The sequence below is a fragment of the Amycolatopsis sp. NPDC005232 genome, from assembly GCF_040607795.1.
Taxonomy (GTDB): domain Bacteria; phylum Actinomycetota; class Actinomycetes; order Mycobacteriales; family Pseudonocardiaceae; genus Amycolatopsis.
In genome coordinates this window covers 166,798-221,741 of sequence record NZ_JBEXHL010000015.1, presented here as the reverse complement: position 1 = coordinate 221,741, position 54,944 = coordinate 166,798, and the positions used below count along the sequence as shown (strand labels likewise).

The following is a 54,944-nucleotide window of genomic DNA, read 5'->3' as shown; positions in this document are numbered from 1 at the left end:
CCGGCAGGCCCAGCAGCGTGTCGAGCTGCTCGGAGGTGAGCAGGCCGGCGTCGACCACGAGCTCGTGGATCGAGCGGCCGGTGGCCGAAGCCTGCTTCGCCAGCGCGCTCGCCGCTTCGTAGCCGATCACCGGGTTGAGCGCCGTGACGAGGCCGATGGACTCGCGGACCTGCCGGCGCAGGTACTCGGTGTTGGCCGTGATGCCGGTGACGCAGCGGCGCGCCAGCGTCTGCGCGCCCGTACGCAGGTGGTGCAGCGACTTCAGCAGCGAGTGGGCGATGATCGGCTCGAACGCGTTGAGCTGCAGCTGCCCGGCCTCGGCGGCGAGCGTGACGGTGGTGTCGTTGCCGATCACCTCGAACGCGATCTGGTTGACCACCTCGGGGATCACGGGGTTGACCTTGCCCGGCATGATGCTCGACCCGGCCTGCACCTTCGGCAGCCGAAGCTCGTTGAACCCGGCCTGCGGGCCCGAGGACAGCAGGCGAAGATCGTTGCAGGTCTTGGAAAGTTTCACCGCCACGCGCTTGAGCACGCCGGACAGCTGCACGAACACCCCGACGTCGGCCGTCGCCTCCACGAGGTCGGTGGCGGTGACGAGCGGCGTGCCGGTGAGCCGCGAGAGGTGCTCGCACGCCAGGCGCGCGTAGTTGGGGTGCGCGTTGAGCCCCGTGCCGATCGCGGTGCCGCCGAGGTTGATCTCCGTCAGCAGCGTCAGTGCTTCGGCCAGCCGCTGCTCGTCCTCGCCGAGCGTCACGGCGAACGCGGTGAACTCGCGGCCCAGCGTCATCGGCACGGCGTCCTGCAGCTGGGTGCGCCCGATCTTCACGACGTCGGTGAACTCGCGGCCTTTCTCGTGCAGCGCAGCGCGCAGCTCGGCCATGGCGCCGAGCAGCTCGGTCGCGGCCGCGTGCACCGCGAGCTTCACGGAGGTGGGGTAGACGTCGTTGGTGGACTGGCCGAGGTTCACGTCGTCGATCGGGTGCAGCCGCGCGTAGTCCCCGCGCGAGTGCCCGAGGAGCTCCAGTGCCCGGTTCGTCACGACCTCGTTCACGTTCATGTTCGACGACGTTCCCGCGCCGCCCTGGATCACGTCCACGGTGAACTGCTCGTGCAGCCGGCCGGCCTCGATCTCCTCGCACGCGGCGACGATCGCGGCGGTCTTGTCGTCGGACAGCAGGCCGACGTCGTGGTTGGCCAGCGCGGCCGCGTGCTTCACGCGCGCGAGCGCGACCACGAGCTCGGGGTGGGTCGAGAGCGGCAGGCCGCTGATCGGGAAGTTGGCCATGGCGCGGCGGGTGTGCACGCCGTAATACGCGTCGGCGGGCACGGCCAGCTCGCCGAGCAGGTCCGCTTCGGTGCGGGTGGTGGTCATCGGGCACTCCTGGTGAACAACGCGCCGCGGTCGGCGGTCACGGCGCCGGCGACGACCGTCGCCACGGGCCGGTGGGTGAAGGACAGGCCCCCGAACGGGGTGTTGTGCGAACGGCCCGCGGTGTCGGCGGGGTCGACCGACCAGTCGGCCCGCGGGTCGACGAGGGTGAACGTGGCCGGCTCGCCGACGGCGATCGGGCGGCCGGCGGACGCGGCGATGCCGCCGATGCGCGCCGGGGCGTGGGCCATGCGGTCGGCCACGAGCGCCCAGTCGACGCCGCGGCTGGTGTGCAGCACCTCGGACACCACGGCCAGTGCCGTCTCGAGCCCGGTCATCCCGAACGGCGCCCCGCACCAGTCGGCGGCTTTCGCCTCGGCCGGGTGCGGCGCGTGGTCGGTGGCGACGGCGTCGATCGTGCCGTCGAGCAAGGCGGCCCGCAGCGCCCGGACGTCGCCGGGGGAGCGCAGGGGCGGGTTGACCTTGAACTTCGGGTCCGCGCTCGCGGCCTCGCCGTCGGTGAGCAGCAGGTGGTGCGGCGTGACCTCGGCGGTCACGGCCCAGCCCTGCTCCTTGGCCCACCGCACGAGCGCGACCGAGCGCGCCGTCGACACGTGGCAGACGTGCAGCGGCGCCCCGGCGTCGGCGGCGAGCACGATGTCGCGCGCCACCACGGTTTCCTCGCCCGTGGCCGGCCACGGCGGCAGCCCGGTGCGCTCGGCCGCGCGGCCAGCGTTGATCTGGCCGGCGCCGGCCAGCGGGCCCGACTGGGCGTGCTGGGCGAGCACCGTGCCGGTCCGCTTGGTCAGCTCGAGGGCGTCGCGCACCAGCACGGGATCGTCGACGCAGCGGCCGTCGTCGGAGAACAGGCGCGCGCCGGCCGCGGCCATGGCTTCCAGCGGTGCGAGGCGGTGCCCGGCAAGGCCTTCGGTGATCGCGCCGACGGCGTGCACGCGGCAGGACGCGGTGCGCTCGGCCAGGTCGAGCACGTGACGGATCCGCTCGGGCGAGTCGGTGACCGGGCTGCAGTTGGCCATGGCGAAGACGTCGGAGTACCCACCGGCTGCCGCCGCGGCGGTGCCGGTGGCGATGGTCTCGGCGTCCTCGCCGCCGGGCTCGCGCAGGTGCGTGTGCAGGTCGACGAACGCGGGCAGCAGCACGAGACGGTCGGCGTCGAACCGGTTCGGCTCGTCGGCGCTGCCGCGGGGCCGCAGCTCGGCGATGCGGCCGTCGCGCACCACGAGGTCGATCGGGGTGCCGCCGAACGGGGCCACGCCGGTGAGCACCGCGTGGCCGAGCGGGGCCTGCGTGAGCGGGCTCATGCCGTGTCCTCCAGCCGGAACACGGGCCCGTCCTTGCAGATCAACGGTGATTCCTCGGGCCCGCCGCGGGTTCCGGTGGCACAGCCGTGGCAGTAGCCGAGACCGCACGCCATGTGTGCTTCCAGCGACACCTGCACCTCGGCGCCCCAGCGGTCGGCCAGCTCGCGGCACAGCCACGCCAGCCGGTCGGAGCCGCACGTGAGGATCCGTTGCGGCGGCGCACTGTCCAAAGTGGAGGCCAACTCCGCTCGCAGGCGCGCGATCTCGCTGGTGCCCTGAGCGTCGGTCACGGTGAGCACGCGCTCGGCGCCGCACTCGTGGTAGAAGTCCGCGCCGATCACGGCTTCCGGCGTCCGTCCACTTGCGACGGCGACCAGCTCGGTGCCGCTGCCCGCGAGGTCCTGCGCGACGGTGGTGAGCGAGCAGGTGCCGATGCCGCGCCCGACCAGCAGCACGCGCGTGGTGTCGGCGGGCACGTGGAACCCGCGGCCGAGCGGACCGACCACGAGCATCGTCTCGCCGGCGGAGAACGTGGTGAGCTTGCGCGTGCCGTCGCCGACCACGCCGTAGACGACCTCGATCGTGCCGGCGTCGGCGTCGCGGCGGTAGATCGCCATCGGCCGGGGCAGCACGGGCCCGCTTTCTCCTTGGCGCGCGGCGGTGAGCATCACGAACTGCCCGGCCGTCGCGGCCCGCGCGATGCTCGGCGCGTGCAGGCGCAGGTACTGGTAGCGGTCGGCTTCCGGATGGTGCTCCAGCACTTCCGCGTGGTGCCACGTGGGGGTCGGGAGCACGGCGCCGGTCGCCGGCAGGGGCGTCACGTGGTCGCGGACGGCCCGGGTTTCGGTGGTGGTCATGACTGCTCCGATCCCGCGACGGGGAACGCGGTGTCGAGCCGGACGAGGCTGTGGGCGAGCACTTCGGTGCCGACGACGAGGTCGGCGAGGTCGGTCCACTCGTCGGGGCTGTGGCTCACGCCGTCGCGGCTGGGCACGAAGAGCATGCCGGTCGGTGTGATGTGGTTGACCATCTGCGCGTCGTGGCTGGCGCCGCTGGGCAGCACGCGGTGCGCGAAGCCGAGCTCGGCGCAGGTGGCCGCGACGACGTCGGTGACCCGGCGGGGCAGCAGCACGGGGGACGCGTCGGCGAGGGTCTGGGCGCTGAAACCGATTCCGCGGCGCGCGGCGAGGGCGTGGGCGCGCTCGACGATCTCCGCGGCGGTCTGGCGCTGGCGGTCGCTGTCGACGTCTCGGACATCGACGTGCAGCTGCGCCTGTCCGGCGATCGTCGTGATGGAGCCGGGCGCGGAGTCGAGCCGGCCGACGGTCGCGCGGGTGCCGTGGTGGCGGCTGTCGGTGGCGATGGCTTCGATCAGCAGCACGATTTCGGCCGCCGCGGCGAGCGCGTCGGCGCGCTGGTGCATGGGCGTGCCGCCCGTGTGCGACGCGCGGCCGGTGAGGTCGAGGCGCAGCCGGGTGCTGCCGGAGATGAGGTCGACGACGCCGAGCGGCAGACCCGTCGACTCGAGCACGCTGCCCTGCTCGATGTGCAGCTCCAGGAACGCGGCCCAGTCCGCGGGGTGCCAGCGCGCGCGGGCCGCGGCCGCCGGGTCGAGGCCGACCGAGCGCATCGCGTCGGCGAGGCTCGTGCCCCGGGCGTCGAACTTGGTCTCCAGGTCCGCGGCGCCGGTGAGCCCGGCGACGACCCGGCTGCCGGTGCACGCCTGGCCGAAGCGCGCGCCCTCCTCCGCGGCGAACACGACGAACCGCACGGGGTGGGTCAGGCGCACGTCGTGCTCGGTGTAGAGCCGCGCGGTCTCCATGGCCGCGACCACGCCGGCGATGCCGTCGAACGCGCCGGCGTTGGGCACGCTGTCGAGGTGCGAGCCGGTGCCGAGCGCGGGCGCGTTCGCCACGGTGCCGGGGAGCTCGGCGATCGTGTTGCCCGCGGCGTCGGTCCGCACGTCGAGGCCGAGCCCGCTGACGTGCTCGGCGAACAGCTCGTGCGCGCGGCGTTCGAGCGGGGTGTGCGCGAGCCGGGTCACGCCCGGTCCGGAGTCCGGTTCGGACAGTGCGGCGAACGTGTCGAGCCAGTGCGCGATCCGGTCCGGGTCGGCGCGCAGTCGGGCGTCCACAGTAGACGCTGTGGACGCTGTGGACGCTGTGGACGCGGTCATCGTGGCCCACCCGGCAGCTCGGTCAGCAGCGCCGCCGTCGGCGTGCCCGTCACCTCGGCGAGCGCGGGCGTGGCCAGCACCGCCGCCACCGCGACGACTTCGGCGCGTGCGGTCGCGGCGAGGTTGAGCAGCGTCCGCAGCCGAGCGGGTTCCCACGCGGTGCCGACCAGCGCGATCCGCGTGCCGGCGGTGACCGGCGGGTGGAAGCCGACCACGCCTTCGAGCTCGGACGCGCGGGTCACCGTGGCGCCCAGCTGCCGGGCGACGACGTGGGCGAGCACGGCGTCGTCGGCACCGTGCCACACCGCGACCTGGTCGAGGGTGTGCTGGGCGAGCAGCTCCGCCAGCGCCGAGCCGACCACCTCGGTGGCGGCGGGATCGGTGGGCGTGTCGAGCGAAGGGCCATAGGTGTCGGGGCTGACGCCGAGCTTGCGCACCGCGGCGCCGGCGTCCCGGACGGGAGTGGTCATGACAGGTTCTCCGAAGGGGTTCGAGTGCCTGAGAGGGCAGGGGTGCCGTCGGCCGCGAGCACGCTGAGCAGGACAACGGGCTCGGCGCCCGCCGCCCGTACGCGGTCGGCCAGCGCGGCGGCTGTGCCGGTCGGGGTCTCGGCCGGGTCGTCGGCGATCGGCGTCACGACGGCGACGCGGTCGCCCCGGTGCACCTCGTCGGCGTCGACCGCGAACGGCAGACCGGTGTGCAGCGCCAGCGCCGTGGTGACCGCGACGGCGTCGGCCGTGCCCGTGGTGACCAGCCGATCGGTCGCCGTCGGCAGTTCCTCGGCGAGCAGCGCCGCCGCCCGGCGCAGGATCGACGGCCGCGTGGTGAACGCGGCGCCGATCGCCGCGAGATCCGCGCGCAGCTCGCCGCGCCGCCGCTCGGCGTCGAGGAACACGGTGGTGGTGTCGGTGGCCGTGGCCAGGTCGCTCTCGAGGCTCATCGGGCGCTCCTCGCCGGTCCGCCGACCGCCGTGGTGGGTTCGGCGCCGGCGAAACCGAGCTCCGCGGACAGTTCACGCGCGGCGGTGAGGACGGCGTCCGTCGCCACCGTGCGCGCGGCGCCCTCGCGCATGCGGTTGCCGGCCGCGGCCAGCGTGACGCTCGCGGCCACCGCGCCCGTGGAGGTGAAAATCGGGGCGGCCACGGCCCAGACGCCGCGGTCGAGCTCGTCGTCGCAGATGTCGTACCCGCGGGCCCGCACGAGGGCGAGGTGCTCCACGAGTTCGTCCACTGTGGTCGGCGTGTCCGGGGTGAACGCGTCGAGCGACTGGGTTTCGAGCACCCGCCGGGCCGCGGGTTCCGGCAGGTAGGCCAGCAGAGAACGGCTCGACGCGGCGGCGTGCAGCGGCATCTCCTGCCCGATGCGGACGAACAGCCGCAGCGGGTGACGGCCCTCCACCAGCGCGACGCACACCGCGCGGGCGCCGATGAGCTCGGTGAGGAACACCGTCTCGCCGCTGGCTTCCGCGGCGTCGACCACCGCCTGGTGCGGGTTGGCCAGCAGTGCCGTCCGGTGCGGCGCCGGCTCGCCGAGCTGACGCGCGGCCGGGCCGAGGAAGTAGCGCTTGTTGGTGGGGGAGCGGGTCACGAAGTTCTCCTCCATCAGCGTGGTGAGCACGCGGTGCGCGCTGCCCACGGGGATGTCGAGCTCCTCGTGCAGCTCCTGGAGCGTGGCGCCCTTGCCCTTCGTCGCGAGGGCCCGCAGCACGGACAAGGCGCGGATGACGACCTGCATGGTTCTCCTGTCGATTGAGCGCGCGGCTCAGGCGAGCTGCCCGGCGCGACGATCTGGGATGAAGATCATCGCGACCATGTCGAGCAGGTAGATCACGGACAGCACGCCGATGGCGAAGCCGAAGCCGTAGCTCGCGGCGACGAGCGCGACCACGATCGGCGCGAACCCGCCGACCGCGCGGCCGAGGTTGAACAGCACGTTCTGCGCTGTGGACCGGATCGCCGTGGGGTAGAGCTCGGCCATGAGCGCGCCGTAGCCGCCGATCATGCCGTTGGCGAACGCGCCCATGATCGCGCCGCCCACCATCAGCGCCCACGGCGACGACAGCTGGCTGTACCCGAGGACGGAGAGGGCGGCACCGGCCTGGAAGAGCCAGAAGGCCTTGCGGCGCCCCAGTTTGTCGGCGACCTCGCCGAACGCCAGGATCCCGACACCCATGCCCACCACGGTCACGGCGGTCCACACCCCGGATTTCGTGAGGCTGTAGCCGAACTGCGTGGACAGATAGGTGGGCAGCCAGATCATGATGCCGAAGTACCCGAAGTTCTGCACCGACGTGAGCACGAGGACGCCGATCGTCGCGCGGGTGGTGGGCCCGTCGGCCACGAGCAGCTTCAGCGGCACCTTCGGCTTGCCCTGCTGGAGCGCGCGGTGGCGCGTGAACTGCTCGGGCTCGTGCAGCCGCGAGCGGAACACGATGGCGACGATCGCGGGGAACGCGCCGAGCAGGAACAGCCCGCGCCAGCCCCACGCGTTGAGCACCGGAGCGGAGACCAGCGCCGCGAGCAGCACCCCGGCCTGCCAGCCGAGCCCGACCAGCGACGTCGCCCGTGCGCGCTTCTTCGCCGGCCACGCTTCGGCCGCGAGCGTCATGCCGATGCCGAACTCGCCGCCGATGCCGACGCCGGCGAGGAACCGGAAGACCGCGATCTCCCAGTAGCTCGTGGAAATCGCGGTGAGCCCGGTGAACACGGCGAAGAAGATCACCGAGTACGTCAGCATCTTCACCCGGCCGATGCGGTCGGACAGGATCCCGAACGCGATCCCGCCGACCACGGCGCCGATCAGCGTGATGGTGGCCAACGATCCGGCTTCGGCGCCGCCCAGCCCGAGGTCACCGGAGATGGCGGAGAGGGCGAACCCGAGGATCAGCAGGTCGAAGCCGTCCATCGCGTAGCCGAGCGAAGATGCGAACACCGCCTTGCGGGCGTAACGCGTGGTGGCCTTGGTGGCCGGGGTGTCTTCGGACGTGGCGGGTGGTGCGGTGCTGCCGGCCAGCGTTTCGTCGGACATGGTGTGGAGCACTCCTCACAGCGTTGGGGGAAGGGGGAACGGGGATGGGGAAGGGCTTCAGGCGCGCAGGGTTCCGATGAGCTCGTGGACGGCGCCCGCCCCGAGCTCGGCGCAATGGCGGGCGAGGTCGCGCACGATCTCGGCCATCGCGTAGGGGCGGGTGAACGTCGCGGTGCCGACCTGCACGGCGGTGGCGCCGGCGATGAGGAACTCGACGACATCGCGGGCGCTGCTGATGCCGCCGCAGCCGACGACCGGGATGTCGACGGCACTCGCCGCCTGCCAGACCAGCCGCAGCGCGAGCGGTTTCACGGCCGGGCCGGACAGGCCACCCACGCCGTTGCCCAGCACCGCGCGCCGCGAGCGCACATCGACGGCCAGGGCGGGGAAGGTGTTGCTCACGGTCACGGCGGTCGCGCCCGCCCGCTCGGCGGCGCGGGCGATCTCGCCGATGTCGGTGACGCCGGGTGTGAGCTTCACGAGCACCGGCAGCTCCGTCCGCGCCACCACACCGGCGACGACGGCCTCGACCGCCGCGGGGTCGGCGCCGATGGCGAGCCCGCCGTGTTCGAGGTTGGGACAGGACACGTTGACCTCGAAGGCCGCGCACTCCGCGCCGGCCAGCTCGTCGGCGACTTGCCAGTACTCGTCCACGGTCAGCCCGCCGACGCTGGCGATCACCGGGACGCCGAACTCGCGGTAGCGCGGCAGCACGTCGTGCACGAACCGGCTCGTGCCCGGGCTGGGGATGCCGACGCTGTTGAGCATGCCGAGCGCGCTTTCCGTCAGCCGGTGCGACGGGTTGCCGGAGCGGCGCTGCGCGAACACGGTCTTCGTCACGACGGCGCCGAGCTCCCGCACCGGCAGCAGGGGACCGAGCTCGGGCCCGAAGCAGCCGGACGCGGGCATCACCGGGTTGGCGAGCGTGAGCGGGCCCAGGGGAACCGACAGGTCGACGGCCGATCCGGGCGCGGTGGCGAACAGCCGGTCGCGGTCGTCGCGGCCGGTCGTCCGGTCCAGCACCTCCGTCATGCGGAATCACACCCTCCATCGAACGGAAACGAGAGAAGTGAGGATGAGTCCGGCCCAGCGTGGTGTCAAGGCAGCGGCGACCCCGCCTGTCGGCGGTGGTCAGAGCCGGTTTTCACGACACGGCGGCGTGAGTGCGGAGTGTTTCCGCGAGGTGGAAACGTGCCCTCCGCGATGCCGGAGGGTTCCGCAGGTCAGCGCGGGATTCGGCGATTCCGGCGGCCGGGTGCGACCCGCGCCGACAAATGTGCGAATGCGAACGCGAGCACGGAACTCCGGCGCCGTCGTGAGTGGACAGTGTCTACTCGAGCCACTCCGTGACGAACCGGTCGTTCTCGTGGATGTGCACGGCTTCGTAGCGCTCGGGCCCGAGAACCACGAACTTGTGCGCGACCCCAGCGGGGACCGCGAGAACGTCGCCCGCCCGGCCTTCCCGCTCGGCGTCGCCGATGGTGAACAGGGCGCGGCCGCGCTGGATCACGAACGTCTCGCGGTAGGGGTGGCGGTGCAGCCGCGGGCCGGACCCCGCGACGTCGGTGCTCTCGCGGATGATGGACACGCTCGCACCGACCTCGTGCCCCTCGACGTTGCGCGTCAGCGCGCCGGTCTGGTCTTCGGTGCTGGTCGAATCGGTCATTCCCGCAACGGTAGCCCTGACCCCGCGAAGTCGGGACCGGATTCGGTCTGTTTCGGCGTCCGCCGGTGGTCGCAGGGCCAGGACATCCGTGAAGGGAGCAAGCTGTGGATCTTGTGGAGCAGTACTTCGTGGCGCAGGACGGCTTCGGCAAGGTGGTGGCGGAGGTGCCGGCGCAGCGGTGGGACGCATCGACGCCGTGCGCGGCGTGGACGGTGCGGGACATCGTGGGCCACGTGCTGTGGGGCCGCCACCGGCTGTCGGCCTGGGTGACCGGCGCCGACTATCCGGAGACCGCGGGGGAACCCGGTGCACCGAAGCCCGGGGTGCTCTGCGCCGGGGATCCGGCGCGGGAGTGGCGCGTGGCGTTCGAGGCGACCGCCCCGGGTCTGACCCGTGACGGGCTCGCGCGGGCCACGTCGATCGACGACGCCGGGGGCGTGCCGCTCACGACGCTGCTGCCGGCGTTCGTCTCCGACGCGCTCGTCCACACCTGGGACATCGCGCAGGCCGTCGGTCTGACTGTCACGCTCGACCCGGCGGTGGTGAAGGCGACAGGCGAGTGGGTCCGGTCGATTCCGTTGCGGCGGCCGGAGTTCTTCGGGCCCGAGCTCACGCCGCCGGCGGACGCCGACGAGACCACGCGGCTGCTGGCGTTCCTGGGCCGCGCGGCCTGAGCGCCTGCGAGGTCAGGCGGGCGGCTGCGGCCCCCGCTTGGCCTGCCACGGCCACGCGCCGGAGATCTCGACCTCGAGCGCGAAGCTCAGCACGGTCCGGATCAGCACGATCAAGCCGAGGACCAGCACGTTCTCCAGCGACGCGTCGACGATCACGGTCCGGATGATGTCGCCGGCGATCAGGATCTCGAGCCCGAGCAGGATGACGCGGCCGAGGTGCACCCGCAGCTGGTCGTAGCTGCCGCGGCGCCGGGTGGCGTCGACGACGAACCGCACCAGCACCACCACGAGGCCGATGGCCATGATGCCGACGCCGAGGCCTTCGATCACGGAGGCGACGGTCTCGAACGACTCGGTGAAACTCATCCGCGAGACCCCTCTCCGAGGCGGACGTCGGGGAAGGTCCGCGGCTCCCGGTCGGAACGTACGAACCGCCGCGACGGACTGTCAAGGCCCTCGCGGCGGCGGTGGTTCACGGGGAGCTGCCGGTGATCTGCGGTTTTCGGATTCGGTGGGGACGTTTCCGGCGAGGCGTGCGGCGGATCGGCGAAAATAGCCGCACGCCTCGCCGGATCAGTTTTAGGCCTTCGCCTTTGTGCGACCACCGCGGGCGCGTGACTTCGAGCCCGAGGTGCGGCTGTTTTCGTAGGCGGTGACCACGTCGGTGGGAATGCGGCCGCGTTCGGAAATGCTCCAGCCGTTGTCCGCGGCCCACGCGCGGATGCTGCGCGAGCGTTCGCGGTCCTCGGGCGTCGGCGTGCCCGAACCGGTGCCACGGCGGACCTTGCGGCCGCCGGTCCGGCGCGAGGCGGCGATGTAGCGGGCGAACTCTTCACGCAGAGTTCCCGCGTTCTTGTCGGAGAGATCGATTTCGTACTGGACGCCGTCGAGGCCGAAGGGCACGGTCTGGTGCGCGACCCCGCCGTCGATGTCGTCCACCATCTGGACCAGGACCTTGTGCGCCATGGCGGGTGAATCCTCCTCGAACGTTTCCGGCAGCCGCGTTTTCCGTGGCCTGTGAAGAACTGTAACATCGATCCACAGTGGAACGCAGTATTGGGAGTGACCGGAATTTCGTGTCGGTCCCGATTATTTTCCGACATTTCCCCTCGGATGCGGGGAATGGTCAGCGGTGGTACCCGGGCGCGCGGGCGGTGGTGGCGCGCACGACGAGCCGCGTCGGCAGTTCCGTGACCACCCGGCCGGCCGGGTCGGCGTCGGAATGGGCCAGCAGCAGATCCACCGCGTGGTTTCCGGCCGCGGCCAGCGGCATGGCGACGGTGGTGAGCGGGGGAGCGGACACCGCCGCGTAGACGAGGTCGTCGAAGCCGGTCACGCTCAGCTCGCCCGGCACGTCGACCCCGCGCTCACGCAGGCGCGCCAGCACGCCGAGCGCCATCACGTCGTTGTAGGCGAGCACCGCGGTGACTCCGGCGGCGAGCGCCTGGTCGGCGGCGGGCGCGCCGTCCTCGTACCGCGGGGCGAACGGCCCGAGCTCCACGATCTCGATGCCGTGCTCCGCGGCGGCCGGACGCAGGCCGCGCAGCCGTTCGTGGTTGGACCACGAGCTGTCCGGGCCGTTGAGGTAGGCGCAGCGCCGGTGCCCGAGCCCGGCCAGGTGCGCCACGACCTCGCGCATCCCGCCGGCGCTGTCCATCACCGTGGCGCCGATCCCGGCCACGCGGCGGTTGAGCAGCGCCAGGGACGTGAGGCCGTCGAGCTCGGTGATGGTGGCGTCGTCGATCCCCGGCGAGCACAGCAGCACGCCGTCGGCCTGCTTCGCCAGTGTGCGCACCAGCTCCTGCTCGGTGGCCGGGTCCTCGTCGCTGTCGCCGACCAGCACGGCGTGGCCGGTTTCGCGCGCCCGCGCCTGGACGCTCTTGAGCACGCCGGTGAAGAACGGGTTCCCCAGATCTGGCACCACGATGGCGATCGCGCCGGTCTTGCCCGTGATGAGGCTGCGCGCCGCCGGGCTCGGCCGGTAGCCGAGCTCCCGCACGACCGCGAGCACCCGGTCGCGCGTGGCTTCGCTGACGCGATCGGGCGAGCCGAGCGCCCGCGACACCGTGGCCACCGACACCTCTGCCCGCCGTGCGACATCCCGGATCGTGATCCGCACGGTTCTCCTCCGCCCACCGCCGCGGCGCGGCTGGCCCCGATTGTAGGGCCGGGCCCGCCGCGCCCCGCTGTGACGTGCGCCCTTGCGGCTCCCGCTCTTGTCGACCGGCTCACATCGCAGTAGTCATCCGATGAATCGATGAAGAGGCCCTAGCTCGTCTCCCGGGTCATGGTGCTCCAGTCGGGTTGCCTTGCCACGAACTTGAGCAGAGGTCTCGACAACAGAGGTCAGACATCCTATGTTTTGGGCCGACCGCCGCCGCCACTGACCTGGAGGTCGCAGACATGGACGTCTCCCGCAGAACAGTCCTCGGCGGCGCGCTCGCCGGGATCGCGGCGAGCGCGGCGGGCCTGGGCCCGGCCGTCGCCTCGGCCGCGAGCCACCCGCCGCCGGGCGGCGACGACTTCGACTGGGCCGCCTTCCTCGCCACCGCGGACCTGCGGTGGCACCGGATGCCGGCCGCGTGGACGGAAGGGCCGTTCCTCGGCAACGGTTTCCTCGGCTCGGGCATCTACGCCGAGCCGGGCAAGAACGCGGTGCGCTTCAACGTGCAGCACAGCGAGGTGCAGGACCACCGCCCGCAGTACGGCTCGCTGTTCGGCCTCGCCCGGCTGCCGATCGGGTACTTCACGCTCGAACCCGTCGGCGCGATCACCGGCGTCGACTGGCGTCTGGACCTGTGGAACGCCGAGCTCACCGGCACGATCACCACGGCAGCGGGCAGCCTCGCGCTGCGAGCGATCGTCCACACCGGACAGCCGGTGCTCGCGGTCGAGGTGCGCCCGACCGAGGGCGAACGCGGGTTCCGCTGGGTCTTCCACCCGGCCGAGGCCGTGAGCCCGCGCGCCGACCCCGTCTGGAAGAAGGCGCCGCCCGAGGGCTACGTCGCGAACCCGCCGGCGACGGTCCGCGCCGTCGGCGACAGCCACGTCGCCGAGCAGCCGCTGCTCGCGGGCGGCGAGCACGTCACCGCCTGGCGGGAGGTCACCCGCGGCGGCGCGCGGACGCTCTACTCGTCGGTCGCCTGGTCCTACCCCGACCGCACGTCCACCGCGCGGGCGCTGTGGTCCGTGCGCACGGCGGCCGCGTTCGGCGCGCTCACGCGCGAGCACCGCCGCTGGTGGCACGACTACTACCGGCGCAGTTTCGTGTCCATTCCGGACACCCGGCTGCAGAGCTTCTACTGGATCCAGCTGTACAAGCTCGCCTCGGCCGCGCGGCGCGAGGCCCCGGTGATGGCGACCTCGGGCCCGTGGCTGGAGAACACGCCGTGGCCGGCCACGTGGTGGAACCTCAACGTGCAGCTCGAGTACTGGCTCATCCACGGCTCCAACCACCTGGAGCTCGACGCCGTGAGCCGGGCGCTGGACCAGTACCGCGGGCACCTGTCGAGCCAGGTCGGCGCTCCGTACCAGAGCGACTCGGCCGGCATCCCGCGCACCACCGACATGACCCTGTTCAACGGCGTCTCCGACGCGAGCAGCGGCTTCCCCGTGGGCGTGCCGGGCCAGGACGCCCCGACCCCGGAGGTCGGCGATCTCACGTGGGCGCTGCACAACGTGTGGCTGTCCTACCGGCACACGCTGGATCGCCGCCTGCTGCGCGACACGCTGTTCCCGTTGCTGCGCAAAGCGATCAACTACTACTTGCACTTCCTGGTGCCGGGCCCGGACGGGAAGCTGCACCTCCCGCCCACGTTCTCGCCCGAGTACGGCGTGAACGCTCCCGACTGCACCTACGACCTCGCGCTCGTGCGCTGGGGCTGCCGCACCCTGCTCGACACGGCGCGCGAGCTGCGCGTCGCGGACCCGCTCGTGCCGCGCTGGCAGCAGGTGCTGGCGACGCTCGCGCCCTACGCCGTGGACGGCAACGGTTACATGATCGGCGCCGGCGTGCCCTTCGCGAAGTCGCACCGGCACTACTCGCACCTGCTGCAGGTCTACCCCTTGTACGAGATCACCTGGGAGCAGCCGGAGAACCGCGCGCTGATCGAGAAGTCGCTGGCGCACTGGGTCGGCTTCGAGGGCGCGCTGCAGGGCTACACCTTCACCGGCGCCGCGTCGATCTCGGCCTCGATGCGACGCGGCGACCAGGCGGCGGACTACCTCGACCAGCTGCAGAGCCGGTTCATCCAGCCCAACACGATGTACGAGGAGTCCGGCCCCGTGATCGAGACGCCGCTCTCGGCGGTGAAGTCGATGCAGGACATGCTGGTGCAGAGCTGGGGCGGTGTCCTGCGGCTGTTCCCCGCCGTCCCCGCGACGTGGGGCGACATCGCCGTGCGTGACTTCCGCACCGAAGGCGCGTTCCTGCTCAGCGCCGCCCGCGAAGGCGGCAAAACGCGCTGGCTGAAGGTTCACAGCGAAGCCGGCGCCCCCTGCGTCCTGCGCCCGGGCATCGACGGCGCGCTCGCGGTCACCGACGCGCAGGGCCGGGCGAAGCGCTGGCGCACCCTGCCCAACGGCGACGTGCGGGTCGAGCTCGCGCGCGGCGAGGAGGCCTTCGTGTACCGCGCGGGCGACCGGCCGGACTTCGCGGTGCGGCCGGTGGCTTCGAACGGACCGAGCACTCCGTGGGGGCTGCCGGCCTGACCCGGGCGCCGCTGGTGGGTCTCGGGCAGACTGGTTTCCGAGTCCGACGACGCCGACCACGAGAGGGCACAGTGGACACTCGCAGGACCGCCGTCGTGACCGGGGCCGGGCGCGGGATCGGGGCCGCCGTCGCGGAGCGGCTGCACGGGCTCGGCCACCGGGTGGCACTGCTCGACATCGATGCCGGCAGCGTGGGCGCGAAGGCGCGGGAGCTCGACGCCTCCGGCGCCACGGCAGCGCCATTTGCCGTGGACCTGCGGGACCCGGCGGCCGTGCGGGCCGTCGCCGAGGAGGTGCGGCGGGCATTCGGCGAGCCGGACATCCTCGTGAACAACGCGGCCCGCACGCGGAGCCGGTCGGTGTGGGACATCGAGGTGACCGAGTGGGACGACGTGCTGGCGACCAACCTGCGCAGCGTTTTCCTTCTCACGCGCGAGCTCGCGCCGGCGATGCGCGAGCGAGGGTGGGGCCGCGTGGTCAACCTTGCGTCGCTGGCCGGGCAGCAGGGTGGGCAGGTCGCGGGCGCGCACTACGCGTCGTCGAAGGCGGGAGTCCTGGTGCTCACCAAGGTGTTCGCGAAGGAGCTCGCCGCCTCGGGCGTCACGGTGAACGCCGTCGCCCCGGCGGCCACGCGGACACCGGTGATGGACGAGATGGATGCCGAGGAGCTCGAAGCCACCGAGGCCGCCATCCCCGTGGGGCGGTTCGGGCGCGCCGAGGAGGTCGCGGACCTCGTCGCCTACCTGTGCGGCGAGACCACCGGGTACATCACCGGGGCCACGTTCGACATCAACGGCGGCCTGTTCATGCGGTGACTCACACGGTGACTCACATGCTGCGCAGCACCGACACGACCGTGCCCAGCACCACGGCCCGGTCGCCGTCGATCACGTCGTAGGCCGGGTTGCGGGGCTCGAGGTACACGTGGCCGTTGCGGCGCCGGTAGACCTTCACCGTCGCCTCCTCGTCGATCATCGCGGCGACGATCTGGCCCGAGTGCGCCTCGGACTGCTGGCGCACCACGACGATGTCGCCGTCGCAGATTGCGGCGTCGATCATCGAGTCGCCGCGCACGCGCAGGCCGAAGACGTTGCCGCGGCCGGTGAGCCCGCGCGGCAGCTGCAGCATCTCGTCGAGGTGCTCCTCGGCCGAGATCGGCGTGCCGGCGGCGATGTGGCCGACGACCGGAACCGCCACGGAGTCCTCACCGTGCTGCGGCTCGGCCGTGCCGAGGAACGCGCGCACATCGATCGGCCGCGACATCGAGCTGCTGCGCCGCAGGTAACCCTTGTCCTCCAGGCTCGCCAGGTGCTTCGACACCGACGAGGACGACCGCAGCCCCACGGCCTCGCCGAGCTCGCGGCTGCTCGGCGCGTACCCGTGGCGGACCACCCAGTCCCGGATCGTGACCAGGATCTGCTGCTGGCGAAGCGGCAGGGACGAGGCGTCGAGATGGTCGAAGGTGTCGTCGTAGGTGGTCACCCGCCGAATCGTAGAGGTAGGCGCCGCGCGCGCCGGGGACCGGTCCGGTGCGTCGGCGAAGTTCGCCCGGCCGGGGAAGCAACCGCCCGGACCGCCTCGTGGGTGAGGAAGCGACCGGACGTCCCAGGAGAGGGAAATCGCGCATGGACGAAGATCGCTGGTGCGGGATCGACCCGCGCGTACCTGCGGTTTTGTGACGCTCCTGGCCGGGCAGCGGGCTCGGCTGGACCCCGGCCGCGAGGTCGTCGAAAATCTTCCCGATCGGTTTGTCGAATCGTGAGCGGGGCCGTTCGACGCGTCGGTGTGGGCCGGTCAGCGCTTCCGGGAAGAATCCGGATCCCGGCCCGAGGGACAAAGGAGCGGACATGCGGTTTCTCATGATGCACCGGCTGTCGGAGACGCACTCGTCGTGGAACCCCAGCCAGGAGTTCATCGCGAAGATGGGCGAGTTCATCCAGGACTCGGCCGAGAAGGGCATCTTGATCACGGCGGAGGGCGTCCACCCGTCGGAGAAGGGCGCGCTCGTGCGCAAGACGCGCGGCGGTGCCATCAAGGCCACCGACGGCCCGTTCACCGAGGCCAAGGAGGTCATCGGGGGCTTCGCGCTGCTGAACTTCGCGAACCGCGAGGAGGCCGTGGAGTACGCGAAGACCTACGCGGCGCTGTTCGACGACGAGATCGAGGTCGAGGTGCGCCAGGTCGTCGAGTTCGACGAGCTCCCCACCGCGTGACGCCCCGGCCGGTCCGCCCGCCGCGGGCGGACCGGCCGGGTCACCGGTACGAGGGAGCGAACACCGGCACCAGTGCCGGGTCGTTGAACGACGTGATGCGCGCGATGCGCCCGCCGCGCACGGTCAGCACCTGCACGCCGTACGGCTCGTCGGACCCGTCGTCGGTGCGGTGGTGCACGACGAGAGCCGGCTGGCCGTTGGCGCGCGCGGGCGTCATCCGCCAGCGGCCCGGACGCAGCACGCGCGCCGCGAGGAACCGCGTGACGGCGTCGCGGCCGGTGAACCACGTCGGGATCGGCGGCATCTCCAGCTCGACGTCGGCGCGCAGGAGACGGACCAGCGCTTCGGCGTCGGCGCGGGTGAACGCGTCCACGTAGTTCTCGAGCAGCGCCCGGTCGGTCTCGCCGGTCGGTTCGGTCATCTCGTCCTCGATCGGTCCGGCCTCGGCGAGGTGCGTCCGCGCGCGGCGCAGGGCGCTGTCGACGGCCGCCGCGGTCGTGTCGAGCAGCTCCGCGACCTCGGCCGTCGGGAAGGCCAGCACGTCGCGCAGCGTCAGCACGGCCCGCTGCCGAGCCGGTAGCAGCTGCAGCGCGGCGATGAACGCGAGCCGCACCCCGGCCCGCGCCGCGGCGGCCACGGCCGGGTCCCCGGCGCCGAACTCGGGGGCCGGCTGGAGCCACGCGACCGACGGCTCACGCGAGGCCACCGGCACCCGGTGGTCGTCGGCCGGCGCGCCCAGGCCCGACGGCAGCGGCCGCCGAGCCTGGGTCGCCAGCGCCGTCAAACAGGCGGTGGTGGCGATCTTGTACAGCCAGCGCCGCACCGACGACCGGCCCTCGAATCCGCCGAACCCGCGCCAGGCCCGCAGATACGTCTCCTGCACGAGGTCCTCGGCGTCGTGGATCGAGCCCAGCAGCCGGTAGCAGTGCGCGAGCAGCTCCGGCCGGAACGGCTCGGTCAGCGCGCTGAACTCGGCGTTCGACGGCATGGCTTCTCCCGTGGTGCGCAGGAGTCCACTGTAGAGGCCGCTCACGGCAGCGGGCGCACGCCGGCACCGCCGACGACGTGCTCCGGCGCGGCGGTCTCGTCGGCCGCCAGCTCCAGCACGGCCTTGGCCACCTGCTCCGGCGTGAGCACCGGCTGCAGACCCTCGATGAACGCGTCGCGGGCCACGCCCTGGCGGGCCGCGTAGGCGGTGACGCCGGCCGAGCCCACGCCGGCCGTCGGCGTGAGCTGGGGGAGCAGCGTGAGGAAACGCAGGCCCAGCCCGGCGCGCTCGGCTTCGTCGGCCGCGTAGCCGCGCAGGTAGCGGACCGCGGCCTTGGCGCTCGCGTAACCGCCGCTGAGCGGCGACCCGGCCAGCGCCGCACCGCTCGACATCGACACGACCACGCCGCCGGGCGCGAGCGGCTCACGCAACGCCGCGCGGGTCCACTCGAAGACGTGCCGCGTGTCGGTGTGCCAGTTGCGGCTGAAGGTTTCCCAGGTCTGGTCCTGCACCGGCGCCATGTGCGGCGTCGCGCCGGCGTTGAGCACGAGCAGATCGGGCCGGTAGTCGCGGAGCACGGCCGCGGCCAGCGTTTCGTCGGTCGCGTCGGCGGCCAGGGGCGTGAAGAGCTCGCCGGCCTCGTCGCGGACGGCGAGCAGATCGTCTTCACTGCGCGCGATCCCGACGACGCGCGTGCCGGCGGCCACGAGCGCGACGGCGATCGCGCGCCCGAACCCACGGCCGGCTCCGGTGACGACGGCGGTCTGGAAAGACATCGGACACTCCCGGGTGGTGAGGGAATTCGGTCCGCATCAAGACCGCCCGGTGCCGTGAAAACCGTCGGCCTGCCGCTGTGTCTTGGGTCACATCAGGCTCAGCGGTGCAGGTTCCGCGCTTGCGTGAGAATCGTCCTCTCGCGGCCGGCCACCGGATCGTATAACGACCTATACAGTGTCCTTTGTGGACACCCGCGCTCCGCCGTCGGTCTCCCAGTCGTAGACGACCGTGGTCCGGAGGACGACGTCCTGCAGGGACCGGCGGTGGGGGCTCACGATCACCCACAGCAGCCCGATCGGGAAGACCACGCAGAACAGCGCCCGGGCCGCGGCGCGGACCCAGCCCAGGCGCCGGCCGCGGCCCACGACGCGGAGGCCGAGCAGCGCCTCGCCGTAGCTGCGGCCGATGGTGGCCCAGCTGACCGTGAGGTACACGATCGCGACGGCCGCGGAGATTCCGCCGGCCAGTGCCGGCGGTGCCGCGGGCCATCGGAACCCCAGCGGTGAGGCCGCGAACAGCGCCGCCACCACCGCGAGGTAGCCGCCGACCGTGAGCAGCCCGGTCACGGCCGCGTCGAGCAGGGCGGCGACCAAGCGCGTGACGATGCCCGCCGGCCCCTCAGGCGGGCCGGTCACCACGGCGCCGCAGCACGCGGCCGACCACCCGGGCCACGGCGTCGTCGGCGTTCACCCCGGCACCCCGCACGCCCCGGATCGCTTCGCCCGCAACGGTTCCGCTCGACTGCCGCACGACTTCAGGCAGGTCCATCGCGGCCACGAGGTCGCCGAAGTCCAGTGTGGACACCATGGCCGCCACGTCGACCTCGGCGAGTACGGCGTCGAGGTCCACGTGCTCACCGACCAGCTTCGGCAGGTCGACCGCGTCGAGCACGGCCGCGGCGGCCGCGGTCACCACGTCCCGCACCGCGCGGCGCGCCACGTCCTCGGGCACGGCGGTCGTCAGCACGGCCCAGCCCGCCCGCCGCAGCGGGGTGGACGCCCACCAGCCGGCCTTGAGCGCCACCGCGCCCAGCCCCAGCACTGCGCCGACGCGATCGGGCTCGTCGTTCACGGCGTCCCCCTTCAGCCGGTCGCCGCCGGCCGGTCGCCGGGGACGTCGAGGAACTGGATCACGGCGAGGACCACCAGCAGCACGAGGGCGATCAGCAGCACCGCGAGCCCGCTCGGCCGATCGAGGAACAGGAACACGAGCACGGCGATCGCGACGGCACCGGCGCGCAGGGCCACGCGGTAGGTGTGCACCCACTTGCCGAGGCCGGTGGCGCGCAGGCCGCTGCGCGAGCGCAGCCACGTCAGTCCCTTGACCACGCCCTGGCGGATGTGGACGGCGGTCGACGAAGGACCGGCGAGGAAGGCCCCGAGCGCCACCACGATCCCGACCGCGAACAGGGTTCTCAGACCGTCGCGCAGGAACCGCAGCACGATGTCGAACGCCGCCGAGACCGGTGCCGCCGAGCGGCTCGGGACCGCGTCGACGACGATGGTTCGCCCGATCGCGAGCCCGATCGCGAGGACCAGCATGCTGAACGCGAACCCGAGCGCGGCGGCGATGAGCGCTCGCCGTTTGTGCCGGGCGATGTAGACGCCCGCGGCGAGCAGCACGATCGCGATCCACGGCAGCCACGTCGCGAGCCGGTCGAGGGTGGTGTACCACGAGCGGGCTTTCACCAGGCCGGCCGCGTCGGCGACCTGGATCGTCGGGTGGACCTCGGGGATGCGGTTCACGATGGTGAGCCCGTCGGCGGCGAGCTGCTGCTTCGCGTCGTCGATGAACGGCGCGAGGTCGAGCACGACCTTGTCGCCCTGGATCGCGATGGCCGACGCCGACCCGTTGAGCACGGCGACCGCCTGCTGGTGGGCTGTGCGGATCACGCGGTCCCAGGTCTGCGCGATCCGGTCGCTGGCGACGAGGGTCGCGACCCGGCCGTGCACGAAGCTCTGCACGCCCGACGCGAGCGGACCGGTCAGGGCCTCGAGCCGGTCGGTGACGGCCGGCGGGACGCCCTGGGCCGCGAGGGCGCCGACGGCGTCGGTCGCGATGGCCTGCACGTTGATGTTCGTGAAGATCGCCTCGGTGACCCGGTCGGTCACGGCGGCCTGCACCGCCGGGTCGCGGATCAGCGGGCTCATCGTGGCGGTGAACCGGTCGGTGTCGGAGATCTGGTTGTTCACCCACACCGACGCGAGCGCGAGCGGCGCGAGGATGCAGCCGAGCACGATGAGGATCGAGGACACGATCGGCCGCCAGCTGAGGTGGCGGCGTTCGCGGGTGGCCCGCAGCCGGGCGACTTCGAGCCGCAGTTGTTCCAGCTCGGCCCGCTCGTCCGCGGTCGGCTCGGTGAGGTGGTCCGTGCGCTCCGACATGACCGGCCCGGTCCGATCAGCTCGACATCATTTCCCGCAGCGCGGCTTCCTGCTCTGCGGACAGGTTGGACTGCAGCAGCTCCGGCTTGTGGCCGCCGGCCTCGATGGCGGCCTTCACCTTGTCGACCACCGCGTCGCTGGACATCAGGAACAGGGCCGAGGTGCCGGGGGTGATCTTGTCGCGCACGGACTTGATGAAGTCGTCGTCGATGCCGACGTCGGTCAGCGAGCCGGCGAGCGCACCGGTGGCCGCGCCGATGGCGGCGCCGATGAGCGGCATCAGGAAGATCAGGCCGAACAGCATGCCCCAGAACATCCCGCTCATCGCGCCGCCGGCGGTGAGGTTGCGCAGCTGCCGGGTCTTCGGCTTCTTGGCGTCCGGTTTCCACGACACGGTGGCCGCGTCGTGGATCGCGATCAGTTCCTGCTTGGCCAGGCTCCGGAGGGTGTCGACCGCGTTGTCGGCTCCGTCGGGGCTGTCGAACTTCCACACCGTCAGCGTCGTCATCGTGCTCTCCTGTCGGGTTCGCGGTCTGCGCCGAGGTCACCGTCGCCCGGCGCGGCCCCGTGCGCCTCGCCCCTGCGGGGTGAGACCCGCCGCCGCGCCACCGCGGCGCCCAGCCGCAGCTCGGTGCGCCGCACCGCGTCGTGCCGGGCGGCCTGCGCGCCGGCGTCGAGCGCGCGCACGAGGGGTGAGCCGGGGCCGTGGCGGGCGCGGATGCTGGCGATGCGCTCGGCGAAGTCGGTCGGGCGGCCGTCCGGGGTCGTGCGCATGTCGCAGAACCACAGGGCGTCGCGCAGCACGGTGCGCTCGTCCGGGTAGCGGGCGAGGTCGGCCCCGAGCCCGCGCTCCTCGGCGATGAACTGGGCGGCCGAGTGCTGGGCCACGAGGTTGACCAGCCGGGGCGGTGCCGACACCGCGACGAGGAACCGGGCGCCGTCGAGCGGGTGGTAGCCGGACACGATGAGCCCAGGCGCGTAACCGATGTCGTGCAACAGCGCGGCCGCCACGAGCAGCTCTTCCTCTTCGGCGGACAGCAGGCTCGGCCCAATCTGCCGCCCGCACTTCGCGACTCCCTGCACGTGGTCCCACCGGCGGGGCAGCTCGCGCGAAAGGTGGCGCTGCGCGAGGCCCCGGGCCCACGCGATCAGCGCACCGCGAGGGCGCGTCGCCGGTTCAGCGGCGGCTGTGGCGGGTTCGGAGTACATCGGAGGCATGTGCGACCAGCGCCCAGATGACCAGCACGTCGAGGGTGAGCACGACCAGCGCCCAGAACGGCGCGGCGGGCAGGAAAGTCAGGTGTGCCAAGGCACTGAGCCCGGCGATCGCGACGCCGGGGTAACGCGCCCAACTCGCTCGCGCGAACAGCCCGAACGACGTGAGCACCGCGGCCGCGCCCAGCACGAGGTGCACCCAGCCCCAGCCGGTGAGGTCGAACAGCAGGGTCCCGTGCGCGGTCACGGCGTAGTACTGCGGGTCGAGCAGCGCCGTGAGCCCTTCGACCAGGGTGAAACTGCCGAGCAGGAACATCATCGTGGCACCGAAGAAGATCCAGCCGGCCCAGCCGGAGTCCTCGGCGGCGGACTCCTGCGCGGGTGCGGCCGGGCGTACAGCGTGATGGCTCATGGTCGGGTCCCTTCTCCTGGCCGCGGACATCTTCGACGGCCCGGCTCGTGGGCGCTTCGCCCGGTGCGGATGAAAGCGTCCTTTCCGGACGTCAGCCGGCCGGCCGTCCGGCGAGCACGCGGAACAGCACGCGTAGCGCCTCGCCCATGCCTTTGGGCGCGGCTGCCGCGGGGGCGACGCCGGGCGCGTCCAGTGGCACGCGGACGCGCAGCGCGCCGGGCAGCGTGCGGAACCGCAGTGGTGGTTCCAGCCGAAGGGCTTCGCCGTCGACGCCGATGTCCACAAGGGACTGTCCCGAGCTCACCACGAACTCCTCGGCCTGCCACTCCCGGTAGCCGGGGTAGCGGGCGAGCTGGCCCGTGAGCTCCGCGGTGACCAGCGCGGGCAGGTCGCGCGCTCGGTCGACGTTCACGGTGACGATGCCGAGCGCGCCGCTGTCGAGCCGTTCGCGCGAGCCGAAGCCGCTGAGTCGGTCGAGGCGGTAGGCGCCGTTGGACACGAGCACGATGTCGGCCGGCGGCCGGTCGTCCTCGCCGGGCACGCGGTACTGGAGGTCGAAGTGCTCGGAGTCGGGGCCCAGCAGTTGCGGCAGCTGCCCGGCCACCGTCGACACCTTGGCGTCGCGGTAGCCCGGCGACTGGACCACCGTGGCGTACACGCCGAGCGAAGCGTTGTTCACGAACACCCGGTCGCCGATCAGCGCGAGATCGATGCGGTGCTCGGCCGCTTCGCCGTACGCGTCGAGGGCGGCGGTCACGTTCTCGCGGTCGAGCCCTAGGTCGAGAGCGAAGTGGTTGCGCGTGCCGGCGGGCACGCACACATACGGCAGCCCGTGGCGGCGTGCGACGTCGGCGACCAGCGCCTGGGAGCCGTCGCCGCCGGCCATCCCGAGCACGTCCGCGTGGTTGGCGGCCTCTTCGGCGAGCTCCCGCAGGTCGTCGCCGCGGCGCAGCACGACGGGGGTGATGCCGCGTTTTCGCGCCTCGCGTTCGAGGTCGAACTGCGCCACCTTCCCGCCGCCGGAGCGGGGGTTCATCAGCAGCACGCCGTGGCGCGCGGGACCGACGCGGTCGGCCCGCACCCGCCGGGCCAGGTCGTGGCCGATCGCCACCCGGGCGGCCAGCGCTGCGAGCACCATCAGCCCGAGCACCAGCAGCAGCACCACGAATGTGCGCAGGTCCGGCAGCAAGGCGATGGCGGCGAGGGCGAGGACCGCGATGATGCTGAGCACGATCCGCGCGAGCCCGTGGCGGACCAGCGCGGCCCAGGCCGCGATCGTGGCGATCACCAGCAGCACCACGGCGAGCACCAACTGTCCCGGGCTGCGGAGCGCGGCGAGGACCGCCACGACTATCGCGGCGGCCAGCGCGAGGAGGGCGCCGAGCGCGCACGCGCGCCGGGCGAGCGACGGAGCGGGGCCGGTCATGCGCCGACCCTGCGTGGGCGGGCGGCCCCGTGTCGTCACCCCGTCCGGATGATGCCTCGTCTCACCCCGTGCGGGGGAGGAAAGGCGCTCGCCGGCGGGTGAAGCTGCCCCGATGGTGCTGACCTCACGACGTTCGACGTTCGAATCCCGAGCAGACCGGATCGCGCGAGGCAAGGACGCCCGCGCTGCCGCTCCGCGGTCGAGCCACGCCGGGTTCACGCGCGAACGCGGCCGCCCGGATCCGCTGGAACTGCTCGCGCGCCAGGACGAGGCGCGGGTCAAAGAACTGCTGCCGATCCGCTACGGGCGCATGGCGGTGTCGCCGTTCACCTACTTCCGCGGTGCCGCGCTGCCGATGGCGAGCGACCTGTCCGGCACGCCGGTGAGCGGGCTGCGGGTCCAGGCCTGCGGCGACGCGCACCTGATCAACTTCGGCGTGTTCGCCTCGCCGGAACGCAAGCTCGTGTTCGACATCAACGACTTCGACGAGACGCTGCCCGGCCCCTGGGAGTGGGACGTGAAGCGCCTCGCGGCGAGCCTCGAGATCGCGAGCCGGCACAACGGGTTCTCCGCCCGCCAGTGCCGCGGTGTGGTGGTCGCGACGATCGCGCAGTACCGCAAGGCGATGCGGGAGTTCGGCGAGCGCACCGCGCTCGACGTCTGGTACGCCCACGCCGACGTCGATCAGGTGGAGGCCTTGTACGCCAATCGCTTGGGCGGGCAACGGCGCCGGATGATCGAGAAGGGCATGGCCTCGGCTCAGGCGCACGACAACCTCGGCGCCCTGCGCCGCTTCACGTCGGTCACCGACGGCAAGGTGCAGATCAAGCCCGACCCGCCGATCGTGCTGCCCCTGGAGGAGATGGCGCACACCAAGAAGGCCGTGGACGAGGTGCGCAAGCAGCTGAACTCGATCCTGCAGGCCTACCGCGCCACGCTGGAACCCGAGCGGCGCGTGCTGCTCGACCGCTACCGGATCGTGGACATAGCGCACAAGGTCGTGGGTGTCGGCAGCGTCGGCACGCGGTGCTGGATGGTCCTGCTGCTCGGCAACGACGACCGCGACCCGTTGTTCCTGCAGGCGAAGGAAGCCGGCCCATCGGTGCTGGAGGAGTTCGCCGGGCCCAGCGACTACGACAACGCGGGGCGCCGCGTGGTCGTAGGCCAGCGGCTGATGCAGACGGTGAGCGACATCTTCCTGGGCTGGGTCCACGTGACCGGTACCGACGGCCGCCCACGCGACTTCTACCTGCGCCAGCTGCGCGACTGGAAGGGCTCGGCCAACGTCGAGACGATGGACCCGCGCGACCTGCGCACCTACGGCATGCTGTGCGCGTGGACGCTCGCGCGCGCCCACGCCCGCACCGGCGACAGCGTCGCGATCGGTGCCTACGTCGGCTCCGGTGACTCGTTCGACCAGGCGATCGCCGAGTTCACGCACGACTACGCCGACCAGAACGAGAAGGACCACGCGGCGTTGCTCAAGGCCATCAAGACGGGTGCGGTCCTGGCCGAGTCGGGGAGGTGAAGGCGCGGCAGCTGCTCGGCCCGGGTGTGCTGCGCCCCGTGCTGACGGTGGCGACGCTCATCGCCGTGTACTACCTGCTCCCGGTGGACCGGCAGCTCGACGCGTGGACGATCGTGGGGCTCGTCGTCGGGGTCATGCTGGTCGCGGTCCTGGTGGTGGTCGAGGCGCGCGCGATCCTGCGCTCCACGCGCCCGGCGTTACAGGGGATCCAGGCGCTGGCGCTGGTGGTGCCGCTGTTCCTGCTGGTGTTCGCCAACGTGTACTACGTGCTGCAGTACAACGTGCCCCAGAGTTTCAGCACGCCGCTGAACCGCACCGATTCGCTGTACTTCGTGGTCACGGTGTTCGCGACGGTCGGGTTCGGTGACATCGTGCCCGTGACGCAGGCCGCGCGCCTGCTGGTCACGGCGCAGATGCTCGCGAACCTGCTGGTGGTGGGCGTCGCGTTGCGAGTGATCCTGACGGCCGTGCAGCGCAGCCGGGCGCGTCCGGGCCTGGGTTCACCGCTTCGCTTGCCTGGGGATCAGCAGCGCCGTGACGACGCCGATGAGGCCGAGGCACACGAGCATGATCAGGGCGATGCCGAACGGCCCGTTGCCCGGGACGGCCGCGCCGGCGAGCACGGAGCCGACCAGCGCGGTGCCCAGTGACGAGCCGAGGTTCGACACGCTGCGCGAGACGCCCGAGATGTCGCCCTGCGCCTCTTCCGGCGAGCTCGACTGCACGAGGTTGACCGACGCCGTCAGCATCACGCCGATCCCGAGGCCCATCAGCAACAGCCCGGGCGTGAACGTCCAGACGCTCGAGTCTTCCCGGACCAGCACCAGCATCAGCGCCAGGCCCAGCGTCGTGGAGCTGAAGCCGAAGCGGATCAACCTGCGCAACGAGTGGCGCCGCGACATCCGTCCCGCGAGGGCCGACGCGGCGAGGATGCCGATGGTGGCGGGCACGAGCACCAGCCCCGTCTCGATCGCGTTGAAGCCGCGGATCTGCTGCAGGAACACCGACGTCACGAAGAACGCCCCCTGCATGACCAGCCACTGCAGCACCTGGGTGACGAGCCCGAGGTTCGATGCCTTGCTGCGGAAGATCTTCAGCGAGAAAAGCGGGGCTCGCCCCGCGTGCTCCACACGCCGCAGGTGCAGGACGAAGATCGCCAGCAGCACGACTCCGATCGCGACGTAGATCCACACCGGCGACATGCCGCCCTGGGGGATCACCACCGTGCCACCGATCGTGAAGTCCTCACGCGACTTGAGCCACCCGTAGGTGGAGCTCTGCAGCACACCGAAGACCACGAAGAACAGCCCGGCCGCCGACAGCACCGCGCCCCACACGTCGAAGTGCGGCGGGCGCTCGGCGATCGGCGGGTCGACGATGCGCAAGGCGAGGACGATGATCAGCACGATCACGGCCACCTGGAAGAGGAACGACGCCCGCCAGCCGAGGTAGCTCGTGATCAGACCGCCCAGCAGCGGCCCCGCCGCCGCGCCGAGCCCCGCCGCCCCGCTCACGATCCCGAAGTTGCGGGCGCGGGCGCTCACGTCTTCGAACACCACCGTGACGAGGATGTAGATCGGCGGGATCAGCAGCGCCGACCCGATGCCCTCCAGCAGCGAGTACCCCACGATCAGCAGCCCGATGCCCTGCGCGAAGGACGACAGCAGCGCGCCCGCGCCGTAGATCACGAGGCCGGCGATGAAGCAGACCTTGCGGCCGAGGAAGTCCGTGAGCTTGCTGCCGGGGATCATCAACGCGGCCATCGTGAGCGTGAACAGCGTGATCGCCGTCTGGATGCTGATGACCGTGGTACCGATGTCGTCGGCGATCGTGCTGATCGCCACGTTCATGTTCGTCGCCGCGTAGCTCGCGATGAACTGCCCGAGCGCGAGCGGCACTACGACGGCGGAAGCGGAGACGCTCTTCGATCCCGTGGCCATCGGGGGCCCCTCTCCTCGATGCCCCACCTTGTGAACCCGCGGCTTCGACGGCATCACCTGCTGCGGATGACTGTGTCGGGCCGACCAGCAACAACGCTTGCGGGAGTCTGTGGGAGCGGACGGGGGTCCGTCCCGCGCGGTCCCACAGTTCGCAGCTGCGGCTTCTCGCCGAGCGCGGCGAACAGGCGAGCGTTCGCCTCGCGGCCGTCGCGGCACTGTCCAAGGACAACGCGCTCACTTCCGACGCCGTCAAGCAGATCATCACCGCGCCCTGGTGGGCCCGCGACGCGAAGGCGCTGCTTGCCGTCGCGGGCTCGGTGCCGCCCACCGTCGTGTTCGCGTGGCTCGACAGCGCGGGAGTCCACTCGGTGCCGTGGCCAGCCGCCCCGCCTTGTTGACCGAACGCTCCGCCGCCCGCGACGCACTGGCGGAGTCGCTGGAGGTGCTCACTTCCGCCGACGTTCTCACGCGCGACGGACGTGACCAGGTCGCCGGCCTTCACTACGCTCTGCGTCTTGCCGACCGATAAGGGAGAACACCTCATGCCAGACGAGCCCACCGCACTCGCCGCGTTCGGCTACGAGCTCGGGCTGCTCAAGCGCATCCGCCGCACGGGGTGGTGGCACGTCGGCGTCCGCGACCCCGAGTCGGTCGCGGAACACAGCATGCGCGCGGCACAGATCGCGGCGCTGCTCGCCGCGGAGGAAGGCGCGAGCCCGGAGCGGGCCGCGTTCCTCGCGCTCTGGCACGACACGCAGGAGACCCGCACCGGGGACATCCCGCACACCGCGGCCAAATACATGAGCAAGCCCGAGCCCCGCGAGATCACCGCCGACCAGACAGCCTCCCTGCCGGACGCTTCCCGCGCCATGGTTCGGACCGCGGTGGACGAGTACGAGACCCGGCAGACCATCGAGGCGAAGTGCGCCAAGGACGCCGACAAGCTCGAAATGCTGTTCCAGGCCGTCGAATACCGAGAAATCGGAGTCGAGCGCGTCGCCGGATGGATCGACTCCGCCCGCAAGGGCCTCACGACCGAGACGGCTCGGCGTATCGCCGAGGCCGCCGTCACCCTGTCCCCGCTGGCGTGGCGGGACCGTTGAGCGCGGTCGTCGAGAAAAGCGTGGCCTGAGCACGAGAAGGCCCGGCATTGCTTCGCCGGGGCTTTCAGCCGTTCGTGCCTTTTAGCGGACGATGTGGCGGTACAGAGCGACAAGGCCGCTGGCGGCCACGACACAGCCAATGAGCGTCAGCGCGAGAGCCACGAAGACCTCGATCCCCACGTTCGCGTCTGCTGTCGGCGACGTGATGCGCGGAAGGCGGATCGCCCAGTAGGTCAAGAGGATCCCGAGCGGCACCACTATCCGAACGATGATCACGGACAGCGGGGTTTGCCGGGGCGAGCGGTCTTCGGCCGGCATCAGCATTTCCTCCCTGGGTATGTGCTGAGTACTCGCTGCAACCGTGCGCTGCGTTACGGCGGTCATGCGAGCCTCACGCGGCAGGCGAGAGTGTTGGTGTGCTCAAGCGGCACCGGCTCGGCACCTGCAATCACGCGCCCGTCGTAGGTGATGGCGCAGCTCGCTGTCTCGTCGCTGATTGGCGCGGCCACGTACACGAGGATGCTGAGCTGCTCGGCCGGCTTGGCGGTGGCGAAGTGCGCCGAGTCGTACCCGGCCGCCGCCCAGAGGGCGAGCAGAGCCACTCCCACGATCACGACGGCAAGCCCAGCGAGCGCCGCGGCCGCCACGCGTTTCACGGTTGGTAGCTTCGGGGTGTACGGCGCCGACCCTTCACGAGCTCGGTCTCCATCGCGTCCGAAGTGGACAGCGAGCGGGGCTCCGGCGGGTCATCCGCAGCAGCTGATGTGTCAAAACCGTTGACCAGCGTGAACAAGTCGATCGTGGGACAAACGTGGGACGGATGACTGATCATCCGAGGAGTTCCCTTACCGGCCTGCGCCGAGGGCTCAGGGTGTGAAGACGATCCGCTCGCCGGGGTCGGACGGTGCCGTCCAGGTGCTCTCGACGTCGGCGAGCGGGACGGCTTTCGCGGCGGTGGTGAAGGTGCCGGCGGCGAGCTCGTCGAGCAGGGACGGCAGTTCGGCGACGATGCCGGCGGCGGTGAGCGAACCCTGACCGCTGCCCATGATCCGCTGACTAGGCGTCCGAGAGTTCTTCCCGGCCGCGTTCGGTTAGCAGGTAGCAGTGCGGACGAAGCGGATCGGACTTGGGCCATTCGTCGGTGATCCAGCCACGCTGCCGCATCTGCTGCAGCAGGGGGTACAGGCGCGCGTTGTGTACGCCGACCGCTGCGCGCAGATCCGCAGCCGAGAAGCGTGCGCCGTGACCGCCGCCGAGGAACGCCGACGCCAGCTTGTCCATTTCCCGGGCTGTCCGCATGACCAAATGGTAACCGGAGCATGCGCACGCCGTCAGTCTTCGCCGTCCTGCGCCGGCGGATCCGGACGCCACCGGAACCGGCTGGACCGGTAGCCGCCACCCGGGCGTGTGGGCCCGGTCGGCTGCCGGGGCGGCCCACTTTCCAACGGCCCCGATCACCCAGTTGCCCTCCTGTCCTCCGGCAAGGCAGCTACGGGTGTCGCGCGGCCGATTCGGTGGCTTCGTCACCGCTTCGGCCTGTCGTCCGGCGGCGGTGGCTGGATCGGTCGGGGCTGTGGGGTGGAGTTGTTCTCCGTCGGTCGGGTCGTTCGGTGGTTCTTGCCCGATACCGGCCGGGTCGGTCCCGTTCCGGCGGTATTTCGTTCCTTTGCCATCAGCTGTCCTCTTACGGTGTTGTCGAAAAATGGGCAGGTGGAACCCGGCCGCCGCGCGGGGTCGAGGCACAGCGCGGCGGCCGGAGATCGGGTGGTTCAGGTGGGCGGCTCGGCGATCACTCGTCGGTTTCGATCACGGCGCCGGTGTCGGGATCGGTCAGGACCTCAGTGCCGTCGTCTTGGATCCAGACGCCCATCAGCGCGGCCGCGGGAGCGCTCGCGGCCGGCTGCGCAGACCTGGATGGTTCGGCGGTATGGACCAGCCGAGGGCGCGGCGGTAAGCCATATCGCAGTACGGGCACTGGGTCGGCACGCCCTGTGCCGTGCGTTGCTTGAGCGGCTCGAACTCGGCGGCCGCCGACTCGCCGCACAGCATCGTGATGCCGTCGCCCGGGGCCGGAATGGCCGTTAGCGTGGTGCGGTGCCACACGCCGTCGATCACGGGGTGGATCGCCGCTGGGTCGATGTAGATCAGCGCGCTCATGGCCGCCACCGTGTGTCGCCATCTGTCATGATGAGCAGGCAATCAGCATCACCCCGTTACGAGGAGTAGCCGCCGAGGTGGCCATTCGCTGGGGGTGGCCAGAAGAGAGGGCCACGTGCCGTGGCCACTACGCCAGGTGGAGCACAGGGGGTAGACATGGAGCCCGACACGATCGGCGAGCTGCTCCGTCACCTCCGTGCTCAGTCGGGACGGTCGCAGGCAGAGCAGGCAGACACGCTGTCGACGCTGTCCGGCCGGCCGGTCACCCGGAACGAGGTCTCGCGCTGGGAGGCGGAAAGGCGCTTGCTGACGCCGTTCTGGCAGCAGCACTTCGCGGACAGCTTCGACGTTGACGGCCGGCTGCTCCGGGATGCCGTGGTGACCTCACGCACGGCGCGGCGGCGAGCGAAGGGAGACGAAGGCGCGGTGCACAGGCGAGAGTTCATCGGGGCCATGGCGTCCCTCGCGTTGCCGCTCAGCCTCGCGCAGCCGCCGACAGACCTGCGGATCGGGCAGGCCGACATCGACCGCCTGCGACGCCGCACCGCCCGGCTGCGCCGCCTGGACGACGTGCTCGGCGGGGGCGACACCGCGCCCGTCTACGCCGCCGAGGTCACCACGACGCAGGACCTGCTCAACCGCGGCAGCTACACCGGCGATATCGGGCGCGAGCTCCACGTGCTGCTCGCCGAGCAGTTGCAGCAAGCCGGCTGGGCCGCGTTCGACCACGGCGATCACCGGCAGGCCAGCCGCTTCTACGATGACAGCCGTCGCGTTGCCGAGCAGGCCGGCGCCCGGGCCCTCGCCGGCAATGCACTCGCCTACGCGGCCTACCAGCAGACGACGACGGCGAAGGACGGCACCGCGGACGCGGACGCCTCGTACGAGGTCGCACGCGAGGCCGCCACGCCGAAGGTGTCGGCGCTGCTGCTCTCGCGCAAGGCGTGGGCGCATGCGGTCGCCGGGGACGCGCGGCAGGCCGACACGGCGCTCGCCATGGCTCGCGACGCCTTGCACCGCTCCGACGACAGGCCGGAGCCCGACTGGGTGTTCTGGGTCGACGGTGCCGAGGTCGACATCATGGCCGGCCGCTGCTGGACCGAGCTACGCCGCCCGCTGCGCGCGGTCCCCGTGCTGGAACGCGTGCTCGGCGACTTCGACGACACGTGCGCCCGCGACAAGGCCCTCTACCTCACATGGCTGGCGACCTCGTACCTGCAGGCGCACGAAGTCGAGCACTCCGCCGCGACACTACGCCGCGCCCACGAGCTCGCCGTCGGCGTCGCCTCGACCCGCCCGGGTGCTCGGATCGCCGCCGTCGCGCGCAAGCTCGACCGGCACCGTGACGTTTCCGAGGTCGCCCAGGTGCTCGACGAGATCCGCGCGTGACTCAGCTCTCAGGCGCGGTCGCCGTCTCCATCCACCGCAGGTAGTCCGCCGAGCCGCGCGCCAGCACGATCCCGGTCACCTCGGGCTTGTCCCACGGGTGCTCGGCGCAGATGTGCGCCTCCAGCTCGTCGTAGCGCGCGCCGGTCGTCTTGAACGTAACGACCCATTCCTCGCCCTGGCCGGCCTCCCCGAGGTGCCAGAAGTACGACGCGACGGGGCCGCGTACCTGCGACGTGGCGGCGAGCCGCCGCGCCACCGCTGACGAGGCGATCCGGTCCGCGGACTCGCGGTCCGGCGTGGTGGTCGTGACGATCAGGTGGTCAGCCATGCAGCCACCGTAGACAGCAGAAAGCCCCAGCCGCCGCGAGGGTGACCAAGGGCTCGGCCGGTGTCCGGTCCGCTACTGCTGGGGCGCGAACGACGACGTCCACTGCGCGCCGTCCCACCACTGCATCTGCGCGGCCCGTTGCGGCGACGGGTACCAGCCTGGCGGGGGAGGCGCCCACCGCGCCCACCGCGCCCACCGCGCCCACCGCGGGCGCCTGGGGCACTCCCTGCGGCTTTCCGCTTCCGCTCCCACAGCAGATCGCCGACGGACCCCTTCGGGTGGCCGGAGGTTTCGATGCGGGCAGCCTCGGCCTGTGCTTGCGCGAACCGCGTTTGTTCCCGCAGTTCCTTCAGCTGCACCTTTCCCACGCGCTGCTTCTTCGAGGAACCGCGGACCAGCCCGGCGGTGCCGATCATGAGGGACTTGCGGATGACGCCCATCGTTTGGGAGTGGTTAGTAGCTTCGGGCCGTGCAAGGGGACTCCTCGGATGGTCGGTCATCCGTCCCACGTTTGGCCCACGATCTTGGGGTTGATGCTGGTCAGTCAAAGTGACGCGTCACCTGCCGCGGATGACCCGCCGGAGCCCCGCTCGCCGGCACCGGGCGGGCACTGGGGCCGGCCCGAGGAAGGCATCCGGGAGACGCGCGACCCCTGGTGGCTGTCCACTTCGGACGCGATGGAGACCGAGCTCGGAAAGGGTCGGTGCACTGGCCTGCGCCGAGGGCTCAGGGTGTGAAGACGATCCGCTCGCCGGGGTCGGACGGTGCCGTCCAGGTGCTCTCGACGTCGGCGAGCGGGACGGCTTTCGCGGCGGTGGTGAAGGTGCCGGCGGCGAGCTCGTCGAGCAGCGACGGCAGTTCGGCGACGATGCCGGCGGTGGTCAGCGAACCCTGACCGCTGCCCATGATCCGCAGGTTCGCCGCGCGCAGCAGGGCCGAGGGCAGCGTGACGTCGGCGCCGGCGGGGGAGCCGATCTGCACCCAGGCCAGTGGTTTGCTGCGCTCGGCGCGGTGGGTGACGAGCGCCCGCATCGCCAGCTCGGCCGGGGCGCCCCAGGTGTAGTCGAGCACGACCTCGACGTCCGCGGCGAGCTTGTCCGCGTCTGCTGTCGCAACGACATAGGTCGCACCGAGCGCGGTGAGCAGCTCCAGCCGCCGTGGATCCCGCCCGACCGCGATGACCTCGCCGGCCCCGAGGTGCCGCGCGACCTCCACCGCCAGCCGCCCGGCGTTGCCCGTCGCGCCGAGTACCAGCACGCTCTGCCCCGGCTCGAACTCGACCCGCCGCCGCAACGCCACCCACGACGACATCGCCGGGTTCATCGCGGCCGCGACCACCACCGCGTCGGCTCCGGCGGGCAGCTCCACCGCGCGCCGCGGATCGACCACCGCGCGCTCGGCCATCGTCCCGGGCACGTCGTCGCCGGCGACGAAGTACACGCGCCGCCCGTCGGGTAGCCGGCCGACCCCGTCGACACCCGGGACCATCGGCAGGCGCCCGTCACTGGTGTAGTGCGTGCCGCCTGCGCCGGACCGCACGCGCGGGTGCAGGCCGGCCGCGAGCACCTCCGCGAGCAGGTGCCCGCCGTCGGCTTCGGGAGTCTCGAACTCTTCGTAGTGGGGCGGCCGTTCGAACGACCGCACGACAGCTGCGTACACGGCGGTTCTCCTTCGGTTTAGTACGTGACACAAACCAAATTAGTTTGTGCCACGTACTACGTCAAGTACGCTGTAGCCCATGGAGCAACCACCGGACCTGGGCATCGTCGACGGCCTGGCGCAGCTGTCCTTCCTGGTCCAGGGCGAGCTCGCCCACGTCGCCGCCGAGCACGGCCTGTCGCTCGCGCAGCTGCGCCTGCTCGGCATCCTGCGCGACCGCACGCCGGGCATGCAGGAGCTCGCGCGGCACCTCGAGCTCGACAAGTCGAGCACCACGGGCCTCGTCACCCGCGCCGAACGCCGCGGTCTGGTCCAGCGCACCCCGGCCCCGCACGACGGCCGCGGTGTGCTCGTGTCGCTCACTCCCGAGGGGCACGCCCTGGCGCGCGAGGGTGAGGCGGAGGTGGGGCGCCGGCTGGTGGCGTTGACCGCAGGACTTACCGAGGTGCAACGTTCCCGATTGGCTCAGCTGGCCAGTTTCGTGGTCGCCGCGGCGGGATAGCGCGCGTCGCGGGAACTGACTTGCCGGCGGTTTCCGCTGGACCGCCACGGCGAGCCTGCCTGGATGGGCGACGCAGTGCCGCGAGCGGCTGCCGGCGCGCGGGAATGCGCTTGGCTCGGGCCTCGACGTCCGGAGGCGCTGCCGAGGCGGCGGCGGGCCGCGACAAGTCGGCCGGTGATCCTCAGGCGCCGATGCCCTCGAGCACCGTCGCCACCACGTCGTCGACCGACGGTGCCGGGGTCGGGCCCGCGCTGGGGACCAGGGCGGAGAACACCGTCTCGTGACACGCGCCGACGAGCAGGGCCGCGGCGGCGTCGAGGTGGGCGGCGGGGGAGAGCCGGCCCAGGTCGCGTTCCGCGTGGAGGTAGGTCAGGAGGCGGTCGCGCCATTCGGTGCCCGTGGGAGTGAGGGACGCGAAGCGCGTGAGCACCGCCTGGTGGGCGAGCAGGCCGGCGAACGTGGGCAGGATGGCGCGGTGCAGGGCGAGCCCGTAGGCGAGGTGTGCGCGCAGATTGGCCTCGACCGCGCCTTCTCCGGGAGTCGGCAGGTCGCCCAGCTCGCGTTCGGCGTCGCGGACGTGGGCGCGCAGCGCGTGCGCCAGGAGTTCTTCCTTGTCGGCGAAGTGGTTGTACAACACGCCGTCCGCGACGCCGGCTCGGCGGGCGATCGCGCGGACCGTCAGATTCGCCGCGCCTTCCTCGGCCATGAGCGCGCCGGCCGTCGCGATGAGGTGCTCGCGCAGGCTGCGGTCCCCGTCGCGCAGGGCGGCTGCTGTTCTCGGTGACATCGCCGCCATCGTATTCACCGGCCGGCGGTGACGAGCCACGCCGCGCCCCGCAGCCGCACGGCGCCGGGTTCGGCGAACGGGCGCAAGGCCTCCACGAGGGCAGATTCGGCGCCCCGCGCGTGGTGCCGGACCGGGCCCCAACCGGCGATGAACTCCGCCGCGTCGGCCACGTCGCGGCCCCAGACCTGATCGGCCTCGACTCGCGTGCACGTGATGTCGCGGAACCCCGCCTCCGCCAGTATCGAGCGCGTGTGCGCGGGATCGGCGAGCGACGTCGGCCCGCTGCCCGAAGGCAGTGGCGCCAGTGCGCCGAACACGGTCCCGAGGTCGGTTCCTGCCAGCTCGGTCAGGCACACGAACGCGAGCCGCCCGCCCGGCCGAAGCGCATGGCGCACCCCGGTGAACGCCGCCACCGGATCCGCGTAGAACATCACCCCGAACCGGCTCAACGCGACGTCGAACGATCTCTCGGCGAACGGATGAACCTGCACGTCACCCTGCTCGAACACCACGTTCGCCGCACTCCGGGCCCGCGCCGTCGCCAGCATCGGCCCGGACAGGTCGACGCCCAGCACCCGGCCGGACCCGGACCGCGCCGCCGCGAGCCGCGTCAGCTGCCCTGTGCCGCACCCGAGGTCGACCACGTCGTCGCCCGGACCGACCGCGGCCAGCAGAAACGGGTTGAACCCGCTGTTCACCGCGTCGTAGCGATCGGCGTGCTCCGCCCAGTGCCCACCCTCGTAGCCGTTCCACGCCTCAGCCTGCGCCGTGTTGACGATCCCGGTCATGAGCTCCTCCTCGAGCGTAGTGAACACACGTTCATGAACAGATGTTCATAATGACTCGCGGGGCCGGATACTGTCAACTGGTCCGATGTGGACGGTCATGAGCCCGTCAGCGATTCGTAAGGCTCCGCCACCTCGGCCTCCGAGCTGATCTTGGTTACCGTTCGGCCGGACATTCGATCGCGACGAAAGGGGAGCCCGTGGTTTCTCGGGTCACACTGGGACGACGCATCGAGGCCGTGGGCGGGCTCGTCGTGCGCTACGGGCTCGTGCTGGTCGTCGCGTGGATCGCGGTGCTCAAGCTGACGGCGTCGGAAGCCACGCGCATCCAGCAGTACGTCTCGCACAGTCCGTTCCTGAGCTGGACGAACCACGTTCTGGACCCGCAAGCCCTCGCGATCGTCCTCGGCGCGGTCGAGTTCGCCGCGGCCGTTCTCATCGCCGCCGGCCCGTGGGCGCCCCGGGTGTCCGTTGTGGGCAGTGTGCTCGGGATCCTGATCTTCCTGACCACGCTCAGCTTTTTCCTCACCACCCCCGGTGTCGACGACGCGGCCGCGGGCGGCTTCCCCGCGCTGTCGCCGGTCGGCCAGTTCCTGCTCAAGGACGTGGTTCTGCTCGGCGCGTCGATCTGGACCCTGGGCCGGTCGCTGAACCGCGAAGGGTCCTAAGTGGACAAGTAGTTCCGCCCCTTCCAGCCGGCACCACGGCCGGCGAAGTGCCGGCGCGCCGAGTCGAGCGTCATCACCGTGTACAGCAACGCCGTCACCGGCAGCAGCGCGCCGAGCACCGGCCACTGCCGGTAGTAGCGCGCGATGGGCACGAACGTCGCCGCCATCAGCACCCACGCCGCCAGCGCCGGCCACGACGGGCCGGTGAACGTCAGTACGGGGGGAGCGAGGAACACCAGAGCCAGGCCGACCACGGTGCCCGCCAGCACGAGCGGTGAGTGCCGCAACTGCGTGTACGCCGTGCGCGCCACCATCTGCCACAGATCGGAAAGCCGCGGGTACGGCCGGACACTGCGGACGTTCGTCGCGAACCCCAGCCACGTCCGCCCACCCGCCGCGGACACCGCGCGGGCCAGGGCGACGTCGTCGATCACGGCGCCGCGGACGGCCGCGAGACCACCGGCGCGTTCGAGGGCGCCGCGGCGGACAAGCACGCAGCCGCCGGCGGCCGCGGCCACCCGCGAGCGCGGGTTGTTCACGCGCCGGAACGGGTAGAGCATCGCGAAGAAGTACACGAACGCCGGCACGATCAGCCGTTCCCACGGCGTTTCGGTCCGCAGCACGGCCATCTGCGACACGAGGTCACGCTCACCGCACGCCGCCACGAGGGTTTCGAGCGAACCCGGGCCGTGCTCGATGTCCGCGTCGGTCAGCAGCACGAACTCCGCCGTGCCCGCCTCGGCGACGCCACGCGCGGCCGCCCACAGCTTGCCCGTCCAGCCCGCCGGCAACGGATCCGGCGTCACCACGGTCAGCGGCAGCGCGTCCGGCGCGCCCCCGAGCCGCCGGGCGAGGTCGCCGGTGCCGTCGCCGCTGTCGTCGTCGACGAGGATCACGCGTGCCCTGCCCGGATACCGTTGCGCGAGCAGGGCGGGCAACGTCGTCGGGAGCACGGCCGCCTCGTCACGCGCGGGCACCACGACCGCAACCGACGGCCACTCGACCGGCCGCGCCGACGGCGGCAACCGCTGGTCCGTTCGCCAGAACCAGCCGTGGCCGAAGGCGAGTCCCAGCCACACCACGAGCGTGAGCCACCCGAGCACCGTCAGCACTTCGCGGATCCTAGCGCCGCGATCAGGTCCTGGCTCGACGACAGCATCGGCCATGACCCATCGGACGACTGACCTTTCTTCTGCGGGAAACTCAACCCCGAGTGAACGGCGTCAACCAGGCACGAACACAGATTTGCCGGGAAGACAGGGAACGGACAGCCCTGTGCACCTCCCCCGAGTAGGTCTAGACATCCGATGGATCACGCACCTAGTGTGCTGGGCGATCCACCAGCTCGTCGCCGGCCGCCACCGGGGCACGCGGCCGCGCGGACCCGTCAGGAGGAGCACGTGCCGATCTCGACGCGCCGGAACGCAGTTCTGGCCGCACTGTTTTCCCTCGCCGTGGCCGGATCCACGGCCACGCCCGGTGCCGCCGCACCGCCGGACCGCGGCTGCACCGGACCGATCAAGACCGCGGCGATCATGACCGTCCAGCCGTGCGACGGCATGGACCGCGTTCTCGCCAAGGCCGCCGCCGTCGTGCCACGGCCCGGCCAGCTCGCCTGGCAGCAGCGGCCCGTCACCGCGTTCACGCACTTCGGCATGAACACCTTCACCGACCGCGAATGGGGTTCGGGCGCCGAGAAGGAGTCGACGTTCGCGCCACCGGCCGTGGACACCGACCAGTGGATGCGCTCGCTCAAGGCCGCCGGCGTCACGCAGGTGATGCTCACCGCCAAGCACCACGACGGTTTCGTGCTCTACCCGACCCGCTACACCGACCACTCCGTCGTCGCCAGCCCGTGGTGGCTCGGCGCGGGCTGCACCGACCCGAAGGCCGACGCCGCCCGCCAAACCGCGCAGGCCACGCGCTCGCAGGACCCGTCCGCCTTCTGGCAGGCGCGCGACGCGGGCTGCACCAACCCGCGCGGCGACATCCTGCGTGACTACGTGGATTCCGCGCGCAAGGCCGGCCTCAAGGTCGGCGTCTACCTCTCGCCCGCCGACGGCGCCGAGCTGCCCGCGACCTTCTTCGCCGACGAGGTCAAGCGGATCGAGGCGAAGGTCGCCGCCGGTCAGTCGCTGTCCATCGAGGAACAGGCCACCTACGACGACCGCGCGAGCGCCCCGCAGGGCCAGGGCCGCTACGGCACCGGCAGCGCCGTGACCGAACGGACCATCCCCACGCTGGTGGCGCACGACGACCGAGCCGCCGCGCTGGCCGCCGGGAAGCTGCCGCGCTTCAGCGTGAACGAGGACGACTACAACACCTACTACCTCAACCAGCTCTACGAACTGTTCACCCAGTACGGCCCGATCGACGAGCTGTGGCTCGACGGCGCCAACCCGTGGCGCGACCGCGGCGTCAGCGAGAACTACGACTTCACGACCTGGTTCTCGATGATCCACGCGCTCTCGCCGAACACCGTCACGTTCGCCGGTCCGGCCGGCGTGCGCTGGGTCGGCAACGAGGCCGGCCAGGCGCGGACCACGGAGTGGAGCCCGCTGCCGACGACCGGCGACCCGAACACCGCGCACAACGAGGAGCTGTTCCTCGGCGGCGCGACGGCCACCGACCTCGGCTCGCGCCAGGTGCTGGCCGACCCGTCCGTGCGCTTCCTGCAGTGGGCGCCGGCTGAATCCGACGTCTCGATCCGCCCCGGCTGGTTCTTCCACGCGGGCGAGCAGCCGAAAACCGCCGCGCAACTCGTCGACATCTACCGGCGCACGGTCGGGCGCAACTCCTCGCTGCTGCTGAACGTGCCACCCGGCCCGGACGGCGAGTTCGCCCCCGCGGACGTCGCGGCTTTGGCCGCCTTCGGCCGATCCGTCGCCGCTACGCAGGTGAACCAGGCCCACGCGCGGCCCGGCGACAAGGCCGTCGCCGCGGTCACCGACGGTTCGCTGACCACGTCGTGGACCCCACCGCACGGTGCGCTCGCGGGCACACTCGACGTGCCGCTCGCCCGGCCCGCGACGTTCGACCAGATCAGCCTGGGCGAGGACATCAGCCGCGGCCAGCACGTGGAGGGCGCGACCGTGCAGGCCGAGGTCAACGGCGCGTGGCAGACGCTCGGCACCGTCACCACCATCGGCTACACCCGCCTGGTCACGCTCTCCGCACCCGTGACGACCAGCCACCTGCGCGTGGTGATCACCCAGGCGCGGGCCACTCCGTACCTCTCGACCTTCGCCCTGTACCGCACCGTGGCGCCGGCCGCCTGACCCGAGGGATCCCTTCATGACTTCACGAAAGCGCCACCTGGCCGCCGTGCTCGCGGCCGGGGTTTCGCTCGCCGCACTCGTCACGCAGCCGGCCACGGCCGCGCCCGGCCACCACCAGCCACTGCCTGTCGTCACGCCCACGCCGCAGTCGTTCGCCCGCGACTCGGCCGACCTCGCCGTGCCCGACGAGGTCGTGCTCGTCACCGACGGCACCACCGACGCCGCCGCGAAAGACCTCGTCACCTCGCTGTTCCGGCAGCACGGCGCGCGCAAGGTCACCGCGGTCACCCGGGAACCCCGTCAGGGCCACGCGCTGGTCGTCCGCCTCGGCGCCGGCGCCACCGCACCGGCCCAGGCCGAGGGTTACTCGCTCACCACCACGCGCGGCGAGATCGTGATCGCCGGGCGCGACGGCTCGGGCCAGTACTACGGCGCGCAGACGTTGCGGCAGCTGTTCGTCCGGTCCGGTCACGGCTGGGCCGTCAGCGGCGTGGCCGTGCGCGACTGGCCGAACATGGCGTTGCGCGGGTCGATCGAGGGCTTCTACGGCCCGCCGTGGAGCACCGCCGACCGGCTGCGGCAGATCGCGTTCCTCGGCGAGGTCAAGGCCAACACCTACGTCTACAGTGCCAAGGACGACGCCTACCTGCGCGCGCAGTGGCGCGATCCGTACCCCGCCGACGAGCTGGCCACGCTCGGGCAGCTGGTGAAGTCGGCGACCGCGCACCATGTCGACTTCACCTACGCGCTCTCGCCCGGCGTGTCGATCTGCTTCTCCTCGCCCGACGATCTCGCCGCGGTGAAGGCGAAGCTGCAGTCGGTGTACGACCTCGGCGTGCGGTCGTTCTCGATCCCGTTCGACGACATCTCCTACACCAAGTGGAACTGCGCGGCCGACCAGACGGCGTTCGGCACGCCAGGCCAGGCCGCGGCGGGCAAGGCCCAGGTGTCGCTGCTCAACGCGATCACGAGTGGCTTCGTCGAGACCCACGACGGTGCCCGTCCACTGCAGACGGTGCCCACCGAGTACAGCGACCTCAAGGACTCGCCGTACAAGACCGAGCTGCGCGAGAACCTCGACCCGTCGGTGGTCGTGCAGTGGACCGGCACGGACGTGGTGCCGCCGAGCGTGACCACCGACGAAGCGCGGCAGGTGTCCACTGTGTACGGCCGTAAGGTGTTCCTCTGGGACAACTACCCCGTGAACGACTACGAGCAGTCCGCCGGCCGGCTGCTGCTCGCGCCCTACGCCCAGCGTGAGGCCGGGCTTTCGCAGTACCTCAACGGGATCGTCGCCAACCCGATGAACCAGGAGGCGGCCAGCGAGGTCGCCGAGTTCGGTGCCACGGACTTCGCGTGGAACGACGCGGGGTACTCGCCGGAGCGCTCGTGGCCGCAAGCGCTTGCGCGGCTCGCGGGCGGCGACGCCCGGGCCACGGCCGCGTTGCAGGTGTTCGCCGATCTCGAGCACCTGGCCCCGACGTTCGGCCCGACGCCGTGGCAGCCGCAGGCCCCGGTGCTGGCGGCGAAGACGAAGGCGTTCTGGCAGCGGTGGAACGCGGGTGACCACCGGGTGACCGACCTGCGGGCGTACGCGGTGCAGATCCGCGATGCCGCGAAGGTCATCCGCGGCGGCCGGGTGGAGAGCGCGTTCGTCGACGAGGCTTCACCGTGGCTCGATGCGACGGCTCTGTGGGGTGGCGCGATGGTCGACCAGCTCGACGCCCTCGCTGCGGCCGGGCGTGGTGACACCAAGGCGGCGCAGCGGCTCACCGCGTCCGCCGACGATCTCGTCACCCGGGCCCAGGCCGTGAAGACGGGCGACACCAACCGGTGGGGGGTGCGGCAGGCACTCGTCGGCGACGGTGTCCTCGACGCGTTCATCACCCAGGCCCGGGCCGCGACGCTCGGCTGACCCCGAAGGACGGAGAGCTTCGTGAATGCAGTGAGCAGGAGGAGTTTCCTCGGCGGGGTCGCCGGGCTGGCCGCGGCGAGCACGGTGTTCGCCGGGCCCGCCGACGCGGCGGGCCGTGGGGGACTGACCGTGTCCGGCGAGCAGTTCCTGTTGGACGGCAAGCCGTTCCAGATCATCTCGGGTGCCGTGCACTATTTCCGCATCCACCCCGACCAGTGGCGCGACCGGCTGGAGCGGCTGCGGGCGCTCGGCCTGAACACGGTCGAGACGTACGTGGCGTGGAACTTCCACCAGCCGAAGCCGGGCCCACCGGACTTCAGCGGCCGGCGTGACCTGCCGAAGTTCATCCGCACCGCCGGCGAGGTGGGGCTGCGGGTGATCGTGCGGCCGAGCCCGTACATCTGCGCGGAATGGGAGTTCGGCGGCCTGCCCGCGTGGCTGCTCGCCGACCGTGACCTCGAACTGCGGTGCGCCGATCCGAAGTACCTCAAGGCCGTGGACGCCTGGTACGACCATCTCGTGCCGCGCCTGGCCGTGCTGGAGGCGCACCGCGGCGGGCCGGTGATCGCAGTGCAGATCGAGAACGAATACGGCAGTTACGGCAACGACACCTCGTACCTGGCGCACCTGCGCGACAGCCTGCGTTCGCGGGGGTGCACGAGCCTGCTGTTCGCGGCCGACGGCGCGTCCGACTTCTTCATGCGCTTCGGCTCGCTGCCGGGCACGCTCGAAGTCGGCACGGGCGACGGCAATCCGGTGCCGAGTCTCGATGCGCTGAAGAAGTTCCAGCCCGGCAAGCCGGTGATGATGGCGGAGTTCTGGGACGGCTGGTTCGACCACTGGGGCGAGCAGCACAACACGCGCGACCCCCAGCAGATGGCGGGCTACATCGACACGGTGCTCGCCTCCGGCGCGTCGGTGAACCTGTACATGGCATGCGGCGGCACGAACTTCGGCTTCACGAGCGGGGCCAACACCTCCGGCACGACCTACCAGCCCACCGTCACGAGCTACGACTACGACTCGCCGGTGGGAGAGGCGGGCGACCTCGGCGCGAAGTTCACCGCGCTGCGGGCCGTGATCGGCAAGTACACGAAGCTGCCCGACGGGCCGATCCCCGGCCGTTCACCGCGGCTGGCGCCGCAGACGGTGAAGCCGGACGCGACGGCGTCGCTGCTGGCGTCGCTGCCCGCGTTGTCGAAGGTGGTTCGCTCGCCGCAGCCGTTGCCGATGGAGAAGCTCGGCCAGGCCACCGGGCTCATCCACTACCGGACGAAGGTGCAGGGCCCGCACAACGGCACCCTGAGCATCCACGGCCTCGCCGACCGCGCGCTGGTCTTCGCCGGGGGCAAGCAGGTCGGCGTCCTCGACCGCAACACCCCCGACGCCACGGTGGACCTCGTGTTCGAGGAGGCGGAGAACCAGCTCGACATCCTCGTGGACACGATGGGCCGGATCAACTACGGCCCCTACCTCGCCGACCGCAAGGGCATCGACGGGTGGGTCGCCATGAACACCCAGCAGAAGCTCTTCGGCTGGGAGATCCGGCCGTTGCCGCTCGACGATCTGTCCACAGTGCACTTCACGCCGGGTGCTCCGGGCGTGGGCCCAGCCTTTCACCGGGCCGCGGTGAGGATCGGGGCGCCCGCCGACGGGTTCGTCGCGCTACCGGGCTGGGAAAAGGGCATCGTCTGGCTCAACGGCTTCAACCTGGGCCGCTACTGGAGCCGCGGTCCACAACGGACTCTCTACGCCCCGGCGCCGCTGTGGCGCAGCGGGCGCAACGAGCTCGTCGTGCTGGAGCTGCACCAGCCGGGGGAGACGCTCGAGATCCGCGCGGAGGCCGATCTGGGGTGAGACGCAGGTCACATTTGCCGGTGTCACAACTTCGCGCGCCCACCCGTCAAGAGTGCGTAACCAGTGGAGAAGGGCGAAGGAGCAGACCAGTGGAAGCACGACTCAACCTCTTCGAGAACGCGGTCGCCGGCAAGTTCATGAAGTACCTCAACGCGGCGAACAAGCCGATCTCGGACTCGGGCCTTCCCGCCGCGACGCAGGAGCTCGTGAAGCTGCGCGCCAGCCAGATCAACGGCTGCGGCTTCTGCACCGACATGCACTACAAGGAAGCCGTGGCCGCGGGCGAAGAGCCCACGCGCCTCAACCTCGTCGCGGCCTGGCGCGAAGCCACGGTCTTCACCGACGCCGAGCGCGCGGCCCTCGAGCTCGCCGAAGAGGGCACCCGCATCGCGGACGCCGCGGGCGGTGTCAGCGACGAGGTCTGGCAGCAGGCCGCGAAGCACTACGACGAGGACCAGCTCACCGGCCTCACCATGCTCATCGCGCTCATCAACACCTACAACCGCATGAACGTCATCACCCAGCAGCCGGCGGGCCACTACGAGGTGGGCATGTTCGGCTGACCCCGGGTCGCCACCGCTCCCACCGCTACGACGCCCCAGGCACCGGACCTCCGGAGCCTGGGGCGTTGTGCTGTCCGGGGCCGGATCTCTCGCGGTTGCCCCCATGTTCGGTTCAGGCGAACCCTCCCGCCCTGTCGCCGTCCACCATCCGGGCCACTGAGTCTCCTGCCACCCTCACTTGTCAGGGCGGCCGCCCGTCCCGCACCCTCCCACCTGCACGGATTCCACGGGAAACGGCTCGCGCTGCGCTCACCAGGCGCCGCGCACCGTGATCCCCAACGAAATCGTCCCCACAATCTTCTACGAGATTGTTAACAATCGTGTATGGTCCCGGTCTGCCGGAGCGCGCGGGCTCCGAGCCGGGTCGCCGAGGATCCGGTGCTGCGCCGAACCCCCGGTTCACAGGAGGTCACATGGACATCATCGACTCGCACACGCACGTCATCTCCCCGGACGCGGGTCAGTACCCGGTCGACCCCATCGGCGGGAAGCAGAGCGAGTGGTCGAAGGCGCACCCGGTGGACATCGACGGCCTCGTGCGGGCCCTCGACGCGGCGGGCATCGCGCAGGCAGTGGTCGTGCAGGCGTCCACGGTGTACGGCCACGACAACCGCTACGTCGCCGAAGCGCTGCGCCGCCACCCCGACCGCTTCGCGGGCGTCTACTCGATCGACGCGATGGCTCCCGACGCCGTCGAGAAGATCGACCACTGGCAGGGCCTCGGCCTCTCGGGCTTCCGCCTGTTCACCACCGGCACGACCATGCCCGGCCAGGCCGACTGGCTCGGCCACGAGGACTCGTTCCCCGCCTGGGCCCACGCCGAGAAGCACGACATCCCGGTGTGCCTGCAGATGACGATCCAGGGTCTGCCGAAGCTGCGCGAGATCCTCGACCGTTTCCCGCGCGTGCGCGTGCTGCTCGACCACTGCGCGCGCCCCGACCTGTCCGACGGGCGCCCGTACCGCCTGGCCAAGGACCTGTTCGACCTGGCCGCCTACCCCGGTGTGCACCTCAAGCTCACCCACCGCGCGCTGGCCGCGTCGGCGAAGGGCGCGTCCACGACCGAGGGCTTCCTCACCGACCTGGTCGCGGCCTACGGCGCCGCCCGCATCGCGTGGGGCTCCAACTTCCCCGCGGCCGACGGCGTGCTGCCCGACCTGCTGGCCGAGGCCCGCGAGACGGTCTCCGTGCTGCCCGAAGCCGACCTCGACCAGATCTTCGGCGGGACCGCCGCCGCCTTCTACCCGTCGCTGAAGGGTGCGAGCCGTGCCTGAACCCACGATCCTGCGGACCGTCCTCGCGGACTACCCGCACACCAAGCCGCTCAAGAACGGCGAGGTCACCAGCCCGTCGGTCGAGCTCGACTTCACCGCGGTGTCGCCGGTGCACAAGGCGTTCGCCCCGATGGTGCGCGACGAGGCCTACGACCTGAGCGAGCTGGCCATCGTCACGGCGCTGCAGGCGATCGCGTACGGCCGCCCCGTGGTGCTGCTGCCGGCCGTGGTCGCGTCGCGGTTCCAGCGCGGCTGCCTCATCGCCCACGCGTCGCGCCCGGTGGACCCGGCCGAGCTCAAGGGCAAGCGCATCGGCGTGCGCGCCTTCACCCAGACCACGGGCATGTGGGTCCGCGCGCACCTCACCGAGGACTTCGGCCTCGCCTCGCGCGACATCCACTGGCTCACCCGCGACGGCGCCCACGTCGCGGAGTACGAAGACCCGGACTTCGTCGAGCACGGCGTCGGCGAAGCGAGCCTGCCCGACCTCCTGCGTGAAGGCCGCATCGACGCCACCATCCTCGGCAACGACCTGCCCGAGGGCGACGAGTTCGTGCGGGTGATCCCCGACGCCGCCGCGCGCGACGAGCAGTGGTGGCGCGAGCACGGCTTCATGCCGATCAACCACATGGTCGTCGCGGGGGAGTCCGTGAGCCGCCGCGACCCCGGTGCGGTCCGCGAGGCGTACGAGCTGCTGCGCCGCGCCGACGCGACCGTCGAGCGGCCCGACGGCGCGCCGGTCCCCACGGTGTTCGGCTTCGAGCGGCTGAGCGGGCCGATCGAGCTGATCGTCGACGCGTGTCTTGAACAAGGCCTGCTCCCACGCCGCCTCGACGCCGACGAGGTGTTCGCGCCGGCGCGCCGGATCCTCGGCTAGCCGCCAGCTTTCCCCACCGGAGATTCAACGGAGAAACCGGAAGACGATGAGCGAAACCACGTCCACGGGCGCCCCCGGGCAGACCCGCAAGCGCAAGCCGTTCTACCAGGACCTGACCTTCCAGGTCCTCGCCGGCGTCGTCGCCGGCGTGCTCGTGGGCGCGCTCGCGCCCGCGGTCGGCCACCACGTCGACTTCCTCGGCGACATCTTCATCCACCTCATCCAGATGGTCGTCGGCCTGATCATCTTCTGCACGGTCACGCACGGCATCGCCAGCGTGCGCGACCTCGGCAAGGTCGGCCGCATCGCGGTGAAGTCCATTGTGTACTTCGAGGTGATCACCACGATCGCACTGGTGATCGGCCTCGTGGTGGTCAACGTGCTGAAGCCCGGCGTCGGCATGAACATCGACCCGTCGTCGCTGCACGCGCCGGCTTCGGCGGCGCCGGCCAAGTCGGAGGGCTTCGACGACTTCCTCGTGAGCCTCGTGCCCACGTCGGCCGTCGACGCGTTCGCCAAGGGTGAGATCCTGCAGGTCCTGGTGTTCTCGGTCCTGTTCGCCTGCGGTCTCGCCGCGCTGGGCGAGAAGGCACAGCCGGTGCTGAACATCGTCGGCACCGTGCAGCAGTCGCTGTTCTGGATCATCAAGAAGGTCATGCGGCTCGCGCCGTTCGCCGCGTTCGGGGCCATCGCGTTCACGGTTTCCAAGTACGGGCTGAGCACGCTGTTGCCGTTGGGCAAGCTGGTCGGGGTGTTCTACCTGATCGTGGTGCTGTTCTTCGTGCTCGTGCTCTGGCCGGTGTCACACTACGCCGGGGTCAGCCTGTGGAAGGTGCTGCGGTACTTCCGCGCGGAGCTGGTGCTGGTGCTCGGCACGAGCTCGTCGGAAAGCGTTTTTCCACAGCTCACGGCGAAGCTCGAAAAGCTGGGCGTGGACGAGCCGGTGGTGGGGCTCGTGCTGCCCACCGCCTACAGCTTCAACCACGACGGCACGTGCCTGTACTTCGCCGCGGTGAGCGTGTTCCTGGCGCAGGCCACCGGCACGGACCTGAGCTGGCAGGCGCAGCTGGGCCTGCTGTTCGTGCTGCTGCTGACGTCCAAGGGCGGCGCGGGCGTGTCGGGTTCGGCCATCGCGGTGCTGGCGCTGACGTTGGCGGCCACGCACACGATCCCGGTCAGCAGCATCGCGCTGGTGCTGGGTGTCCACAGTGTCCTGTCGGCCGCGTTCGTGTTCACCAACATCGCGGGCAACTGTGTGGCCACACTCGTCGTGGGCAAGTGGGAGAAGGCGATCGACCGCGTGACACTCCATCGGGAGCTCGACGCCGGTTACGTCGCGGCGTGACGAATCCGGGGCGGGGCCTGCGCGCAGTGCCCCGCCCCGGATTCAGCCGTCGAACGAACCGTGGCGGCCCGCGCCGCGGGCGAAGCGGGTGGCGCCGGCGACGGTGTCGCTCGACAGGGAGACCAGACCGTGGCTGAACTCGTTGGCCATGGCGGATCCTTCGGTGGCGCCGTGTTGTTCGAGCACCGATGCGCGGTCTTCGCGCAGGCAGGTCTGCGGGAACGCGGCGAGGCTGTTCGCGAGCTCGACCGCCGCGTCGAGTGCCTGCCCGGCGGGGACGACGCGGTTGGCCAGGCCGATCCGCAACGCTTCGTCGGCCTCGACCGGGCGCCCGGTGAGGATGAGGTCCAGCGCGTGGCTCTGGCCGATCAGGCGTGGCAGGCGCACGGTGCCGCCGTCGATGAGCGGCACGCCCCAGCGCCGGCAGAACACGCCGAACACAGCGGTTTCGTCGGCCACGCGCAGGTCGCACCAGATCGCCAGCTCCAGCCCGCCCGCCACCGCGTGGCCGCTGACCGCGGCGATGACCGGTTTGGTCAGGCGCAGCCGCGTCGGTCCCATCGGCCCGTCTCCCGAGGGTTCGGTGCGGTTGCCCCGGCCCTCGCTGACGGCTTTGAGGTCGGCGCCCGCGCAGAAAGTGCCGCCGGCGCCCTGCAACACGGCGACGGAGGCGTCCTCGTCGGCGTCGAACGCGCGGAAAGCGTCGGCGAGCGCTTCGGCCGTGGCGCGGTCGACGGCGTTGCGCCGTTCGGGCCGGTCGATCGTCACGATCGTGACGGGGCCGCGCTTCTCGACCAGGACGTTCATCGGTCCTCCCACAGGGGATCACGCAGGGCGCGGCGCAGGATCTTGCCCACCGCCGACTTCGGGATCACATCGACCACGTGCACGCTCTTGGGCACCTTGTACCCGGCGAGCCGGCCGCGCACGTGCTTGCGCAAGTCCTCCTCGGACACTGTGGCTCCGGGGCGCAGAGAGACGAATGCCGTCACGGCCTCGACCCACGTCGGATCGGGCGCACCGACCACGGCGGACTCGGCCACGGCCGGGTGCGCGGCCAGCGCGTCCTCGACCTCACGGGGGTAGACGTTGTAGCCGCCGGTCACGATCATGTCGCTCGCGCGGTCGACCAGGTAGAGGTAGCCGCGCTCGTCGGCACGGGCGAGGTCGCGAGTGCGGATCCAGCCGTCCACGAGCGTCTCCGCGGTGAGCTCGGGCGCGTCGAGGTACCCGCTCATCGTGAACGGCGCGCGCACGCGGATCTCGCCGATCTCCCCGCGTGGCACGGGATTCCCGTGGGGATCGGTCAGCAGGAGCTCCGCGTCGACGGCCGGGTGACCGCACGAGCCGAGCAGGTCGCTGCGCAGGTGGTCGGCCTTGTCGAGCGCCGTCTGGCACAACGGAGCCTCGGTTTGGCCGTAGTACTGTACGAACTTCGGCCCGAAGCGGTCCAGCGCTTCCTGGATCAGCGGCTTCGGCATGGGGCTGGCGCCGTAGACGATGGTGTCGAGTGTGGCCGCCGAGTCCATAGTGGACCCGGCGAGCAGCAGGCCGAGCATCGTCGGCACGAGGTTGATGTCGGTGACGCGGTGCCGGGTGATCGAGTCCGGATAGGACTCGGGGTCGAAGCCCGGCAGCACGACCGCGCGGCCGCCGCGGATCCAGTACGGCAGCACGAAAGTCCCGCTGGCGTGGATGAGCGACGCGGCGTGCAGCATCGCCGAGTCGCGGCCGGGGGAGAGGATGTTGGCGGTGATCGCGGCGTAGCCGACCTGGGTGTGCTGCGCGGCCTTGAGCGTGCCGGTGGTGCCGGACGTGTAGAGGGCGAGCATGACGTCGTCCGGAGCGAGGGGGACGCGCGGGTCGGCCGCCGGAACGCGGTCCAGTTCGGCGACGAGGTCGAGGTCCTGGGCGCGTTGCCGGTCACCGAGTCCCGCCAGTCTCAGGCCGCCGAGGGCTTCGGCGAGTGTCGCGGCCCGTTCGGCCAGAGGCTTGCTGTACACGAGCAGGGCCACGCCGGATTCGGCGAGCATCCGGGTCTGCTCGGCCACGGCGAGGCGGGCGTTGAGCGGCACCCTGGTCACGCCGGCCTTGAGACACGCGAAGTCGAGCGGGATGGACCACTCGCCGTTGTCGACCAGCAGCCCCACTCTCGTGCCGCGGCCGGCGCCCGCGGCGAGCAGGGCGTTGGCGAGGCGGCTGGCGCGCTCGTCGACTTCGGCGAAGGAGAACTCCCGGTCGCCGACGACCACGGCCGTGCGATCCGCGAAGCGCCGGGCACCCCGGCGCACCAACTCCACAGCGAGCATGTCCGGAGGTTTTCACAGTCCGTCTGGACTGTCAACGAGAACGGTAGGCTGCCCGGGTGACCCGCAGCGAACAACGAGCGCGCACCCACCAGACCCTGCTGGACGCCACCGTCGGATGCCTGGTGGAGTTCGGTTACGCCGGCACGACGACGCAGCGCGTGCAGGAGCGGGCGGGGGTGTCGCGGGGTGCGCTGCTGCACCACTTCGGGTCGAAGGCGGACCTGTTCGTCGCGGCGATCCACTACATCGCCGAGCAGCAGCTGGCGCAGGTGCGCCTCGCGGGCGCGGATTCGCGGCGGCAGCTGGTGACGGCGTTGCGGGAGGCGATGTCGGGGCCGTTGTTCCTGGCGGGGCTGGAACTCTGGCTCGGCGCGCGGACCGACCCGGCGTTGCGGGCGGCGTTGCTGCCCGCGGAACGCGAGCTGGGGCGGGAGCTGCGCAAGGCGTTCGAGTCCACAGGAGACGATCGGGTCGGCTACGAATCGCTGCTGATGGTGTTGCGGGGCCTCGCGCTCACCAGCATCCTTCGCGACGACACCACGGTCGCCGACGCCGTCGTGGACCGGTGGTTCGACCGCCTGGGCTGAGTTTCAGCGTGACCGCAGGTGGTCCCGCATCGTGCGGGCGACCCGGGCCATCAGGATCTCCGCCTCGGGCTGGATCGCCGCCGGCACCCGCGACTCGGTGAGCGCGGCGACCGCGAACACCTGCCCGTCGGCGTGCTCGGCCACGCCGACCTCGTGCCGCAGGTTCAGCAGCGTGCCGGTCTTGGCCGACCACTTCGTCGAGTCGGACGCGAAATCCGGCGTGAGCCGCTGGCGCAGCAGGTTGTGGGCCATGAGGTCCCGCGTGCGCGCCGCCACCTCGGTGTCTACTTTGGACGGCCGCCACAACGCCTCCAGCAGCGCGACGTATGCCCGCGCCGAACCGGCACTGGCCCGGCTGACGTCCAGCTGCGACACCGGGTGGCCCCGCCCGGCCGTGCCCGCGCGAATGGCCAGCGCGTGCGCGAGGTGCACCTCGCCCGGCTCGAACCGTTCCGCGGGGGTGTCGGCCAGCTCCGCCGTCGGGTGCCGCACGGAGACGCCGTCGATGCCCCACTCGCGCAGCATCCGCGTGACCTCGGCCGGCGGCGTGAGCTCGAACAACGCGTCGGCCGCGGTGCCGTCGCTGACCGCCACGCTGAGGTAGAGCAGATCGTCGATCGCCACGTGCGCCGGGTGGCGGAAGCGCGCCAGCCCGGCCGGCCCGGCCGTGGTGACCCGCCCGGGCTCGACCTCCAGCTGTGTCGCGCCGTCGAGCTCACCTCGCCGGATGCGCTCCAACGTCGCCGCGGCGAGCGGCACCTTGACCAGCGAGGCGCTGGGGAACTCCAGGTCCGCGTCGAGGCCGAGCTCCTGGCCGGTGTTGAGGTCGCGGACGAGGAACGAACCGCGCAGGCCGCCGTCGTCGAGGTCCTCGCGGAGGTCACGGAGCAGGGATTCGGTGTTCACACGTTCTCCTGGTCGGGGGCGCCGAGGCAGCGGGCGATGCCGGGGCGCAGGCGGGTGCGCAGGTGGTGGGCGTCTTCGCCGAGGGCGGCGGCGACGTCGAAGCCGCGGGCGAGGGGGCCGTCGCCCAGGGGGCGCCAGCCCAGGCCGAGCTCGGTGGCCTGCGTGGGGGAGCACAGGAGCAGGTCGGCGGAACCGTAGACGGCGGCCGCGGCGGCCGTCAGGGAATCGGCGACCGAGACCTGTGCGGGTCGCAGTCCCACGGCGTCGCGGACGCGGAACACGCGGTCGCGGATGTGGGGCACGTCGTCCTCGGGCTGGATCCACACGCGGCGGCGCTCGGCATTCGTGGCGCGCCCGGCGCGCAGCGTCTCGAGGTGGACCACGGGTGGCAGCTTCTGACGGTCCGTGGCGGCGACGCCGAGCGGCACCGTCCACACGGATTCGGTCTCGGGCACGGCGACGAGGGCGGCGCGCACCTCCTGCGTGCGCACGAGCTCGGCGCGCTCGCCGGGCGGCGCCGGGCGGAACTCGAGGAAGATGCCGAGCGCGCGGGCCTCGGCGTCGAGCTCGGCGAGGTCGCGGGTCGGGCAGGTGCCGGGCACGGCGAGACGCAGGGGACGCAGTTTGGCGCGCTTGGCGTCGTGCTCCATGGCGTCGGCCAGGTGGACGAGGCGCCGCGCGGACGGCAGCATGTCGCGGCCGAAGGGCGTTAGCTGGGCCCGCCGCGTCGCGCGGTCGAAGAGGCGCTCGCCGAGGTGGCGTTCGAGCGCGGCGATCCGGCGGCTCGCCACGGGCTGGGGGATGCCGGCCACCGCCGCCCCGGCCGTGAAGCTCCCGGTTTCGCTCACACCGACGAACGCGCGGCAGCTTCCGATCAGGTCCACGACCACACTGTATGCCCATCGCGCATGGAAGTGGCCACTTCTGTCTTGGACAGCATGAGCGGCCTTGGTGAGACTGCGGATGTCGATCACTTCCAAAGGGGGAATCCGGTGTTCAGCAAGTCTGCGGTGGCGGTGGCGGCAGTGGCTGTGGTGGCGTTGGCGGGATGTGGCGCGCCGCCGGCCTCGCAGGCTCTGCCGCCCGCCGCACCGCCCGCCACCTCCGCTTCGCCGACGGTCTCGAACCACGACTTCGAAGACCTCGAGCGGTCTTTCGGCGCCCGGCTCGGCGTGTACGTCGTGGATACCGGCTCGGGCCACGAAGTCGCCTACCGCGCCGACGAGCGCTTCGCCTACGCGTCGACGCACAAGGTGTTCAGTGCCGCGGCCGTGCTGCAGAAGGTGGGGATGGCGGGGCTCGACCGCGTGATCAAGTACGGCCCGGCAGACGTCGTCGCGGACTCGCCGATCACCCAGAAACACGCGGGCGCCGGCATGACGCTGAGCGCGATCATGGACGCCGCCCTGCGCTACAGCGACAACACCGGCGGCAACATGCTCTTCCGCGAGCTCGGCGGGCCGGCCGCGCTGAGCACGTGGCTGCGCTCGATCGGCGACACCACCACCCACGTCGACCGCATCGAACCCACGCTCAACGAAACCGCCCCCGGCGACCTGCGCGACACGACCACCCCGCGCGCCTGGGCCCGGTCGCTGCGCACGGTGGTCCTCGGCGACACCCTGTCCGCGCCCCTGCGCACCGTTCTGACGAACACCATGCGCGCCAGCACCACCGGCACCCACCTCGTCCGTGCGGGCGTCCCCGCCGGCTGGCAGGTCGCCGACAAATCCGGCACCGCCGACCACGGCACCCGCAACGACATCGCGATCGCCTGGCCTCCGGGCCGCGCGCCGATCGTGTTCGTGGTGTTCTCCGACCGCCCCGCCGCCGACGCCCCCACGGACGACGCCCTCGTCGCCCGCGCCGCGGCGGCCGCGGTGAAGGCGCTGGGATGAGACGTTCTCCTGGGGGAGTCATGCGGCTTTGCCTGTCCACTTCGGACCACGCGGGCCGGCGGCGCGACGTCGGCTACCGCGTGATCACCCGTCTGCTCGCCTTCGTGTTGTGGCCACTGGCCTCCCTGGTGGCTCCGGGCCTCGGGCGATCCGTCGCCTGCTCCTGGGCGCTCAGGGTCCGCTTCCCGTCCGAGGACCTCACCGGCCTGTCGACCGGCACCCACGCGGCTTTCGTCGCGGCCCGCACCAAGGCCCTCTGGCGCCACGGCACCCTCCTCGGCCTCACCTCCGGCCACCGCGACGCCGGTACCCAGGACCGCCTCTTCACCGCGGAGGTCCGCCGCACCGGCTCGGTGGCCCGGGCCCGCAGGCGCGCCCTGCCCCCGGCGAACTCCCGCCACGTCACCGGCACCGCCCTCGACATCCGCCCCCGCGACGGCGCCCACTGGCTCGAACTCCACGGCGCGGCCCACCACTTGTACCGCGTCTACGACAACGAATGGTGGCACTTCGAATACCACCCCGAAGGCCGCCCACGCCGAGTCCCGCACCCAGGGTTTTCCTTGGCGGAAGCGGAAACATGAGAGGAACTCCCGTGGCGGACCGACGTCGCATGACCAGGCGGACCCTTCTCGCCGGAGTGCTCGCGGCACCGATCGCCGGGTGCGTGAACCCGGTCCCACCACCGAGCCCCGCACCACCACCGAAAACGACAACAACCCCACCATCAACCGCGCCGCTCGAAGCGCTCGAACGCAAGTACAGCGCCCGCCTGGGTATCCACGCACTCGCCACCGGCAGTGGAGCCACCTTGGACTACCGGGCAGACGAGAGATTCGCCTTCTGCTCCACCTTCAAGACCTTCGCGGTCGCCGCCGTGCTGCAAAATCACCCACTGTCCTACCTGGACACACAAATCCACTACAC

The 54,944-nt window shown here is 71.6% G+C and carries 59 protein-coding genes and 1 pseudogene (2 of these 60 only partly in view); 21 read left to right on the top strand and 39 right to left on the bottom strand.

All coding sequences use genetic code 11. The annotated features are described in order from the left end of the window. The 10 genes from ABZU76_RS27940 to ABZU76_RS27895 form a co-directional block, all read right to left on the bottom strand. On the bottom strand, nt 1-1,375 hold the 5' portion of the coding sequence (locus ABZU76_RS27940; RefSeq protein WP_354874632.1) for an aspartate ammonia-lyase. Its footprint begins 17 nt before the window's first position; 1,375 of the gene's 1,392 nt are visible here — the first part of the coding sequence; the start codon lies at nt 1,373-1,375; the stop codon falls past the left edge of the window. Next, entirely contained in the window at nt 1,372-2,694 is a 1,323-nt protein-coding gene (locus ABZU76_RS27935) for a dihydroorotase (protein ID WP_354874630.1), read from the bottom strand. The genes ABZU76_RS27940 and ABZU76_RS27935 overlap by 4 nt, the downstream gene beginning before the upstream one ends. Beyond that, nucleotides 2,691-3,551, bottom strand: a complete 861-nt coding sequence (locus ABZU76_RS27930) for a dihydroorotate oxidase electron transfer subunit (RefSeq protein WP_354874628.1) — start codon at nt 3,549-3,551, stop codon at nt 2,691-2,693. The genes ABZU76_RS27935 and ABZU76_RS27930 overlap by 4 nt, the downstream gene beginning before the upstream one ends. Continuing rightward, entirely contained in the window at nt 3,548-4,870 is a 1,323-nt protein-coding gene (locus tag ABZU76_RS27925; protein WP_354874626.1) for a Zn-dependent hydrolase, read from the bottom strand. Before ABZU76_RS27925 ends, ABZU76_RS27930 begins: the two co-directional genes overlap by 4 nt. Further along, complete coding sequence (locus ABZU76_RS27920) at nt 4,867-5,340, bottom strand: hypothetical protein (protein ID WP_354874624.1); 474 nt, start codon at nt 5,338-5,340, stop codon at nt 4,867-4,869. The genes ABZU76_RS27925 and ABZU76_RS27920 overlap by 4 nt, the downstream gene beginning before the upstream one ends. Continuing rightward, nucleotides 5,337-5,810 carry a hypothetical protein gene (locus tag ABZU76_RS27915; protein ID WP_354874622.1) on the bottom strand — a complete coding sequence of 158 codons (474 nt, stop codon included), beginning with the start codon at nt 5,808-5,810 and terminating at the stop codon, nt 5,337-5,339. The genes ABZU76_RS27920 and ABZU76_RS27915 overlap by 4 nt, the downstream gene beginning before the upstream one ends. After that, entirely contained in the window at nt 5,807-6,604 is a 798-nt protein-coding gene (locus ABZU76_RS27910) for an IclR family transcriptional regulator (RefSeq protein WP_354874620.1), read from the bottom strand. Before ABZU76_RS27910 ends, ABZU76_RS27915 begins: the two co-directional genes overlap by 4 nt. 27 nt (nt 6,605-6,631) lie before the next feature. Further along, nucleotides 6,632-7,897, bottom strand: coding sequence for an MFS transporter (locus tag ABZU76_RS27905; protein WP_354874618.1), 1,266 nt, complete (start codon nt 7,895-7,897; stop codon nt 6,632-6,634). A 57-nt stretch (nt 7,898-7,954) separates the two neighbouring features. Next, nucleotides 7,955-8,929 (bottom strand): dihydroorotate dehydrogenase, encoded by a 975-nt coding sequence (locus tag ABZU76_RS27900; RefSeq protein WP_220239339.1) that lies wholly within the window; start codon nt 8,927-8,929, stop codon nt 7,955-7,957. Nucleotides 8,930-9,227: 298 nt separating this feature from the next. Further along, nucleotides 9,228-9,563, bottom strand: coding sequence for a cupin domain-containing protein (locus tag ABZU76_RS27895; RefSeq protein WP_354874616.1), 336 nt, complete (start codon nt 9,561-9,563; stop codon nt 9,228-9,230). A gap of 104 nt (nt 9,564-9,667) precedes the next feature. Between ABZU76_RS27895 and ABZU76_RS27890 the strand changes: the two genes are divergently transcribed. Next, nucleotides 9,668-10,237, top strand: a complete 570-nt coding sequence (locus ABZU76_RS27890; RefSeq protein ID WP_354874614.1) for a TIGR03086 family metal-binding protein — start codon at nt 9,668-9,670, stop codon at nt 10,235-10,237. 12 nt (nt 10,238-10,249) lie between these two features. On the opposite strand, the gene ABZU76_RS27885 is transcribed toward ABZU76_RS27890, so the two are convergent. The 3 genes from ABZU76_RS27885 to ABZU76_RS27875 all read right to left on the bottom strand — a co-directional run bounded on the left by ABZU76_RS27885 (nt 10,250) and on the right by ABZU76_RS27875 (nt 12,356). Further along, nucleotides 10,250-10,603, bottom strand: a complete 354-nt coding sequence (locus tag ABZU76_RS27885) for a DUF1622 domain-containing protein (RefSeq protein WP_220239342.1) — start codon at nt 10,601-10,603, stop codon at nt 10,250-10,252. A 213-nt stretch (nt 10,604-10,816) separates the two neighbouring features. Further along, nucleotides 10,817-11,203, bottom strand: a complete 387-nt coding sequence (locus ABZU76_RS27880) for an Lsr2 family protein (protein WP_354874612.1) — start codon at nt 11,201-11,203, stop codon at nt 10,817-10,819. A gap of 160 nt (nt 11,204-11,363) precedes the next feature. Then, nucleotides 11,364-12,356 carry a LacI family DNA-binding transcriptional regulator gene (locus ABZU76_RS27875; RefSeq protein ID WP_354874610.1) on the bottom strand — a complete coding sequence of 331 codons (993 nt, stop codon included), beginning with the start codon at nt 12,354-12,356 and terminating at the stop codon, nt 11,364-11,366. Between the two features lie 284 nt (nt 12,357-12,640). Here ABZU76_RS27875 and ABZU76_RS27870 point away from each other — a divergent pair, with 284 nt between their 5' ends. Both ABZU76_RS27870 and ABZU76_RS27865 read left to right on the top strand, forming a co-directional pair. After that, entirely contained in the window at nt 12,641-14,947 is a 2,307-nt protein-coding gene (locus ABZU76_RS27870) for a Tat pathway signal sequence domain protein (RefSeq protein WP_354874609.1), read from the top strand. A 71-nt stretch (nt 14,948-15,018) separates the two neighbouring features. Then, nucleotides 15,019-15,762, top strand: a complete 744-nt coding sequence (locus ABZU76_RS27865; RefSeq protein WP_354874607.1) for an SDR family NAD(P)-dependent oxidoreductase — start codon at nt 15,019-15,021, stop codon at nt 15,760-15,762. A 13-nt stretch (nt 15,763-15,775) separates the two neighbouring features. Here ABZU76_RS27865 and lexA read toward each other — a convergent pair whose 3' ends face one another. Further along, nucleotides 15,776-16,429, bottom strand: coding sequence for a transcriptional repressor LexA (lexA, locus tag ABZU76_RS27860; RefSeq protein ID WP_220239347.1), 654 nt, complete (start codon nt 16,427-16,429; stop codon nt 15,776-15,778). A 365-nt stretch (nt 16,430-16,794) separates the two neighbouring features. Here lexA and ABZU76_RS27855 point away from each other — a divergent pair, with 365 nt between their 5' ends. After that, a complete protein-coding gene (locus ABZU76_RS27855) occupies nt 16,795-17,160 on the top strand; it encodes a YciI family protein (RefSeq protein WP_220239349.1) in 366 nt (121 codons plus the stop codon). 40 nt (nt 17,161-17,200) lie between these two features. Here the strand turns inward: ABZU76_RS27855 and ABZU76_RS27850 are convergent, their stop codons facing one another. The 9 genes from ABZU76_RS27850 to ABZU76_RS27810 form a co-directional block, all read right to left on the bottom strand. Further along, a complete protein-coding gene (locus tag ABZU76_RS27850; RefSeq protein ID WP_354874604.1) occupies nt 17,201-18,193 on the bottom strand; it encodes an RNA polymerase subunit sigma-70 in 993 nt (330 codons plus the stop codon). Then, nucleotides 18,190-18,924: an SDR family oxidoreductase gene (locus ABZU76_RS27845; protein WP_354874602.1), complete on the bottom strand. Its 735-nt coding sequence runs from the start codon at nt 18,922-18,924 to the stop codon at nt 18,190-18,192. The genes ABZU76_RS27850 and ABZU76_RS27845 overlap by 4 nt, the downstream gene beginning before the upstream one ends. Nucleotides 18,925-19,092: 168 nt before the next feature. Next, nucleotides 19,093-19,560: an RDD family protein gene (locus ABZU76_RS27840; RefSeq protein WP_354874600.1), complete on the bottom strand. Its 468-nt coding sequence runs from the start codon at nt 19,558-19,560 to the stop codon at nt 19,093-19,095. Continuing rightward, nucleotides 19,544-19,996 (bottom strand): hypothetical protein, encoded by a 453-nt coding sequence (locus ABZU76_RS27835; RefSeq protein WP_354874599.1) that lies wholly within the window; start codon nt 19,994-19,996, stop codon nt 19,544-19,546. The genes ABZU76_RS27840 and ABZU76_RS27835 overlap by 17 nt, the downstream gene beginning before the upstream one ends. An 11-nt stretch (nt 19,997-20,007) precedes the next feature. Further along, nucleotides 20,008-21,309 (bottom strand): hypothetical protein, encoded by a 1,302-nt coding sequence (locus ABZU76_RS27830; RefSeq protein ID WP_354874597.1) that lies wholly within the window; start codon nt 21,307-21,309, stop codon nt 20,008-20,010. Nucleotides 21,310-21,325: 16 nt separating this feature from the next. Beyond that, nucleotides 21,326-21,817, bottom strand: coding sequence for a DUF1269 domain-containing protein (locus ABZU76_RS27825; protein WP_354874595.1), 492 nt, complete (start codon nt 21,815-21,817; stop codon nt 21,326-21,328). Further along, a complete protein-coding gene (locus ABZU76_RS27820) occupies nt 21,814-22,518 on the bottom strand; it encodes an HD domain-containing protein (protein ID WP_354874593.1) in 705 nt (234 codons plus the stop codon). Before ABZU76_RS27820 ends, ABZU76_RS27825 begins: the two co-directional genes overlap by 4 nt. Next, on the bottom strand, nt 22,487-22,936 hold the full coding sequence (locus ABZU76_RS27815; RefSeq protein ID WP_354874591.1) for a hypothetical protein: 450 nt from the start codon (nt 22,934-22,936) through the stop codon (nt 22,487-22,489). The genes ABZU76_RS27820 and ABZU76_RS27815 overlap by 32 nt, the downstream gene beginning before the upstream one ends. A 91-nt stretch (nt 22,937-23,027) precedes the next feature. Further along, nucleotides 23,028-24,362, bottom strand: a complete 1,335-nt coding sequence (locus ABZU76_RS27810) for a diacylglycerol kinase family protein (protein WP_354874589.1) — start codon at nt 24,360-24,362, stop codon at nt 23,028-23,030. Nucleotides 24,363-24,474: 112 nt separating this feature from the next. On the opposite strand from ABZU76_RS27810, the gene ABZU76_RS27805 reads away from it, so the two are divergent. Beyond that, nucleotides 24,475-25,890 (top strand): DUF2252 domain-containing protein, encoded by a 1,416-nt coding sequence (locus ABZU76_RS27805; protein ID WP_354874587.1) that lies wholly within the window; start codon nt 24,475-24,477, stop codon nt 25,888-25,890. Nucleotides 25,891-26,024: 134 nt separating this feature from the next. Next, a pseudogene (locus tag ABZU76_RS27800) lies at nt 26,025-26,303 on the top strand (potassium channel family protein); the annotation flags it as partial. Nucleotides 26,304-26,390: 87 nt separating this feature from the next. Here the strand turns inward: ABZU76_RS27800 and ABZU76_RS27795 are convergent. Next, nucleotides 26,391-27,830: an MFS transporter gene (locus tag ABZU76_RS27795; RefSeq protein ID WP_354874585.1), complete on the bottom strand. Its 1,440-nt coding sequence runs from the start codon at nt 27,828-27,830 to the stop codon at nt 26,391-26,393. Nucleotides 27,831-28,372: 542 nt separating this feature from the next. Between ABZU76_RS27795 and ABZU76_RS27790 the strand changes: the two genes are divergently transcribed. Beyond that, nucleotides 28,373-28,933, top strand: coding sequence for an HD domain-containing protein (locus ABZU76_RS27790; protein ID WP_354874583.1), 561 nt, complete (start codon nt 28,373-28,375; stop codon nt 28,931-28,933). 81 nt (nt 28,934-29,014) lie between these two features. Here ABZU76_RS27790 and ABZU76_RS27785 read toward each other — a convergent pair whose 3' ends face one another. From ABZU76_RS27785 to ABZU76_RS27765, 5 genes are all read right to left on the bottom strand, one after another. Then, nucleotides 29,015-29,251, bottom strand: coding sequence for a hypothetical protein (locus tag ABZU76_RS27785; protein WP_354874581.1), 237 nt, complete (start codon nt 29,249-29,251; stop codon nt 29,015-29,017). A 62-nt stretch (nt 29,252-29,313) separates the two neighbouring features. Beyond that, nucleotides 29,314-29,589 carry a hypothetical protein gene (locus ABZU76_RS27780; protein ID WP_354874579.1) on the bottom strand — a complete coding sequence of 92 codons (276 nt, stop codon included), beginning with the start codon at nt 29,587-29,589 and terminating at the stop codon, nt 29,314-29,316. A 210-nt stretch (nt 29,590-29,799) separates the two neighbouring features. Beyond that, nucleotides 29,800-29,979: a hypothetical protein gene (locus ABZU76_RS27775; RefSeq protein ID WP_354874577.1), complete on the bottom strand. Its 180-nt coding sequence runs from the start codon at nt 29,977-29,979 to the stop codon at nt 29,800-29,802. 10 nt (nt 29,980-29,989) lie between these two features. Next, nucleotides 29,990-30,232 (bottom strand): PadR family transcriptional regulator, encoded by a 243-nt coding sequence (locus tag ABZU76_RS27770; protein ID WP_220239361.1) that lies wholly within the window; start codon nt 30,230-30,232, stop codon nt 29,990-29,992. Between the two features lie 570 nt (nt 30,233-30,802). Then, nucleotides 30,803-31,090: a hypothetical protein gene (locus tag ABZU76_RS27765; protein ID WP_354874575.1), complete on the bottom strand. Its 288-nt coding sequence runs from the start codon at nt 31,088-31,090 to the stop codon at nt 30,803-30,805. Nucleotides 31,091-31,246: 156 nt separating this feature from the next. On the opposite strand from ABZU76_RS27765, the gene ABZU76_RS27760 reads away from it, so the two are divergent. Continuing rightward, nucleotides 31,247-32,479 carry a helix-turn-helix transcriptional regulator gene (locus ABZU76_RS27760; RefSeq protein WP_354874573.1) on the top strand — a complete coding sequence of 411 codons (1,233 nt, stop codon included), beginning with the start codon at nt 31,247-31,249 and terminating at the stop codon, nt 32,477-32,479. 1 nt (nt 32,480) lies between these two features. Here ABZU76_RS27760 and cutA read toward each other — a convergent pair whose 3' ends face one another. From cutA to ABZU76_RS27745, 3 genes are all read right to left on the bottom strand, one after another. Beyond that, nucleotides 32,481-32,807, bottom strand: a complete 327-nt coding sequence (gene cutA, locus ABZU76_RS27755; RefSeq protein ID WP_354874571.1) for a divalent-cation tolerance protein CutA — start codon at nt 32,805-32,807, stop codon at nt 32,481-32,483. A 72-nt stretch (nt 32,808-32,879) separates the two neighbouring features. Beyond that, nucleotides 32,880-32,933 (bottom strand): hypothetical protein, encoded by a 54-nt coding sequence (locus ABZU76_RS27750; RefSeq protein WP_354874711.1) that lies wholly within the window; start codon nt 32,931-32,933, stop codon nt 32,880-32,882. 600 nt (nt 32,934-33,533) lie between these two features. Beyond that, the gene (locus tag ABZU76_RS27745; RefSeq protein ID WP_354874569.1) at nt 33,534-34,466 is read right to left on the bottom strand and encodes a zinc-binding alcohol dehydrogenase family protein; all 933 of its coding nucleotides are present in this window, start codon (nt 34,464-34,466) and stop codon (nt 33,534-33,536) included. Between the two features lie 79 nt (nt 34,467-34,545). Between ABZU76_RS27745 and ABZU76_RS27740 the strand changes: the two genes are divergently transcribed. Next, a complete protein-coding gene (locus ABZU76_RS27740) occupies nt 34,546-34,968 on the top strand; it encodes a MarR family transcriptional regulator (protein WP_354874567.1) in 423 nt (140 codons plus the stop codon). A 181-nt stretch (nt 34,969-35,149) separates the two neighbouring features. Here ABZU76_RS27740 and ABZU76_RS27735 read toward each other — a convergent pair whose 3' ends face one another. Then, the gene (locus tag ABZU76_RS27735; protein WP_354874565.1) at nt 35,150-35,755 is read right to left on the bottom strand and encodes a TetR/AcrR family transcriptional regulator; all 606 of its coding nucleotides are present in this window, start codon (nt 35,753-35,755) and stop codon (nt 35,150-35,152) included. A 14-nt stretch (nt 35,756-35,769) separates the two neighbouring features. Continuing rightward, a complete protein-coding gene (locus ABZU76_RS27730; RefSeq protein WP_354874563.1) occupies nt 35,770-36,543 on the bottom strand; it encodes a methyltransferase domain-containing protein in 774 nt (257 codons plus the stop codon). Nucleotides 36,544-36,740: 197 nt separating this feature from the next. Here ABZU76_RS27730 and ABZU76_RS27725 point away from each other — a divergent pair, with 197 nt between their 5' ends. Then, nucleotides 36,741-37,208, top strand: a complete 468-nt coding sequence (locus ABZU76_RS27725; protein ID WP_354874561.1) for a DUF417 family protein — start codon at nt 36,741-36,743, stop codon at nt 37,206-37,208. Here ABZU76_RS27725 and ABZU76_RS27720 read toward each other — a convergent pair. Next, nucleotides 37,205-38,320 carry a glycosyltransferase gene (locus ABZU76_RS27720; RefSeq protein ID WP_354874559.1) on the bottom strand — a complete coding sequence of 372 codons (1,116 nt, stop codon included), beginning with the start codon at nt 38,318-38,320 and terminating at the stop codon, nt 37,205-37,207. The genes ABZU76_RS27725 and ABZU76_RS27720 overlap by 4 nt on opposite strands. Nucleotides 38,321-38,608: 288 nt before the next feature. On the opposite strand from ABZU76_RS27720, the gene ABZU76_RS27715 reads away from it, so the two are divergent. The 7 genes from ABZU76_RS27715 (at nt 38,609) to ABZU76_RS27685 (ending at nt 48,317) form a co-directional block, all read left to right on the top strand. Beyond that, the gene (locus tag ABZU76_RS27715; RefSeq protein WP_354874557.1) at nt 38,609-40,486 is read left to right on the top strand and encodes an alpha-L-fucosidase; all 1,878 of its coding nucleotides are present in this window, start codon (nt 38,609-38,611) and stop codon (nt 40,484-40,486) included. 16 nt (nt 40,487-40,502) lie between these two features. Beyond that, nucleotides 40,503-42,401 (top strand): beta-N-acetylglucosaminidase domain-containing protein, encoded by a 1,899-nt coding sequence (locus ABZU76_RS27710; protein WP_354874555.1) that lies wholly within the window; start codon nt 40,503-40,505, stop codon nt 42,399-42,401. A 21-nt stretch (nt 42,402-42,422) separates the two neighbouring features. Beyond that, a complete protein-coding gene (locus ABZU76_RS27705; RefSeq protein WP_354874553.1) occupies nt 42,423-44,258 on the top strand; it encodes a beta-galactosidase family protein in 1,836 nt (611 codons plus the stop codon). Nucleotides 44,259-44,347: 89 nt separating this feature from the next. Continuing rightward, nucleotides 44,348-44,821 (top strand): carboxymuconolactone decarboxylase family protein, encoded by a 474-nt coding sequence (locus ABZU76_RS27700; protein WP_354874551.1) that lies wholly within the window; start codon nt 44,348-44,350, stop codon nt 44,819-44,821. Between the two features lie 413 nt (nt 44,822-45,234). Further along, nucleotides 45,235-46,095, top strand: a complete 861-nt coding sequence (locus tag ABZU76_RS27695) for an amidohydrolase family protein (RefSeq protein WP_354874549.1) — start codon at nt 45,235-45,237, stop codon at nt 46,093-46,095. Beyond that, nucleotides 46,088-46,972 (top strand): hypothetical protein, encoded by an 885-nt coding sequence (locus ABZU76_RS27690; protein WP_354874547.1) that lies wholly within the window; start codon nt 46,088-46,090, stop codon nt 46,970-46,972. The genes ABZU76_RS27695 and ABZU76_RS27690 overlap by 8 nt, the downstream gene beginning before the upstream one ends. A 46-nt stretch (nt 46,973-47,018) precedes the next feature. Then, the gene (locus tag ABZU76_RS27685) at nt 47,019-48,317 is read left to right on the top strand and encodes a cation:dicarboxylase symporter family transporter (RefSeq protein WP_354874545.1); all 1,299 of its coding nucleotides are present in this window, start codon (nt 47,019-47,021) and stop codon (nt 48,315-48,317) included. A 42-nt stretch (nt 48,318-48,359) separates the two neighbouring features. Here the strand turns inward: ABZU76_RS27685 and ABZU76_RS27680 are convergent, their stop codons facing one another. Together ABZU76_RS27680 and ABZU76_RS27675 are read right to left on the bottom strand one after the other, a co-directional pair. Next, on the bottom strand, nt 48,360-49,124 hold the full coding sequence (locus ABZU76_RS27680) for a crotonase/enoyl-CoA hydratase family protein (protein WP_354874543.1): 765 nt from the start codon (nt 49,122-49,124) through the stop codon (nt 48,360-48,362). Beyond that, nucleotides 49,121-50,626: an AMP-binding protein gene (locus ABZU76_RS27675; protein ID WP_354874541.1), complete on the bottom strand. Its 1,506-nt coding sequence runs from the start codon at nt 50,624-50,626 to the stop codon at nt 49,121-49,123. Before ABZU76_RS27675 ends, ABZU76_RS27680 begins: the two co-directional genes overlap by 4 nt. A gap of 56 nt (nt 50,627-50,682) precedes the next feature. On the opposite strand from ABZU76_RS27675, the gene ABZU76_RS27670 reads away from it, so the two are divergent. Beyond that, nucleotides 50,683-51,213 (top strand): TetR/AcrR family transcriptional regulator, encoded by a 531-nt coding sequence (locus tag ABZU76_RS27670; protein ID WP_354874539.1) that lies wholly within the window; start codon nt 50,683-50,685, stop codon nt 51,211-51,213. Between the two features lie 3 nt (nt 51,214-51,216). Here ABZU76_RS27670 and ABZU76_RS27665 read toward each other — a convergent pair whose 3' ends face one another. Together ABZU76_RS27665 and ABZU76_RS27660 are read right to left on the bottom strand one after the other, a co-directional pair. Further along, nucleotides 51,217-52,119, bottom strand: coding sequence for a serine hydrolase (locus ABZU76_RS27665; RefSeq protein ID WP_354874537.1), 903 nt, complete (start codon nt 52,117-52,119; stop codon nt 51,217-51,219). Further along, on the bottom strand, nt 52,116-53,009 hold the full coding sequence (locus tag ABZU76_RS27660; protein ID WP_354874535.1) for a LysR family transcriptional regulator: 894 nt from the start codon (nt 53,007-53,009) through the stop codon (nt 52,116-52,118). Before ABZU76_RS27660 ends, ABZU76_RS27665 begins: the two co-directional genes overlap by 4 nt. 102 nt (nt 53,010-53,111) lie before the next feature. Here ABZU76_RS27660 and bla (ABZU76_RS27655) point away from each other — a divergent pair, with 102 nt between their 5' ends. The 3 genes in view from bla (ABZU76_RS27655) to bla (ABZU76_RS27645) are tightly spaced (at most 29 nt apart) and all read left to right on the top strand, a layout consistent with a single transcriptional unit that may run on beyond the window. Beyond that, nucleotides 53,112-54,017 carry a class A beta-lactamase gene (bla, locus tag ABZU76_RS27655; protein WP_354874533.1) on the top strand — a complete coding sequence of 302 codons (906 nt, stop codon included), beginning with the start codon at nt 53,112-53,114 and terminating at the stop codon, nt 54,015-54,017. Next, nucleotides 54,014-54,601 (top strand): D-alanyl-D-alanine carboxypeptidase family protein, encoded by a 588-nt coding sequence (locus ABZU76_RS27650; protein ID WP_354874531.1) that lies wholly within the window; start codon nt 54,014-54,016, stop codon nt 54,599-54,601. Before bla (ABZU76_RS27655) ends, ABZU76_RS27650 begins: the two co-directional genes overlap by 4 nt. Before the next feature lie 29 nt (nt 54,602-54,630). Then, nucleotides 54,631-54,944: the 5' end (the start) of a class A beta-lactamase gene (gene bla, locus ABZU76_RS27645; RefSeq protein ID WP_354874529.1), read on the top strand. The gene runs 577 nt beyond the window's last position; only the first 314 of its 891 coding nucleotides appear in the window; the start codon lies at nt 54,631-54,633; the stop codon falls past the right edge of the window.

Coding starts and splice junctions, on each gene's coding strand:
- ABZU76_RS27830 (WP_354874597.1), bottom strand. CDS start 21,309: ATGTCGGAGCGCACGGACCACCTCACCGAGCCGACCGCGGACGAGCGG.
- ABZU76_RS27885 (WP_220239342.1), bottom strand. CDS start 10,603: ATGAGTTTCACCGAGTCGTTCGAGACCGTCGCCTCCGTGATCGAAGGC.
- ABZU76_RS27845 (WP_354874602.1), bottom strand. CDS start 18,924: ATGTCTTTCCAGACCGCCGTCGTCACCGGAGCCGGCCGTGGGTTCGGG.
- ABZU76_RS27905 (WP_354874618.1), bottom strand. CDS start 7,897: ATGTCCGACGAAACGCTGGCCGGCAGCACCGCACCACCCGCCACGTCC.
- ABZU76_RS27765 (WP_354874575.1), bottom strand. CDS start 31,090: ATGAGCGCGCTGATCTACATCGACCCAGCGGCGATCCACCCCGTGATC.
- ABZU76_RS27760 (WP_354874573.1), top strand. CDS start 31,247: ATGGAGCCCGACACGATCGGCGAGCTGCTCCGTCACCTCCGTGCTCAG.
- ABZU76_RS27870 (WP_354874609.1), top strand. CDS start 12,641: ATGGACGTCTCCCGCAGAACAGTCCTCGGCGGCGCGCTCGCCGGGATC.
- ABZU76_RS27785 (WP_354874581.1), bottom strand. CDS start 29,251: ATGCCGGCCGAAGACCGCTCGCCCCGGCAAACCCCGCTGTCCGTGATC.
- ABZU76_RS27740 (WP_354874567.1), top strand. CDS start 34,546: ATGGAGCAACCACCGGACCTGGGCATCGTCGACGGCCTGGCGCAGCTG.
- ABZU76_RS27680 (WP_354874543.1), bottom strand. CDS start 49,124: ATGAACGTCCTGGTCGAGAAGCGCGGCCCCGTCACGATCGTGACGATC.
- ABZU76_RS27825 (WP_354874595.1), bottom strand. CDS start 21,817: ATGACGACGCTGACGGTGTGGAAGTTCGACAGCCCCGACGGAGCCGAC.
- cutA (WP_354874571.1), bottom strand. CDS start 32,807: ATGGCTGACCACCTGATCGTCACGACCACCACGCCGGACCGCGAGTCC.
- ABZU76_RS27930 (WP_354874628.1), bottom strand. CDS start 3,551: ATGACCACCACCGAAACCCGGGCCGTCCGCGACCACGTGACGCCCCTG.
- ABZU76_RS27895 (WP_354874616.1), bottom strand. CDS start 9,563: ATGACCGATTCGACCAGCACCGAAGACCAGACCGGCGCGCTGACGCGC.
- ABZU76_RS27775 (WP_354874577.1), bottom strand. CDS start 29,979: ATGGGCAGCGGTCAGGGTTCGCTCACCGCCGCCGGCATCGTCGCCGAA.
- ABZU76_RS27880 (WP_354874612.1), bottom strand. CDS start 11,203: ATGGCGCACAAGGTCCTGGTCCAGATGGTGGACGACATCGACGGCGGG.
- ABZU76_RS27795 (WP_354874585.1), bottom strand. CDS start 27,830: ATGGCCACGGGATCGAAGAGCGTCTCCGCTTCCGCCGTCGTAGTGCCG.
- ABZU76_RS27710 (WP_354874555.1), top strand. CDS start 40,503: ATGACTTCACGAAAGCGCCACCTGGCCGCCGTGCTCGCGGCCGGGGTT.
- ABZU76_RS27650 (WP_354874531.1), top strand. CDS start 54,014: ATGAGACGTTCTCCTGGGGGAGTCATGCGGCTTTGCCTGTCCACTTCG.
- ABZU76_RS27925 (WP_354874626.1), bottom strand. CDS start 4,870: ATGACCGCGTCCACAGCGTCCACAGCGTCCACAGCGTCTACTGTGGAC.
- ABZU76_RS27820 (WP_354874593.1), bottom strand. CDS start 22,518: ATGTACTCCGAACCCGCCACAGCCGCCGCTGAACCGGCGACGCGCCCT.
- ABZU76_RS27685 (WP_354874545.1), top strand. CDS start 47,019: ATGAGCGAAACCACGTCCACGGGCGCCCCCGGGCAGACCCGCAAGCGC.
- ABZU76_RS27900 (WP_220239339.1), bottom strand. CDS start 8,929: ATGACGGAGGTGCTGGACCGGACGACCGGCCGCGACGACCGCGACCGG.
- ABZU76_RS27735 (WP_354874565.1), bottom strand. CDS start 35,755: ATGTCACCGAGAACAGCAGCCGCCCTGCGCGACGGGGACCGCAGCCTG.
- ABZU76_RS27675 (WP_354874541.1), bottom strand. CDS start 50,626: ATGCTCGCTGTGGAGTTGGTGCGCCGGGGTGCCCGGCGCTTCGCGGAT.
- ABZU76_RS27790 (WP_354874583.1), top strand. CDS start 28,373: ATGCCAGACGAGCCCACCGCACTCGCCGCGTTCGGCTACGAGCTCGGG.
- ABZU76_RS27695 (WP_354874549.1), top strand. CDS start 45,235: ATGGACATCATCGACTCGCACACGCACGTCATCTCCCCGGACGCGGGT.
- ABZU76_RS27770 (WP_220239361.1), bottom strand. CDS start 30,232: ATGCGGACAGCCCGGGAAATGGACAAGCTGGCGTCGGCGTTCCTCGGC.
- ABZU76_RS27815 (WP_354874591.1), bottom strand. CDS start 22,936: ATGAGCCATCACGCTGTACGCCCGGCCGCACCCGCGCAGGAGTCCGCC.
- ABZU76_RS27855 (WP_220239349.1), top strand. CDS start 16,795: ATGCGGTTTCTCATGATGCACCGGCTGTCGGAGACGCACTCGTCGTGG.
- ABZU76_RS27730 (WP_354874563.1), bottom strand. CDS start 36,543: ATGACCGGGATCGTCAACACGGCGCAGGCTGAGGCGTGGAACGGCTAC.
- ABZU76_RS27810 (WP_354874589.1), bottom strand. CDS start 24,362: ATGACCGGCCCCGCTCCGTCGCTCGCCCGGCGCGCGTGCGCGCTCGGC.
- ABZU76_RS27805 (WP_354874587.1), top strand. CDS start 24,475: ATGGTGCTGACCTCACGACGTTCGACGTTCGAATCCCGAGCAGACCGG.
- ABZU76_RS27935 (WP_354874630.1), bottom strand. CDS start 2,694: ATGAGCCCGCTCACGCAGGCCCCGCTCGGCCACGCGGTGCTCACCGGC.
- ABZU76_RS27915 (WP_354874622.1), bottom strand. CDS start 5,810: ATGAGCCTCGAGAGCGACCTGGCCACGGCCACCGACACCACCACCGTG.
- ABZU76_RS27920 (WP_354874624.1), bottom strand. CDS start 5,340: ATGACCACTCCCGTCCGGGACGCCGGCGCCGCGGTGCGCAAGCTCGGC.
- ABZU76_RS27910 (WP_354874620.1), bottom strand. CDS start 6,604: ATGCAGGTCGTCATCCGCGCCTTGTCCGTGCTGCGGGCCCTCGCGACG.